General features: G+C 36.3%; 59 protein-coding genes, 1 pseudogene, 1 riboswitch and 1 other annotated feature (1 of these 62 only partly in view). Of the genes and pseudogenes, 45 read left to right on the top strand and 15 right to left on the bottom strand.

Annotation, left to right across the window (positions count from 1 at the left end; all coding sequences use genetic code 11):
- Positions 1–202: 202 nt before the first annotated feature.
- On the bottom strand, positions 203–349 hold the full coding sequence (locus ACYFX0_RS05420; protein ID WP_001247671.1) for a YycC family protein: 147 nt from the start codon (positions 347–349) through the stop codon (positions 203–205).
- A gap of 50 nt (positions 350–399) precedes the next feature.
- On the opposite strand from ACYFX0_RS05420, the gene ACYFX0_RS05415 reads away from it, so the two are divergent.
- Positions 400–1128, top strand: a complete 729-nt coding sequence (locus tag ACYFX0_RS05415; RefSeq protein ID WP_000172594.1) for a glycerophosphodiester phosphodiesterase — start codon at positions 400–402, stop codon at positions 1126–1128.
- A gap of 49 nt (positions 1129–1177) precedes the next feature.
- On the opposite strand, the gene ACYFX0_RS05410 is transcribed toward ACYFX0_RS05415, so the two are convergent.
- Positions 1178–1411 (bottom strand): DUF2627 domain-containing protein, encoded by a 234-nt coding sequence (locus tag ACYFX0_RS05410; RefSeq protein WP_001190195.1) that lies wholly within the window; start codon positions 1409–1411, stop codon positions 1178–1180.
- A gap of 136 nt (positions 1412–1547) precedes the next feature.
- Between ACYFX0_RS05410 and ACYFX0_RS05405 the strand changes: the two genes are divergently transcribed.
- The 19 genes and pseudogenes from ACYFX0_RS05405 (at position 1548) to ACYFX0_RS05315 (ending at position 20174) form a co-directional block, all read left to right on the top strand.
- On the top strand, positions 1548–3620 hold the full coding sequence (locus ACYFX0_RS05405; protein WP_106081566.1) for a sigma-54 interaction domain-containing protein: 2073 nt from the start codon (positions 1548–1550) through the stop codon (positions 3618–3620).
- A 195-nt stretch (positions 3621–3815) separates the two neighbouring features.
- Complete coding sequence (gene yqiS / locus ACYFX0_RS05400; RefSeq protein ID WP_106081568.1) at positions 3816–4715, top strand: phosphate butyryltransferase; 900 nt, start codon at positions 3816–3818, stop codon at positions 4713–4715.
- A gap of 34 nt (positions 4716–4749) precedes the next feature.
- Positions 4750–5850, top strand: a complete 1101-nt coding sequence (locus ACYFX0_RS05395; RefSeq protein WP_000171355.1) for a leucine dehydrogenase — start codon at positions 4750–4752, stop codon at positions 5848–5850.
- A gap of 87 nt (positions 5851–5937) precedes the next feature.
- The gene (buk, locus tag ACYFX0_RS05390) at positions 5938–7041 is read left to right on the top strand and encodes a butyrate kinase (RefSeq protein WP_000115782.1); all 1104 of its coding nucleotides are present in this window, start codon (positions 5938–5940) and stop codon (positions 7039–7041) included.
- Positions 7042–7045: 4 nt separating this feature from the next.
- Positions 7046–8467 (top strand): dihydrolipoyl dehydrogenase, encoded by a 1422-nt coding sequence (lpdA, locus tag ACYFX0_RS05385; protein WP_001051295.1) that lies wholly within the window; start codon positions 7046–7048, stop codon positions 8465–8467.
- Positions 8468–8494: 27 nt separating this feature from the next.
- On the top strand, positions 8495–9496 hold the full coding sequence (gene bfmBAA / locus ACYFX0_RS05380) for a 3-methyl-2-oxobutanoate dehydrogenase subunit alpha (protein ID WP_000852551.1): 1002 nt from the start codon (positions 8495–8497) through the stop codon (positions 9494–9496).
- Positions 9497–9509: 13 nt separating this feature from the next.
- On the top strand, positions 9510–10493 hold the full coding sequence (gene bfmBAB / locus ACYFX0_RS05375; RefSeq protein ID WP_000290078.1) for a 3-methyl-2-oxobutanoate dehydrogenase subunit beta: 984 nt from the start codon (positions 9510–9512) through the stop codon (positions 10491–10493).
- A gap of 15 nt (positions 10494–10508) precedes the next feature.
- A complete protein-coding gene (locus ACYFX0_RS05370) occupies positions 10509–11825 on the top strand; it encodes a dihydrolipoamide acetyltransferase family protein (RefSeq protein WP_048563849.1) in 1317 nt (438 codons plus the stop codon).
- A gap of 341 nt (positions 11826–12166) precedes the next feature.
- Positions 12167–13345 carry an FtsW/RodA/SpoVE family cell cycle protein gene (locus ACYFX0_RS05365; protein WP_000831177.1) on the top strand — a complete coding sequence of 393 codons (1179 nt, stop codon included), beginning with the start codon at positions 12167–12169 and terminating at the stop codon, positions 13343–13345.
- Between the two features lie 107 nt (positions 13346–13452).
- Positions 13453–14157: pseudogene (locus ACYFX0_RS05360) on the top strand (DUF421 domain-containing protein).
- A 70-nt stretch (positions 14158–14227) separates the two neighbouring features.
- The gene (locus ACYFX0_RS05355) at positions 14228–14692 is read left to right on the top strand and encodes an NUDIX hydrolase (protein WP_000542551.1); all 465 of its coding nucleotides are present in this window, start codon (positions 14228–14230) and stop codon (positions 14690–14692) included.
- Between the two features lie 121 nt (positions 14693–14813).
- A complete protein-coding gene (locus tag ACYFX0_RS05350; RefSeq protein WP_065229329.1) occupies positions 14814–15221 on the top strand; it encodes a YjdF family protein in 408 nt (135 codons plus the stop codon).
- Positions 15222–15365: 144 nt separating this feature from the next.
- Entirely contained in the window at positions 15366–15779 is a 414-nt protein-coding gene (locus ACYFX0_RS05345; protein ID WP_001979317.1) for a BrxA/BrxB family bacilliredoxin, read from the top strand.
- A gap of 252 nt (positions 15780–16031) precedes the next feature.
- Positions 16032–16811: a transporter substrate-binding domain-containing protein gene (locus tag ACYFX0_RS05340; protein WP_000735462.1), complete on the top strand. Its 780-nt coding sequence runs from the start codon at positions 16032–16034 to the stop codon at positions 16809–16811.
- 36 nt (positions 16812–16847) lie between these two features.
- Positions 16848–17507 carry an amino acid ABC transporter permease gene (locus ACYFX0_RS05335; RefSeq protein WP_106081570.1) on the top strand — a complete coding sequence of 220 codons (660 nt, stop codon included), beginning with the start codon at positions 16848–16850 and terminating at the stop codon, positions 17505–17507.
- Positions 17500–18222 (top strand): amino acid ABC transporter ATP-binding protein, encoded by a 723-nt coding sequence (locus ACYFX0_RS05330; protein ID WP_086397990.1) that lies wholly within the window; start codon positions 17500–17502, stop codon positions 18220–18222. The genes ACYFX0_RS05335 and ACYFX0_RS05330 overlap by 8 nt, the downstream gene beginning before the upstream one ends.
- 100 nt (positions 18223–18322) lie before the next feature.
- Entirely contained in the window at positions 18323–19291 is a 969-nt protein-coding gene (locus tag ACYFX0_RS05325) for an aromatic acid exporter family protein (protein ID WP_106081571.1), read from the top strand.
- Positions 19292–19307: 16 nt separating this feature from the next.
- Positions 19308–19868, top strand: a complete 561-nt coding sequence (locus ACYFX0_RS05320; RefSeq protein ID WP_106081572.1) for a L,D-transpeptidase — start codon at positions 19308–19310, stop codon at positions 19866–19868.
- A 66-nt stretch (positions 19869–19934) separates the two neighbouring features.
- Positions 19935–20174: a DUF3894 domain-containing protein gene (locus tag ACYFX0_RS05315; protein ID WP_229145052.1), complete on the top strand. Its 240-nt coding sequence runs from the start codon at positions 19935–19937 to the stop codon at positions 20172–20174.
- Between the two features lie 71 nt (positions 20175–20245).
- Here ACYFX0_RS05315 and prli42 read toward each other — a convergent pair whose 3' ends face one another.
- Positions 20246–20338 carry a stressosome-associated protein Prli42 gene (prli42, locus tag ACYFX0_RS05310; protein ID WP_000549037.1) on the bottom strand — a complete coding sequence of 31 codons (93 nt, stop codon included), beginning with the start codon at positions 20336–20338 and terminating at the stop codon, positions 20246–20248.
- A gap of 189 nt (positions 20339–20527) precedes the next feature.
- On the opposite strand from prli42, the gene ACYFX0_RS05305 reads away from it, so the two are divergent.
- The 3 genes from ACYFX0_RS05305 to ACYFX0_RS05295 all read left to right on the top strand — a co-directional run bounded on the left by ACYFX0_RS05305 (position 20528) and on the right by ACYFX0_RS05295 (position 24087).
- Positions 20528–21073: a GNAT family N-acetyltransferase gene (locus ACYFX0_RS05305; RefSeq protein WP_014894891.1), complete on the top strand. Its 546-nt coding sequence runs from the start codon at positions 20528–20530 to the stop codon at positions 21071–21073.
- A 127-nt stretch (positions 21074–21200) separates the two neighbouring features.
- Positions 21201–22319 (top strand): tripeptidase T, encoded by a 1119-nt coding sequence (locus ACYFX0_RS05300; RefSeq protein WP_000609803.1) that lies wholly within the window; start codon positions 21201–21203, stop codon positions 22317–22319.
- A gap of 529 nt (positions 22320–22848) precedes the next feature.
- On the top strand, positions 22849–24087 hold the full coding sequence (locus tag ACYFX0_RS05295) for a DNA polymerase IV (RefSeq protein ID WP_001208861.1): 1239 nt from the start codon (positions 22849–22851) through the stop codon (positions 24085–24087).
- A 40-nt stretch (positions 24088–24127) separates the two neighbouring features.
- Here the strand turns inward: ACYFX0_RS05295 and ACYFX0_RS05290 are convergent, their stop codons facing one another.
- Together ACYFX0_RS05290 and mgtA are read right to left on the bottom strand one after the other, a co-directional pair.
- Positions 24128–24829, bottom strand: a complete 702-nt coding sequence (locus tag ACYFX0_RS05290; protein WP_000262346.1) for an MgtC/SapB family protein — start codon at positions 24827–24829, stop codon at positions 24128–24130.
- A 73-nt stretch (positions 24830–24902) separates the two neighbouring features.
- The gene (gene mgtA / locus ACYFX0_RS05285; RefSeq protein ID WP_142398773.1) at positions 24903–27608 is read right to left on the bottom strand and encodes a magnesium-translocating P-type ATPase; all 2706 of its coding nucleotides are present in this window, start codon (positions 27606–27608) and stop codon (positions 24903–24905) included.
- Between the two features lie 331 nt (positions 27609–27939).
- A riboswitch (M-box (ykoK) riboswitch) is annotated at positions 27940–28107 on the bottom strand.
- Between the two features lie 168 nt (positions 28108–28275).
- On the opposite strand from mgtA, the gene ACYFX0_RS05280 reads away from it, so the two are divergent.
- Entirely contained in the window at positions 28276–28815 is a 540-nt protein-coding gene (locus tag ACYFX0_RS05280; protein ID WP_081143512.1) for a hypothetical protein, read from the top strand.
- 34 nt (positions 28816–28849) lie between these two features.
- Here the strand turns inward: ACYFX0_RS05280 and ACYFX0_RS05275 are convergent, their stop codons facing one another.
- Positions 28850–29101 carry a DUF3932 family protein gene (locus ACYFX0_RS05275; RefSeq protein WP_000665709.1) on the bottom strand — a complete coding sequence of 84 codons (252 nt, stop codon included), beginning with the start codon at positions 29099–29101 and terminating at the stop codon, positions 28850–28852.
- 190 nt (positions 29102–29291) lie between these two features.
- Here ACYFX0_RS05275 and rnz point away from each other — a divergent pair, with 190 nt between their 5' ends.
- The 3 genes from rnz to sdaAA all read left to right on the top strand — a co-directional run bounded on the left by rnz (position 29292) and on the right by sdaAA (position 32444).
- Positions 29292–30215: a ribonuclease Z gene (gene rnz / locus ACYFX0_RS05270; protein WP_000397457.1), complete on the top strand. Its 924-nt coding sequence runs from the start codon at positions 29292–29294 to the stop codon at positions 30213–30215.
- Positions 30216–30887: 672 nt separating this feature from the next.
- Positions 30888–31547, top strand: a complete 660-nt coding sequence (gene sdaAB, locus ACYFX0_RS05265; RefSeq protein ID WP_000877451.1) for an L-serine ammonia-lyase, iron-sulfur-dependent subunit beta — start codon at positions 30888–30890, stop codon at positions 31545–31547.
- A gap of 18 nt (positions 31548–31565) precedes the next feature.
- A complete protein-coding gene (gene sdaAA / locus ACYFX0_RS05260) occupies positions 31566–32444 on the top strand; it encodes an L-serine ammonia-lyase, iron-sulfur-dependent, subunit alpha (RefSeq protein ID WP_000489454.1) in 879 nt (292 codons plus the stop codon).
- 46 nt (positions 32445–32490) lie between these two features.
- Here sdaAA and proI read toward each other — a convergent pair whose 3' ends face one another.
- Positions 32491–33330: a pyrroline-5-carboxylate reductase ProI gene (gene proI / locus ACYFX0_RS05255; RefSeq protein ID WP_000027254.1), complete on the bottom strand. Its 840-nt coding sequence runs from the start codon at positions 33328–33330 to the stop codon at positions 32491–32493.
- 165 nt (positions 33331–33495) lie between these two features.
- Between proI and ACYFX0_RS05250 the strand changes: the two genes are divergently transcribed.
- Complete coding sequence (locus ACYFX0_RS05250; protein WP_460269985.1) at positions 33496–34449, top strand: MBL fold metallo-hydrolase; 954 nt, start codon at positions 33496–33498, stop codon at positions 34447–34449.
- A 9-nt stretch (positions 34450–34458) separates the two neighbouring features.
- A complete protein-coding gene (locus ACYFX0_RS05245; protein ID WP_000147794.1) occupies positions 34459–35253 on the top strand; it encodes an SDR family NAD(P)-dependent oxidoreductase in 795 nt (264 codons plus the stop codon).
- 29 nt (positions 35254–35282) lie between these two features.
- On the opposite strand, the gene ACYFX0_RS05240 is transcribed toward ACYFX0_RS05245, so the two are convergent.
- Entirely contained in the window at positions 35283–35471 is a 189-nt protein-coding gene (locus ACYFX0_RS05240; protein ID WP_001003222.1) for a YqzH family protein, read from the bottom strand.
- Positions 35472–35695: 224 nt separating this feature from the next.
- Here ACYFX0_RS05240 and argC point away from each other — a divergent pair, with 224 nt between their 5' ends.
- The 7 genes from argC (at position 35696) to ACYFX0_RS05205 (ending at position 41847) form a co-directional block, all read left to right on the top strand.
- Positions 35696–36733, top strand: coding sequence for an N-acetyl-gamma-glutamyl-phosphate reductase (argC, locus tag ACYFX0_RS05235; protein WP_460269984.1), 1038 nt, complete (start codon positions 35696–35698; stop codon positions 36731–36733).
- Between the two features lie 10 nt (positions 36734–36743).
- Positions 36744–37967 carry a bifunctional glutamate N-acetyltransferase/amino-acid acetyltransferase ArgJ gene (gene argJ, locus ACYFX0_RS05230; protein ID WP_460269982.1) on the top strand — a complete coding sequence of 408 codons (1224 nt, stop codon included), beginning with the start codon at positions 36744–36746 and terminating at the stop codon, positions 37965–37967.
- A gap of 11 nt (positions 37968–37978) precedes the next feature.
- Entirely contained in the window at positions 37979–38746 is a 768-nt protein-coding gene (gene argB, locus ACYFX0_RS05225; RefSeq protein WP_460269980.1) for an acetylglutamate kinase, read from the top strand.
- A complete protein-coding gene (locus tag ACYFX0_RS05220) occupies positions 38743–39903 on the top strand; it encodes an acetylornithine transaminase (RefSeq protein ID WP_460269979.1) in 1161 nt (386 codons plus the stop codon). The genes argB and ACYFX0_RS05220 overlap by 4 nt, the downstream gene beginning before the upstream one ends.
- Before the next feature lie 12 nt (positions 39904–39915).
- On the top strand, positions 39916–40866 hold the full coding sequence (gene argF / locus ACYFX0_RS05215) for an ornithine carbamoyltransferase (RefSeq protein WP_000108861.1): 951 nt from the start codon (positions 39916–39918) through the stop codon (positions 40864–40866).
- A 138-nt stretch (positions 40867–41004) separates the two neighbouring features.
- The gene (locus tag ACYFX0_RS05210) at positions 41005–41565 is read left to right on the top strand and encodes a DUF2062 domain-containing protein (protein WP_003309896.1); all 561 of its coding nucleotides are present in this window, start codon (positions 41005–41007) and stop codon (positions 41563–41565) included.
- Positions 41566–41622: 57 nt separating this feature from the next.
- Entirely contained in the window at positions 41623–41847 is a 225-nt protein-coding gene (locus tag ACYFX0_RS05205; protein WP_063675663.1) for a hypothetical protein, read from the top strand.
- 24 nt (positions 41848–41871) lie between these two features.
- On the opposite strand, the gene ACYFX0_RS05200 is transcribed toward ACYFX0_RS05205, so the two are convergent.
- Entirely contained in the window at positions 41872–42318 is a 447-nt protein-coding gene (locus tag ACYFX0_RS05200; protein WP_000445819.1) for a MarR family winged helix-turn-helix transcriptional regulator, read from the bottom strand.
- Positions 42319–42390: 72 nt separating this feature from the next.
- Positions 42391–43170 (bottom strand): GDSL-type esterase/lipase family protein, encoded by a 780-nt coding sequence (locus ACYFX0_RS05195; RefSeq protein WP_000755850.1) that lies wholly within the window; start codon positions 43168–43170, stop codon positions 42391–42393.
- 365 nt (positions 43171–43535) lie between these two features.
- Between ACYFX0_RS05195 and cpdB the strand changes: the two genes are divergently transcribed.
- Positions 43536–45827 (top strand): bifunctional 2',3'-cyclic-nucleotide 2'-phosphodiesterase/3'-nucleotidase, encoded by a 2292-nt coding sequence (cpdB, locus tag ACYFX0_RS05190; RefSeq protein WP_460269976.1) that lies wholly within the window; start codon positions 43536–43538, stop codon positions 45825–45827.
- A 48-nt stretch (positions 45828–45875) separates the two neighbouring features.
- Here the strand turns inward: cpdB and nhaC are convergent, their stop codons facing one another.
- Positions 45876–47249: a Na+/H+ antiporter NhaC gene (gene nhaC, locus ACYFX0_RS05185; RefSeq protein ID WP_460269974.1), complete on the bottom strand. Its 1374-nt coding sequence runs from the start codon at positions 47247–47249 to the stop codon at positions 45876–45878.
- Between the two features lie 278 nt (positions 47250–47527).
- Positions 47528–47748: a binding site (T-box leader), on the bottom strand.
- Between the two features lie 141 nt (positions 47749–47889).
- Between nhaC and ACYFX0_RS05180 the strand changes: the two genes are divergently transcribed.
- The 8 genes from ACYFX0_RS05180 to ACYFX0_RS05145 all read left to right on the top strand — a co-directional run bounded on the left by ACYFX0_RS05180 (position 47890) and on the right by ACYFX0_RS05145 (position 54653).
- The gene (locus tag ACYFX0_RS05180; protein ID WP_000726908.1) at positions 47890–48246 is read left to right on the top strand and encodes a hypothetical protein; all 357 of its coding nucleotides are present in this window, start codon (positions 47890–47892) and stop codon (positions 48244–48246) included.
- A gap of 77 nt (positions 48247–48323) precedes the next feature.
- Positions 48324–49757: an adenosylmethionine--8-amino-7-oxononanoate transaminase gene (gene bioA, locus ACYFX0_RS05175; protein ID WP_141442424.1), complete on the top strand. Its 1434-nt coding sequence runs from the start codon at positions 48324–48326 to the stop codon at positions 49755–49757.
- On the top strand, positions 49757–50485 hold the full coding sequence (bioD, locus tag ACYFX0_RS05170; protein WP_000012478.1) for a dethiobiotin synthase: 729 nt from the start codon (positions 49757–49759) through the stop codon (positions 50483–50485). Before bioA ends, bioD begins: the two co-directional genes overlap by 1 nt.
- On the top strand, positions 50451–51638 hold the full coding sequence (gene bioF / locus ACYFX0_RS05165; RefSeq protein ID WP_001077300.1) for an 8-amino-7-oxononanoate synthase: 1188 nt from the start codon (positions 50451–50453) through the stop codon (positions 51636–51638). The genes bioD and bioF overlap by 35 nt, the downstream gene beginning before the upstream one ends.
- A complete protein-coding gene (locus tag ACYFX0_RS05160; protein WP_001004159.1) occupies positions 51635–52375 on the top strand; it encodes an alpha/beta fold hydrolase in 741 nt (246 codons plus the stop codon). Before bioF ends, ACYFX0_RS05160 begins: the two co-directional genes overlap by 4 nt.
- Positions 52341–53150 carry a malonyl-ACP O-methyltransferase BioC gene (gene bioC, locus ACYFX0_RS05155; RefSeq protein ID WP_000608912.1) on the top strand — a complete coding sequence of 270 codons (810 nt, stop codon included), beginning with the start codon at positions 52341–52343 and terminating at the stop codon, positions 53148–53150. Before ACYFX0_RS05160 ends, bioC begins: the two co-directional genes overlap by 35 nt.
- A 1-nt stretch (position 53151) precedes the next feature.
- Positions 53152–54150, top strand: coding sequence for a biotin synthase (bioB, locus tag ACYFX0_RS05150; RefSeq protein WP_000815856.1), 999 nt, complete (start codon positions 53152–53154; stop codon positions 54148–54150).
- 182 nt (positions 54151–54332) lie between these two features.
- Positions 54333–54653: a hypothetical protein gene (locus ACYFX0_RS05145; protein ID WP_000280032.1), complete on the top strand. Its 321-nt coding sequence runs from the start codon at positions 54333–54335 to the stop codon at positions 54651–54653.
- A gap of 22 nt (positions 54654–54675) precedes the next feature.
- Here the strand turns inward: ACYFX0_RS05145 and ribH are convergent, their stop codons facing one another.
- The 4 genes in view from ribH to ribD are tightly spaced (at most 18 nt apart) and all read right to left on the bottom strand, a layout consistent with a single transcriptional unit that may run on beyond the window.
- Entirely contained in the window at positions 54676–55137 is a 462-nt protein-coding gene (gene ribH, locus ACYFX0_RS05140; protein WP_000230895.1) for a 6,7-dimethyl-8-ribityllumazine synthase, read from the bottom strand.
- A gap of 18 nt (positions 55138–55155) precedes the next feature.
- Positions 55156–56349 (bottom strand): bifunctional 3,4-dihydroxy-2-butanone 4-phosphate synthase/GTP cyclohydrolase II, encoded by a 1194-nt coding sequence (gene ribBA, locus ACYFX0_RS05135; protein ID WP_000469006.1) that lies wholly within the window; start codon positions 56347–56349, stop codon positions 55156–55158.
- A 12-nt stretch (positions 56350–56361) separates the two neighbouring features.
- Positions 56362–57006: a riboflavin synthase gene (gene ribE, locus ACYFX0_RS05130; RefSeq protein WP_000493902.1), complete on the bottom strand. Its 645-nt coding sequence runs from the start codon at positions 57004–57006 to the stop codon at positions 56362–56364.
- Positions 56988–57671 carry the 3' portion of a bifunctional diaminohydroxyphosphoribosylaminopyrimidine deaminase/5-amino-6-(5-phosphoribosylamino)uracil reductase RibD gene (ribD, locus tag ACYFX0_RS05125; protein ID WP_086396383.1) on the bottom strand. Its footprint extends 429 nt past the window's final position, so only the last 684 of its 1113 coding nucleotides appear in the window; the start codon falls outside the window, past its right edge; it ends in the stop codon at positions 56988–56990. Before ribD ends, ribE begins: the two co-directional genes overlap by 19 nt.

The raw sequence follows: 57671 nt of genomic DNA, 5'->3' as shown, positions 1-57671 counted from the left end.
AAGGGCTTCTAGTTTTTTATGATCGTGTTTAAGGACGCAATGGGGGCTTATAAATAAATAGTCTGCTTTCTTTATGATTTGTAACAAAAATAATAAAGGAACGGCTAAATCGCATCGTAGCACATCTGTTAAAGGATTTTAGCAGGGAAGTCATCCGTGATATAATAGAAAATAATAAAAAGCCCTGCAAAACAGGACTGTATTATTCTTCGTCTTTATTTTGTTTTTCTAATTCAACTAGCTTTTGAATTAAAATGTGTTGCGGCATATGCATGAGTTGTTCAAGTGGAACACCTAGTGCTTTTGATAAGCGGACTGCAGTATCTGGAGAAATTTGCAATGGTCTCATAGAAGTACCTCCTTTTTCGTATAGTATAGCATAAGATTGGGGGAGTGAGGATGACTCTTATATTTGCGCATCGTGGTGCGGCTGGAACGTACCCAGAAAATACAATGCTTTCATTTGAAGCGGCTGAGTCTTTTAGAGCGGATGGAATTGAACTTGATGTTCAATTAACGAAAGATGGAAAAGTTGTCGTCATTCATGATGAAACGGTGGACCGGACTACAAATGGAAAAGGTGCGGTTCGGAATTATGTATATGAGGACTTATGTAAGTTAGATGCAAGTTATAAATTTGGTGATAAAGTAGGTTTTTGTAAAATACCACTTTTAGAAGAGGTATTAGAGTGGCTTGAACAAACGAGTTTGCTACTTAATATTGAACTTAAAAATAATAAAATTCCATATAGAGGTTTAGAGGAAGAAGTTATAACGCTTGTACGGAAATTTAGTTTAGAGGATCGCGTTGTATTTTCTTCGTTTAATCACTACAGTATGAAACGGTGCCATATGATGGCTCCTGATATTCAAACTGCAATTTTATATCGCGAAGGTTTGCATAGTCCGTGGGCATACGCGAAAAAAATGGGGGCTACAGCAGTACATCCGAATTATCGTTACCTTCAAGATGCTATTGCTGAACTAACGATGGAAAGTGGTGTAGAGGTTCGCCCTTATACAATTAATGAAGAAACGCTTATGCGTAAATATTTTGATATGAATATATCGGCGATTATTACTGATTACCCTGAAACGGCAAGAACGTTATTGCCGATAAAAAAATGAGACCGCGTGTAACGGTCTCATTTTTTTATTTATAAATAGTGGGGCATTCCTATCTTCTGAAGCGAGCTTGTACTTTATTTCGTTTACGATCTCGGTGTACGACGAAGCCACCAAAAATATAAAACCCGAGCCCGAAGCAGAGAGCACCGATTAAAAATTGTAACCACAGTATAGAGATTGGTGGAAATAGAATCCCGAATACAGTATCTCTCATTAACTTTATACCAAACACAGCTAATGAAATAGGGATGAGTGCTAATGATAGAGCAAGGTAACGCTGCATATAAACGCTCCTTTTCAGATTATTTTGTTTATTTTAATGATGTTATATGAAAAGGGGGTTTGTCAAGAGGGGGTTGAACGAGTAAGATAAGGGTGTGAAAAAATTTGCAGAGTTACTTCGAGAGGAAGTGTAATATATGAAACAAAAAGTATTAATTGTTGGTGCAGGTGAAGGCGGGAGCGCACTGCTGAATCTGTTATATAGTTCGAATATATTTCAAATTATAGGGATTATTGATATAAATCCGTTGGCAAAAGGATTACAAATTGCTAAGGAATATGGAATTGCAACTGGAGAAAGTGTAACTCCATTTCTTTCTATGCATATCGATGTAATATTTGATATGACAGGTGAAGATGATGTACATAAAGTTTTATTGGAAAAAAAGAAAAAAGACACTCTTCTTATACCAGGTGATATTGCAAAAATTGTTACAGGATTAGCGCATGAGAAGGAAGGGTTAATTGGGCGGTTAGAGGAACAAACGCAACAAGGAGAATTAATTTTAAATTCTACACATGACGGCATGATCGTAATTGATCAAGAGGGACAAGTTCGTCTTTTTAATAAAAGTGCAGAGCGTATTATCGGATATAAAAAAGAAGAGGCGATAGGAAAATATATTTTAGAAGTTATTCCGACTAGTAAATTACTTCGCATTATACGTACGAAACAAATAGAAGTAAATTATGAACTAACATTAGAGAATGGAAAGAAAATTATTACAACGCGTATACCGATATTAAAAGAGGGCGGAGAGGTACAAGGGGCATTTGCAATTTTTAAAGATATAACAGAAGTTGTAGATTTAGCGGAAGAAGTTACAGACTTAAAAGAAATTCAAACACTATTAGAGGCGATTATTAACTCATCTGAAGAAGCGATTTCGGTTGTGGATGAAAAAGGAAGAGGTTTAGTCATTAACCCGGCATATACGAAATTAACGGGTTTAACAGAAGAAGATATTATTGGGAAGCCTGCTACAACTGATATTGTAGAAGGCGAAAGTATGCATATGAAAGTACTTCGAACGCGTCGTGCGGTGCGCGGAATACATATGAAGATTGGGCAAAAAAAGCGCGATGTAATTGTAAACGTAGCGCCAGTTATTGTGGATGGAATATTGAAAGGAAGCGTCGGCGTTATCCGTGACGTGTCGGAAATTCAAAAGTTAACAAATGAATTGAATAGAGCGAGGCAAATCATTCGCACATTAGAAGCGAAATATTCTTTTGATGATATTGTCGGAAATTCAGATGAAACAACGGCAGCTATCGAACAGGCGAAGCTAGGAGCGAATACACCGGCAACGGTACTGTTACGCGGTGAATCTGGGACTGGTAAAGAATTGTTTGCCCATGCAATCCATAATGGAAGTAATCGAAAATACAATAAGTTCGTCCGTGTAAACTGTGCGGCCATTTCGGAGACGTTGTTAGAAAGTGAATTATTTGGTTATGAGGAAGGGGCGTTTTCTGGAGCGAAAAGAGGCGGGAAACGTGGGTTCTTTGAGGAAGCGAATAACGGTAGTATTTTTTTAGATGAAATAGGGGAGTTATCTGCAAATACACAAGCGAAACTCCTTCGTGTATTGCAGGAAAAAGAAATTGTAAAAGTTGGTGGAACGAAAGCGATACCTATTAATGTTCGAGTAATTGCAGCGACACATGTGAATTTAGAAAAGGCTATTTTAGAAGGGAAGTTTAGGGAGGATTTATATTATCGATTAAATAAAATTCCAATTCAAATTCCATCTCTTCGTCAACGTAAAGGAGATATACCGAAAATTGCGGACAGGTTGATTCAAAAAATTAATCAAGATTATGGTCGTAATGTAGAAGGGCTCACTGATTCAGCTATTTTATATTTACAATCATACGAATGGCCAGGGAATGTGAGAGAACTTGAAAATATTTTAGGACGAGCGATTATTTTTATGAATTATAACGAGATATACATTGATGTACAACATTTACCACCATTACATAACGAAGAGCAGGTGGAGTCAAAGCAATCTCATTTATTACCTGAATTAGAAGAAAAGCCACTTGAACATTTAGTGACAGAGTTTGAAGGGAATATTATTCATGAATATTTGGAGAGATTTGATGGGAATAAAACACAAACTGCAAAAGCGTTAGGAATTTCCGTCCGAAATTTATATTATAAGCTAGAAAAGTATGACCATGCAAAAAATAGCATGCAATAAATTGCGTACCGTGCAATTTATTGCATGGTATACAAAAAGTGACAAAATAAGACAGAATATTTTGTTATTTTCCAAAGTATTGATTTTACTGCATTTTGAATGCGTTTTCATTATTGGTAAGACCACTTTTAAAAGTTGGCATGGTATTTGCTTAATAAATAGACGAGGGACGACGGAAAGGGTTGATTACAAAATATGAAGTTAGAATACTTAATTGATCAAGCAGCGGGACAGCCTAAAAAAACTGTAGCTGTAGCAGTAGCTGAAGATCATGAAGTAATTGAAGCTGTAGCGAAAGCAATTAAATTACAGCTAGCTCAATTTCGTCTATATGGAAATCAAGAAAAAATAATGGGGATGCTACAAGAACATGGTTTACAAACTTCAGAACATGTTGAAGTGATTGCAGCAATGTCTAATGCAGAGGCTGCAGAACTTTCTGTTAAAGCTGTGAGAAATGGTGAAGCAGACGTGCTTATGAAGGGTAACATCCCAACAGCGAATATTTTGAAGGCTGTGTTAAACAAAGAGTGGGGCCTACGTAAAGGTAGCGTACTTTCACATGTAGCAGCATTTGAAGTTCCAAATTACGATCGTCTTATTTTCGTTACAGATGCAGCGATGAACATCGCACCTGACGTAACACAAAAAGCTGCTATTATACAAAATACTGTAGAAGTTACCCGGGCAATAGGAATCGACTTGCCAAAAGTGGCACCCATCGCAGCAGTAGAAGTTGTGAATCCAGCGATGCAGGCGACAATTGATGCAGCGATGTTAACACAAATGAATCGCCGCGGACAAATTAAAGATTGTATCGTTGATGGACCACTTGCTTTAGATAATGCAGTATCACAAATTGCAGCAGAGCATAAAGGCATAGTAAGTGATGTAGCAGGTAAGGCAGACATTTTACTCGTCCCAACAATTGAAGCTGGAAATGTGCTATATAAATCACTCGTATACTTTGCGGATGCAAAAGTAGGAGCAATGATTGCTGGCGCAAAAGCACCGATTGTTTTAACATCTCGTGCTGATTCAGCAGAAACAAAAGTATATTCATTAGCATTGGCGGTTGCGACTGCTTCAAAATAAACCAAAAAGGGTAAAACATTAGGGGGAAACGACAATGACATTAGAAATATTCGAATACTTAGAAAAATATGATTATGAGCAAGTAGTATTTTGTCAAGATAAAGAATCTGGTTTAAAAGCAATTATTGCAATCCATGATACAACACTTGGACCGGCTCTTGGTGGAACAAGAATGTGGACATATGATTCTGAAGAAGCAGCGATTGAAGATGCATTGCGTCTTGCAAAAGGGATGACATACAAAAACGCAGCAGCTGGTTTAAACTTAGGTGGTGCAAAAACAGTAATTATCGGTGATCCTCGTAAAGATAAGAGCGAAGCAATGTTCCGTGCACTAGGACGTTATATCCAAGGACTAAACGGACGTTATATTACAGCTGAAGATGTTGGTACAACAGTAGATGATATGGATATTATCCATGAAGAAACTGACTTTGTAACAGGTATCTCACCATCATTCGGTTCTTCTGGTAACCCATCTCCAGTAACTGCATACGGTGTTTACCGTGGTATGAAAGCAGCTGCAAAAGAAGCTTTCGGTACTGACAATTTAGAAGGAAAAGTAATTGCTGTTCAAGGCGTTGGTAACGTAGCATATCACCTATGTAAACATTTACACGCTGAAGGGGCAAAATTAATCGTTACAGATATTAATAAAGAAGCTGTACAACGTGCTGTAGAAGAATTCGGTGCATCAGCAGTTGAACCAAATGAAATTTACGGTGTTGAATGCGATATTTACGCACCATGTGCATTAGGCGCAACAGTTAATGATGAAACTATTCCACAACTTAAAGCAAAAGTAATCGCAGGTTCTGCAAATAACCAATTAAAAGAAGATCGTCACGGTGACATCATTCATGAAATGGGTATTGTATACGCACCAGATTATGTAATTAATGCAGGTGGCGTAATTAACGTAGCGGACGAATTATATGGATACAATAGAGAACGTGCACTAAAACGTGTTGAGTCTATTTATGACACGATTGCAAAAGTAATCGAAATTTCAAAACGCGATGGCATAGCAACTTATGTAGCGGCAGATCGTCTAGCTGAAGAGCGTATTGCAAGCTTGAAAAATTCTCGTAGCACTTACTTACGCAACGGTCACGATATTATTAGCCGTCGCTAATCATTCATATATAACTTTTACAAAAGGTGTGGTTACCTCTTATGAGGTTCCCACTTCCTTTTGAATTTATTAGTGGAGGTAGCAACATTGTCTGTAAATCGAATTCTTGTTATTAACCCAGGTAGTACATCCACAAAAATTGGTGTTTTTGATAATGAAAGACCCGTTCTAGAAGAAACGATTCGTCATGACGTAGAACAGATTGGAAAATATAAGCGAATTATCGACCAATATGAGTTTCGAAAAGAAACGATTTTAGAAGTTCTACATTCTCATGGTATTAACATTTCAAAATTAAACGCTGTTTGTGGACGTGGTGGATTACTTCGTCCAATCGAAGGCGGTACGTATACAGTAAACGATGCGATGTTAGAAGATTTAAAAAATGGCTTTAGCGGTCATCACGCTTCAAACCTTGGAGGCATTTTGGCATATGAAATTGCTTCTGGATTAAATATCCCTGCATTCATTGTGGATCCCGTCGTTGTAGATGAGATGGAGCCGGTTGCTCGTATAAGTGGCATTGCTGGTATGGAACGCAAAAGTATCTTCCATGCATTAAATCAAAAAGCAGTTGCTCGTAAAGTAGCTGAACAGTTAAATCACAAATACGAGGATTTAAATTTATTAGTTACACATATGGGCGGTGGTATTACAGTTGGTGCTCATAAAAAAGGAAGAGTAGTCGATGTGAATAACGGTTTAAACGGAGAAGGACCATTTAGTCCAGAGCGCGCTGGTACAGTACCAGTAGGGCAACTAGTAGAAATGTGTTTCTCTGGTGAGTATTACCGTGATGAAATGATTAAAAAACTTGTCGGACAAGGTGGACTTGTAAGTTTAATCGGTACAAATGATGCGATTAAAGTAGAGAAAATGGTTGAAAAAGGTGATCCTGAAGCAACTCTTATTTATAAGGCAATGGCATATCAAGTTGCAAAAGAGATTGGCGGAGCTAGCGCTGTACTTCACGGGAAAATCGATGCAATCGTATTAACTGGTGGACTGGCATACAGTAAAATTCTTGTCGATGAAATAAAAGAGCGAGTGGACTGGATTGCAGATGTTATCGTACATCCAGGAGAAGATGAGTTAGAAGCGTTAGCAGAAGGAGCACTTCGTGTATTACGTGAAGAAGAAGCTCCAAAAGAATACGTTGTACGTGAAAAAGAAACGGTAGCTAGGGGTTGAGATAATGGCAAAAGAATATGATTTAGTCATCGTTGGCGGCGGTACTGGTGGATATGTTGCTGCAATTCGTGCATCACAACTAGGGTTAAAAACTGCACTAGTCGAAAAAGAAAATCTTGGTGGTACTTGTTTACACAAAGGATGTATTCCTAGTAAAGCTCTTTTACGTAGTGCAGAAGTATATGCAACTGCTAAAAAAAGCGAAGAGTTCGGAGTTATTGCAAGCAATGTAGAACTAAACTTTGCGAAAGTACAAGAGCGTAAAGAGAAGATTGTAACGCAGCTTCATAAAGGCGTTCAACATTTAATGAAACAAGGTAAAATTGATGTGTTTGAAGGTATTGGCCGTATTCTTGGCCCGTCTATTTTCTCTCCTATGCCAGGGACAATTTCAGTTGAACTTGCAAGTGGAGAAGAGAATGAAATGTTAATTCCAAAAAATGTACTTGTTGCAACAGGTTCTCGTCCAAATTCATTACCAGGTTTAGAATTAGACGGAGAATACGTAATGTCTTCAGATCATGCTCTAAAAATGGAAACGCTTCCTAGTTCGATTATTATTGTTGGTGGCGGTGTAATCGGTATTGAGTGGGCATCTATGCTTGCTGACTTCGGTGTAGAAGTTACAGTATTAGAGTATGCGAAAACGATATTACCACTAGAAGATCAGGACGTTTCAAAAGAAATGCAACGTCTATTCAAGAAAAAAGGTATTAAAGTGGTAACTGGTGCAAAAGTATTACCAGAAACATTGGTAAAAGATAATGGAGTAACAATCCAAGCTGAACATAACGGTGAGAATAAAGAATTTAAAGCTGAAAAAATGCTTGTATCTGTAGGAAGACAAGCGAATACGCAAAATATTGGCTTAGAGAACACAGATATCGTTGTGGAAAAAGGATACATTCAAACAAATGAGTTTTATCAAACGAAAGAATCACATATTTACGCAATTGGAGATGTAATCGGTGGTTTGCAACTGGCTCACGTTGCTTCTCATGAAGGGATTGCTGCAGTAGAACATATTGCAGGGAAAGAAGTTACACCAATTGATTACTCTATGGTATCAAAATGCGTATATAGCAGTCCAGAAGTTGCTTCTGTCGGTTTAACAGAACAAGAAGCGAAAGAAAAAGGCTATAAGTTAAAAGTAGGTAAGTTCTCATTCCGCGCAATCGGAAAAGCACTTGTATACGGAGAATCAGATGGTTTCGTAAAACTTGTAGTTGATGAAGAGACAAATGACATTCTTGGTGTTCATATGATTGGACCACATGTAACAGATATGATTTCTGAAGCTGGTCTTGCAAGAGTACTTGATGCAACACCTTGGGAAGTAGCACATACAATTCATCCGCATCCATCATTATCTGAGGCGATTGGTGAAGCAGCACTTGCTGTAGATGGAAGAGCGTTACACGCATAAAAATGTGGATTTAGGAGGTTATGAAAAATGGCAGAAGTAAAAGAAAAGCGCCATGAAGAGCTTGGCTTAAGTGATGAGCAAGTATTAGAAATGTTCCGTACGATGTTACTTGCACGTAAAATCGACGAACGTATGTGGTTATTAAACCGTGCTGGAAAAATTCCATTCGTAATTTCTTGTCAAGGACAAGAGGCTGCACAAGTTGGAGCGGCGTTCGCTCTTGATAGAGAGAAAGATTATGCATTACCATACTACCGTGATATGGGTGTTGTACTAGCATTTGGTATGACAGCTAAAGAGCTTATGTTGTCTGCTTTCGCGAAAGCTGGAGATCCAAACTCTGGTGGTCGTCAAATGCCTGGTCACTTCGGTCAAAAGAAAAATCGTATTGTTACAGGTTCATCTCCAGTAACAACGCAAGTACCACATGCAGTTGGTATTGCACTAGCTGGAAAAATGGAGAAGAAAGATTTAGTAACGTTCGTTACATTTGGAGAAGGTTCTTCAAACCAAGGTGATTTCCATGAAGGGGCAAACTTTGCTGGTGTACACAAACTACCTGTTATTTTTATGTGTGAAAATAACAAATATGCAATCTCTATTCCGGTTGAAAAACAATTAGCATGTAAAAACGTATCAGATCGTGCAATTGGTTACGGTATGCCTGGATATACAATAGACGGAAACGATCCGCTTGCAGTATATAAAGCTGTAAAAGAAGCAGCAGATCGCGGTCGTCGTGGTGAAGGCCCAACTTTAATTGAAACAGTATCATATCGTTTAACAGCACATTCTAGTGACGATGATGATCGTGTTTATCGTGATAAAGAAGAAGTAGAAGAAGCAAAGAAAAAAGATTCAATTATAACATTCGCGGCTTATTTAAAAGAAGCTGGTGTGTTAACTGAGGAATCGGAAAAACAAATGTTAGACGAAATTATGCATATCGTAAATGAAGCAACAGAATATGCAGAAAATGCTCCGTATGCAGCACCTGAAGATGCATTGAAGCACGTATACGCAGAATAGGGGGGAACGTTTCATGGCTGTAATGTCTTATATTGATGCTATTACATTAGCAATGCGCGAAGAAATGGAACGCGATGAAAAAGTATTCGTTTTAGGAGAAGATGTTGGTAAAAAAGGTGGCGTATTTAAAGCGACACACGGTTTGTATGATCAATTTGGTGAAGAGCGTGCGCTTGATGCACCGCTTGCAGAATCTGCAATTGCTGGGGTAGCAATTGGTGCAGCAATGTATGGTATGCGTCCAATCGCTGAAATGCAGTTTGCTGATTTCATCATGCCAGCAGTAAACCAAATTGTTTCTGAGGCAGCAAAAATTCGTTATCGTTCTAATAATGATTGGACTTGTCCAGTTACAATCCGTGCACCATTTGGCGGGGGTGTTCACGGTGCATTGTATCATTCACAATCTGTAGAAGCGATGTTTGCAAACCAACCAGGTTTAAAAATCGTTATCCCTTCTACACCATATGATGCAAAAGGCTTATTAAAAGCAGCCATTCGTGATGAAGATCCAGTATTATTCTTCGAACATAAACGTGCATATCGTTTAATTAAAGGTGAAGTGCCGGAGGATGACTACGTATTACCAATCGGAAAAGCAGATGTAAAACGTGAAGGTGATGATATTACAGTTATCACGTACGGATTATGTGTTCATTTTGCTCTTCAAGCAGCTGAAAAGTTAGCACAAGATGGCATCTCTGCACACATTCTTGATTTACGTACTGTATATCCATTAGATAAAGAAGCAATCATTGAAGCAGCTTCTAAAACAGGTAAAGTTCTTCTTGTAACAGAAGACAATAAAGAAGGAAGCATTATGAGTGAAGTGGCAGCAATTATTGCTGAAAACTGTCTATTTGATTTAGATGCGCCAATCGCACGTCTTGCAGGTCCAGACGTTCCAGCAATGCCATATGCACCAACAATGGAAAAATTCTTTATGGTAAATCCAGATAAAGTTGAAAAAGCAATGCGTGAACTTGCGGAATTTTAATCGGGGGGACTATACATGGCTGTAGAAAATATTACAATGCCTCAGCTCGGGGAGAGCGTTACAGAGGGCACAATTAGTAAATGGCTCGTTAATGTTGGCGATCACGTAAACAAGTATGATCCGCTTGCAGAAGTAATGACTGATAAAGTAAATGCTGAAGTACCATCTTCTTTCACTGGTATTGTGAAAGAGTTAATCGCTGGTGAAGGTGATACGTTAGCTGTAGGTGAAGTAGTTTGTGTGATTCAAGTAGAAGGCGCAGACGAAGTAGCAGCAACAGCTGTTGAGGAAAAAACGAAAGAAGAACCAAAGGCAGCAGCAATTACGCCTGAAAAAGCACCGAAAGTAAAACAACCAACTGATGGAAAACCACGTTTTTCACCAGCTGTGTTAAAACTTGCGGGTGAGCATAACGTTGATTTAGATCTAGTAGAGGGTACGGGAGCAAACGGCCGTATCACTCGTAAAGATATTTTAAAGCTAGTGGAATCTGGAAATATTCCACAAGCAGGTGCGAAGAAAGAGGAAGCTGTAGCGGCAGTAGTAGAAGCTCGCCCAGAAGCACCAAAAGCAGCACCGGTAGCGCAAAAAGTAGAAGCTGCGAAACCAGTTTCTGTACCTACAATGCCTGGAGATATCGAAATTCCAGTAACAGGTGTGCGTAAAGCAATCGCAGCAAACATGTTACGCAGTAAACACGAAGCACCACACGCTTGGATGATGATTGAAGTAGATGTGACAAACCTTGTGTCATACCGTAACTCAATTAAAGGTGACTTTAAGAAGCGTGAAGGCTTTAACTTAACGTTCTTTGCTTTCTTCGTAAAAGCAGTGGCACAAGCGTTAAAAGAGTATCCTCAAATTAATTCAATGTGGGCTGGCGATAAAATTGTTCAGAAGAAAGATATTAACCTTTCTATCGCTGTTGCAACAGAGGAAGAATTATTTGTACCAGTAATTAAGCAAGCGGACGAGAAAACAATTAAAGGTATCGCTCGTGAAATTACAGAACTTGCAGGAAAAGTACGCACGAAATCGCTAAAAGCAGACGAAATGCAAGGTGGAACATTTACAATTAATAACACAGGATCATTCGGTTCTGTTCAATCTATGGGTATTATTAATTACCCACAAGCGGCTATTTTACAAGTTGAATCAATTGTAAAACGCCCAGTAATTATGGATAATGGTATGTTCGGTGCTCGTGACATGGTTAACTTATGTTTATCACTTGATCACCGCGTACTTGATGGTTTAATCTGTGGTAAGTTCTTAGGACGTGTTAAAGAAATTTTAGAAAACATGTCAGAAAACAATACATCTGTATATTAATAAAAAGCTCGCTTATGCGAGCTTTTTATCGTCTTATTTCTTCATCTACATCCTACTATATGTATAAATACCTTTCCCAGTAATCTTACAATAAACGATTATGTATTAGGAATTTACGAAAATACATTGCTGATATATGGTATATGGATATAAAATAAGAAAAGAATAATTTTTTTGGCAAATCTTACTGATGAAACTGTAGTATAATATATTGTATTGTATGAAAAAGAGAGTTATTCTATATAAGTGTTTTATAGATAATGTGTAATCAGTCGTCAAAACATGAAGAATGTTGACTCCTGGTTTTTTATTTTGCTGTAACAATGTTTCAGGAGGATGTCATGAAAAGAAGTACCGAGTTTCTAAAAAGTTTAGATGTAAAATTAATTTTAATTTTGTGTGCACTATGTGTGACGAGTATAGCTGCTATATATAGCAGTCAGCAAACGGGACAGTATGGAGCTGCAAACTTTGCTATGAAGCAGGGGATTAACTACATAATTGGGGTTGTATTGTTACTTCTTATTGCTAGCATTGACTTAGATCAGTTGCAAAAATTGTCTTGGCCGCTTTATATTGCTGGGTTTGCTTCACTTATTCTTTTGAAAGTATTACCACCATCAGGTTTTACACCTGAAAAATTAGGTGCAAAAAGATGGTTTGTTTTCCCAGTATTTGGACAAATTCAGCCGTCTGAGTTTTTCAAAATTGCATTGCTTCTTGTAGTAGCGAGTATAGCAGTGAAACATAATGCACAGTATATGGCAAGGACATTCCAAACAGATTTAAAGCTAGTAGGTAAAATTATGCTAGTGTCACTTCCGCCTATGGCGGTTGTATATAGTCAACCGGATACAGGTATGGTGTTCTTATATGCTGCTGCAATTGCATGTATTTTATTTATGTCAGGTATACAAAAGAAATTGATAGCATTATGTACAGTTATTCCGTTGACCATATTATCTGCTTTAATATTTATTTTCTTTAAGTATCAAGATTTTTTCTATAATAATTTAGTTACTTTACTAAAACCTCACCAACAGTCGCGTATTGTAGGTTGGTTAAATCCATTTGAAAATGCAGATCAAGGTTACCAAACGCAACAATCGATTTTAGCTGTAGGTAGTGGAGGAATGGAAGGTAAAGGGTTTGGGGGAGGAAGCGTCTATATCCCAGAGAAGCATACTGACTTTATTTTCGCTACAATTGCCGAAGAAGGTGGGTTTATCGTAGCAGCGTTAGTTGTCTTCTTGTTCCTATTACTACTATATCGAACAATTATTATTGGTTATTCCGCTGATAATTTATTTGGTACATTATTATGCGCTGGATCGATTGGTATATTAACAGTTCAAATATTCCAAAACATCGGTATGATCGTTGGATTAATGCCTGTAAAAGGTATTGCATTACCTTTCTTATCGTATGGGGGAAGTTCCTTATTCTCGAATATGATTATGATGGGGCTCATACTATCGGTACGGAAAACTTATAAAAAATATATGTTTTCAGTTAAGTAAAAAAAGCTGGTTCGTTTTTAAACGAATCAGCTTTTTTACATATATGCTCATAAACGTTGCAAACTAAAACAGGATAGCAGTTTGAGACGGGTAAGGAGTGCAAATTGATGCATATGCATATTTTTGAAGGAGCACGGCATCTTTCTAATAGTGAATGGGTTATTCGGGCTATTATAGCATACATATTTTTAATATTAGTTGCGAAAGCGATGGGGCAAAGGTCTATCGCACAACTTCGTTTTTTAGATGTTGTATTAGTGTTATTGCTTGGTGGGAATATTTCTAATGCATTGTCTGATGAAAAAGTAGGGTTACTGGGCTCGATGATTACAACGTTCATACTCGTTGTACTTCATATTATAAGCTCAGTTTTAATGCTGAAATGGGATAGATGGAGACGCTTTTTAGAGCCAGCACCTATCATTCTTATACACAATGGTTCCATTGATTTTAGCAATTTGAAAAAGGCGAGAATTACGGCGGAATATTTATTTTCGGAACTTCGCATGCGAAATGTGAGCGATATTCAAACGGTTAAATTAGCATTATGGGAAGCGAGTGGCGTTGTTTCTATATTTCAGTATCCAGAATATGAAGCAGCTTCTCGGCGGGATCTAAAAGTGGCGGGGAGAAGGTCTCCAGTTTCTTTCATTTTAGTGAAAAATGGAAGGATTCAACAGGACGTTCTCGCTTTAATAGGAAAAACAGAAGAGTAGGCAAAAGAGTTTTTAGAGAAGAGTGCGGAAATTGAATCCATTATGTTAGCTACAGTAGATGAATCACATAAAATAAATATTTTGTTAAAAAAATGAAAAATATACGCATTTTGTCGTTTTGTACATATGATACAATAGTGTGGACAACGAAAAAGGAGGCGATACGGTGGGATATGTAGAAGAATTACGAAAAATAGTTGGTCATCGCCCTTTAATTTTAGTTGGTGCTGTTGTACTCGTTATAAATGAAAATGGTTATGTTTTATTGCAGCAGCGGACAGAGCCGTACGGAAAATGGGGGCTACCTGGCGGGCTAATGGAGCTTAGTGAATCACCAGAAGAAACAGCTTATCGTGAAGTATATGAAGAGACAGGAATAAAAGTGAAGAACTTGCGACTAATCAATGTATTTTCTGGAGCGAACTACTTTACAAAATTAGCAAACGGTGATGAATTTCAATCTGTAACAACCGCCTATTATACGGATGAATACGAAGGGGATTTTGTTATGAATAAAGAAGAAGCAGTTCAGCTTAAATTCTTTTCAGTAACAGAACTACCTGACTATATTGTGGGATCGCATAAAAAAATGATTGCTGAATATATGAAGATTATGGAAAAAAAGATATAATAAAAGTGAAAGAAATACAAAAACACAGCTCTGGTTGGTAGTCCAGACGCATGATTTCATGTCAGTAACCTTCCCCTCCGGGATGTCCCGTATTTCTAATTTTTTAAAGGAGGGGCTGTCAATGGAGTTGACAGTATATCATGATGGCCAATTTTTTGTTGGAATTATTACATGCAAAGAACAAGGGAAATTGTATGGAGCGAGGTATATTTTTGGAGCGGAACCGTCAGATGAAGAAGTGCTTATGTTTGTGAATGGTTCACTTTTAGAGCATTTTCAGCATTTTGCAAAATGTGGTGTAGAAGTTAAAGAAAAACAGCGTCCTAAAAATATAAAGCGTATCATACGACAAGCAGCAAAAGAAACAAATGTTAAACGTTTTACTAAGGCGCAAGAGGCGATTAGTTTATCTTATGAATTGCATAAACAAGAAAAGAAAGTGCAGTCTAAGGAGAAGCGAGAAGCTGAAAAAGAAAGAAGACGTTTAATTAAAGTACAAAAAGCAAAGCAAAAACATCGTGGTCATTAAAGAAAAGGTGTTAGAGCAAGTGCTCTAACACCTTTTCTATACTTAAATACAAGTAAACTTACTTGTATTTCATAAACATTAACTGGTAAGATACAAATAGGTAGTTTTAGAGGAGGGAAAAGAGTGATTAATTTTAACTTTTTTATGAATGATGTTGTCCGCCAAGCGCGTGAAGAGATTGTCTCTGCTGGATATACAGAATTGACGACGCCGGAAGCGGTAGAAGAAGCGTTTAAAAGAAATGGAACAACACTTGTAATGGTAAACTCTGTATGTGGTTGTGCAGGTGGTATCGCTCGTCCTGCTGCTGCGCATTCCGTACATTATGATAAACGTCCTAACCACCTTGTAACGGTGTTTGCAGGTCAAGATAAAGAAGCGACAGCAAGAGCGCGTGAATATTTCGAAGGGTACCCACCTTCTTCTCCATCATTTGCTTTATTAAAAGATGGAAAAATTGTAACGATGGTAGAGCGTCATGAAATTGAAGGTCATGAACCGATGCAAGTTATTGCAAAACTACAATCGTATTTCGAAGAGAATTGTGAAGAACTATAAAAAATAATAAAAAAGGCGGCACGTCCACAATCAAGTGGATGTGCCGCCTTTTTTATTTATTATTTTAATTTCTGAGATATGCATAGTTATGTTATTTTATGCATTATTTTATACACGACAAAAAGCGTTTATATTGTTATTTTATTTATTTTTATTTTATATATTGCATAAAAATAAAAGTGCTGATACAATACAAACATCGAATAAATATTCTATTAAACTTTTAAATATACATTATTAGGGGGAAGAAAGATGAAGAAGTTATTATCAATATCGTTTGCACTTATTTTAATTGTAAGTATATTCAGCGCTTGTAGTAATGGGGAATCGAAAGAAACAAAAGGAAATAAGAAAGTACTCGTAATGGGGACTTCAGCAGATTATAAACCATATGAATACGTGGAAGCTTCAAAAAGTGATGAAATTATTGGTTTTGATGTTGATGTTGCTAAATATATCGGAAAAGAACTTGGGTATGAAGTGAAAGTGAAAGATATGGATTTTGGTGGTTTATTAGCATCTCTTAGTTCAGGAAAAGTTGATTTCGTAATGGCAGGTATGACGCCAACTGCAGAGCGTAAAAATAATGTTGATTTTACAGATATTTATTTTGTTGCGAAAAATATGGTCGTTTCTAAAAAGGATTCTAATATTAAATCTGTAGAGGATTTAAAAGGGAAAAAAGTAGGAGTACAAACAGGATCTATTCAAGAAGAGAAAGCAGCAGAATTTAAAAAACAAGTAGATTTCCAAGTTGAGGGACGTGACCGTATACCAGAAATCGTACAAGAAATTAAAGCTGGTCGTTTTGACGCTGCAATTATAGAAGACACAGTTGCTAAAAATTATTTAGAGAAAATGAAAGATTTAAAAGGAATTGAAATTAAAGAAGCGCCAGAAGAAGTTGGAGCAGCAATTGCCCTTCCGAAAAATAGTGATAAAACAGCTGAATTTAATAAAGTAATTAAAAAAATGCAAGAAAATGGAGAAATGGATAAATTAGTGAAGAAATGGTTTGGCAGCGAAAAATAAGCTGCCTTTCACTTTTCTTTGAGGGGAATGAAAAGGATGAACTTAGATTTTTCGGCGATTACGCCTTCGATACCATATATACTAAAAGGTTTAGAAGTTACTTTGAAAATTGTAGCAGTATCAGCTTTAGCAGGATTTATTTTAGGAACATTATTAGCACTTTGTAAAATTGCTAGAATACGAGCGTTAAATATAGCAGCAGATTTTTATACATCAATTTTTCGTGGTACACCACTTGTATTGCAATTAATGATTATTTATTTCGGCGTCCCGCAAATAATTGGTTATGAAATACCAGCATTCTTAGCAGCTGTACTTGCATTTAGCTTGAATTCAGGTGCATACATGTCAGAAGTGATTCGTGCTGGTATTCAAGCAGTTGATAAAGGACAAACAGAAGCAGCGATGGCTTTAGGGATACCGTACGGAAAAATGATGAGAAATATTATTTTCCCTCAAGCATTAAAAAATATATTACCAGCTCTTGTGAACGAATTTGCGACACTTACGAAAGAATCGGCTGTAGTAACAGTAATAGGCGCGACTGATTTAATGCGTCGTGCTTACATCGTAGGCGGTGAGACATTTAAATATCTTGAACCATTACTTTTTGTTGGACTGATTTATTATATGTTAGTCATTATTCTTACATTAGTCGGGAAGGCAGTTGAAGGGAGAATGAAGAAAAGTGATTAAAATTGAAAACCTTCATAAATCATTTGGTAAAAACGAAGTATTAAAAGGAATTACAACAACGATTGAAAAAGGGGAAGTAGTTGCAATTATAGGACCTTCTGGATCAGGAAAATCAACATTTTTACGTTGTATGAATATGTTAGAAGCACCAACGGATGGTCACATTTGGATTGGAACGGAAGAAGTAACGAATCCGAAAACGAATGTTATGCATGTTCGTGAAAATGTCGGTATGGTATTTCAGCATTTTCACTTATTTCCTCATATGACTGTATTAGAAAATATTACGTATGCTCCTATCAATGTAAAAGGGGTAACGAAGCAAGAAGCTGAAAAGAAAGCGGAGAAACTTTTAGAAAAGGTTGGATTAGTAGATAAAAAAGATACGTATCCGAATCGTCTTTCGGGAGGACAAAAGCAACGTGTAGCAATTGCAAGAGCGTTAGCGATGGAACCGGAAGTTATGTTATTTGATGAACCGACATCGGCGCTAGATCCAGAGATGGTGAAAGAAGTGTTAGAAGTTATGAAATCGTTAGTTACGACAGGAATGACGATGGCTATCGTTACACATGAAATGGGCTTTGCAAAAGAAGTGGCAGATCGTGTTCTTTTCTTGGACGGAGGAAAGCTTGTAGAAGATAGTGTGCCAGAAGAATTTTTTGCAGCGCCGAAAAGTGAACGTGCGCAACAATTTTTACAAAAAATATTGTAATATGAAAAGGTTATGTGAATAATAAGTAGAAAAGGATGACATTGTGTCATCCTTTTTTTATACTAACTGTAAATACGTTTATACATATAGGAGTAATGATATGTTTAAAATTGGATATCGTACAGTAAAAACAGCAATTGGGACAGGCGCGGCAGTTTTTATTGCTCAGTTATTAGGATTAGAATTTTATAGTTCAGCGGGTATTTTAGTTATATTGTGTGTACAAAATACGAAACGTAAATCACTGCAAGTATCAATACATCGTTTTTTAGCTTGTATATTATCAATGGTGTTCGCGTTTTGTATTTTTGAAACAATTGGATATACACCACTAGCAATTAGTGTATTATTACTTACATTTATTCCGACTGCAGTTATGCTCAAAATTCAAGAGGGTATTGTCACGAGCTCAGTTATTGTTATGCACCTGTATTCATTGAAGCAAATTACATGGCTTATAGTTGGAAATGAAATTGCTATATTAACGATAGGGATTAGCGTGGCTCTATTAGTGAATATGTATATGCCGAGTAGTGAAAATAAGCTAAAAGAGTATCAAGATAAAATAGAGAGTAATTTTAAAACGATTTTGTTTGAAATGGTTGTGTATTTACGAAATCGAGAAAGTAGTTGGAGTGGAGCAGAACTCATTGAAACCGAGAATATGTTAAATGAGGCAAGAGATTTATCGTTTAAAAAACTTGAGAATGCATTTATGCGAGAAGATGATTATTACTATCGTTATTTTAATATGCGTATGCAACAATTCGAAATTTTAGAGCGAATGATACCACTAGCAGCTTCTTTATCGTGGACATATGAACAAGCTGACATGATTGCAGATGTTGTTGAAAACATTGGTAATGCTATTAGCCCTGAGAGTACTGGCGTTATTTCCTTAAGGCAGCTTCAAGAAATGAGGGGATTATTTAGAGACATGCCATTGCCAGCTACACGCGAAGAATTTGAGATACGTGCGAAACTTGTTCAACTTGTGTATGAAATGGAACAATATTTACTCATTAAAAGTCGCTTTAAGGGAAAGGATAATATAAAAGAACTTATATAGAAGGTAGGAATTATCTATGCCGTATCTTCTCACTATCATATTATGTCTTTCTTTATCGCCGTTTTGGCCTCTTGGGGATAATCCGCGTGCCGGAGATCCTTTTATTATTGTAAATAAAGCAACGAATAAATTAGCTTACATTGACGATGGAAAGATTCAAAAAGTTTTTCCAGTAGCGACAGGGAAAACGAATGAATTAACTCCAGAAGGAACTTTTGATGTTGTAATGAAAGCGAAGGACCCGTATTACATTGCGAAGAATATTCCGGGTGGATCGCCAAAAAATCCACTTGGGTCAAGGTGGATTGGGTTTAATGCAAGAGGAACTGATGGAAGTAAATATGGAATACATGGAACAAATCAACCGAGTTCAATTGGAAAGTATATTTCACAAGGGTGTATAAGAATGAAGAAAAACGATGTGGAATATTTATTTGATCGTATTCCAATTGGAACGAAAGTATGGATTGTGAAATCGAAAAAATCATTTCAGCAATTGGCAAAAGAAAAAGGAGCCGTTGCATATGAAAAAGCCAACGAAAAGGTTGGCTTTTTCTATTATAATAAGTTGTCTTGACATGTGTACATAACCGTGCGTTAATGAGAGTATAGAAAGATAAAATTAGATAAAGGGGTTGCTCATATGTATTTGAATCCAAAACTTTCGTATATGCAGTTTTTTATGGGATTTCTATTTATTATTACATTCATATTGGCAACTTTTAATATATGTTCTTATCTTGTAGCGATTATATGTATGGCATTACTTAATCTAACTTTTGTTATTGGGGCATTTCAGCAGAAACAATATACAAGTTTTGTAATAGCACTTGTAATGTCATTTTCCTTTAGTATTGTAGCGATTGTGTTTTATATAAAATAAACCATCTCGATGTCGAGATGGTTTATTTTTTCATGTGTAAAAGTAAAAAAAGGACGAACACATCGCCCTTTTTACCAAAACATACTCGCGCCAGCAAGTAATGTTGTTACAAGCATAGAAATTAGCATCACATAAACCATAATTTTTTGAGCTTTTTTATGCATCGTTATACCTCCTTGCAAATCAGTACAATTTCATTGTAACGAGAAATGAAATTATGGACAAGGGGAGATTGAGGACAAAATTCGGGAGGGGATTGCAAAATATAACAGGAAATTTGAGTGTGTATAGAGAATATAGTTAAAGGATATATTGTTAATTTTTAGTTGGGCAAGCTGAAGAATGGAGATACGATGATGAAAATATACGAAACAGATCGTTTATACTTAAGGGAAATTGATGAGTCGTATGCTGAAACAGTTCTTCAATATTACGACAGAAATCGTGAATTTTTAAAAGCTTGGGAAGAGTATAGACCGGATGATTTTTTTACGCTAGATTATCAAAAGAAAAAGTTGCAAAAGGATAGAAAAGAGTTCGAAGACGGGAAAATCATCAGACTATGGATTTTTAAAAAGGGTGATGATACAAAAATAATTGGGTGTATTTCATTTAATTTAATCGTTCGTGGCATTTATCAATCTTGTGTACTCGGTTATAAATTAGATAAAGCAGAGTTAAACAAAGGGTATACGACAGAAGCACTTAGAAAAGCAATTCAAGTTGCTTTTGAGGAATTTCAGTTACATCGTATAGAAGCTCCGATTATGCCTCGTAATTTAGCATCTATACAAGTGGTGACGAAGATAGGTTTTCAATATGAAGGCGTGTCTAGGAAGATGTTAATGGTAAATGGCGTGTGGGAGGATCATATGCGCTGGGTATTGTTAAATGAGTAATAGAAAGCAGATGGTTATCTAGACATGTAAACCATCTGTTTTTTGTCTTGTATTTCGAAACTTTTGCGAAATTCTGTTATAATTAGTAGTGTTACATACATAATGGTAGTGCAGGAGGCGCAGTCTTATGATTAATCAAGAACGTTTAGTAAATGAATTTATGGAATTAGTACAAGTAGATTCTGAAACGAAATTTGAAGCAGAAATCTGCAAAGTATTAACGAAGAAATTTACAGATTTAGGTGTAGAAGTATTTGAAGATGACACAATGGCTGTAACTGGTCATGGTGCAGGCAACTTAATTTGTACTTTACCAGCAACAAAAGATGGTGTTGATACAATTTACTTTACTTCTCATATGGATACAGTAGTTCCTGGTAATGGAATTAAGCCTTCTATTAAAGATGGATATATCGTATCAGATGGTACAACAATTTTAGGTGCGGATGATAAAGCTGGATTAGCATCAATGTTCGAAGCAATCCGTGTTTTAAAAGAGAAAAATATCCCTCACGGTAAAATTGAATTTATTATTACAGTCGGAGAAGAATCAGGTCTTGTTGGTGCAAAAGCTTTAGATCGTGAGCGTATTACAGCGAAATATGGCTACGCATTAGATAGCGATGGAAAAGTTGGTGAAATCGTTGTTGCAGCTCCAACACAAGCGAAAGTGAACGCAATTATTCGCGGGAAAACAGCTCACGCTGGTGTAGCGCCGGAGAAAGGTGTATCTGCAATTACTATCGCAGCGAAAGCAATTGCGAAGATGCCACTTGGTCGCATTGACTCTGAAACGACTGCAAATATTGGACGTTTTGAAGGTGGTACACAAACGAATATCGTTTGCGATCATGTACAAATCTTTGCAGAAGCTCGTTCGTTAATCAATGAGAAAATGGAAGCACAAGTTGCGAAAATGAAAGAAGCATTTGAAACAACTGCAAAAGAAATGGGCGGTCATGCAGACGTTGAAGTAAACGTTATGTACCCAGGATTTAAATTTGCTGATGGCGATCACGTTGTAGAAGTTGCAAAACGTGCAGCTGAAAAAATTGGTCGTACACCTTCTCTTCACCAAAGTGGTGGCGGAAGTGATGCAAACGTAATTGCAGGACACGGTATTCCAACAGTTAACTTGGCAGTTGGTTATGAAGAAATTCATACAACAAACGAGAAGATTCCTGTTGAAGAGTTAGCAAAAACAGCAGAATTAGTTGTTGCAATTATTGAAGAAGTAGCGAAGTAATGGAATAGAAAAAGCGTGTAAATCAATTGTGATTTACACGCTTTTTATTTTGACTCGATTGCTTTGACAAGACGTATAAGCCAATATAAGAAAAACTATGGAAGTATATACGTTGTTGCTATATGTACTAGACGAGGGAATAATCCTAACGTATTCATATTGAAAATCGGAAGTAGTAAATAATTAATTGCAATGATTAATATAACTACAAGGAATGTATAGTTGAGTTTGGCCCGCTATTTGCCGGGCAGTAAGCCCCCCACCTCAAAATTCAGCGAAAGCAAAGAAGTTAGGTGGGGATCGGGCTGCTTGTAAAAGTCCAATTGGTGAGGGCTAATAATCAGTGGGGGATGAATAACCCCCCCACTGATTAAAGTTTCACTTTATTAGTTGATTTCATCATAATCAGCCCCTTTCACATATATATCCTCTTTATATCGATTATAAAAAAGAACAAGTAATTATTATAACTATTGTGCAAAATTTGATATAATAAAAGAACGAACGTTCTGATCAGGGGGTGAGTACTATGCGAGAAATGTATCCGAAAAATGGTCGTGTTATTTTACATGTAGATATGAATTGCTTTTTCGCATCTGTTGAAATTGCTCATGATCCATCATTACAAGGAAAGCCATTAGCGGTTGCTGGAAATGAAAAAGAGAGAAAAGGAATTATAATAACATGTAGTTATGAGGCGAGAGAATACGGAATACGTACGACGATGCCCCTTTGGGAAGCGAAAAGATTATGCCCGCAATTAGTTGTAAGGCGTCCTAATTTCACATTATATCGCGAAGCTTCATTTCAAATGTTTCAAGTCCTTTCCCGTTTTACAGAAAAGATACAACCAGTCTCAATAGATGAAGGATATTTAGATATTACAGATTGCTATGCACTTGGTTCGCCTCTTGAAATAGCAAAGATGATGCAACAAGCACTATTAACAGAGTTACAGCTTCCGTGTAGTATCGGAATCGCTCCAAATCTTTTCCTAGCAAAAACAGCTTCTGATATGAAAAAACCTCTCGGTATTACCGTGCTTCGAAAACGTGATATTCCAGAAATGATTTGGCCACTTCCAGTTGAAGCAATGCATGGGATTGGAGAAAAAACAGCTGAAAAATTAAATGAAATTCATATACATACAATTGAACAGTTAGCGAAGGGAGACGAGCATATCATTCGCGCTAAAATTGGCAAGCACGGTATTGATTTACAAAAGCGTGCAAAAGGTACGGATGATAGGGAAGTGGATCCGAGTCAAATGGGCCAACATAAAAGTGTCGGTAACTCGATGACTTTTTCAAAGGATATGGATGAAGAGAAAGAATTACTTGATATGTTAGAACGGTTATCAAAATCAGTGAGTAAAAGATTACAAAAGCGAACCCTTGTCAGCTATAATATTCAAATTATGATTAAATACCATGATAGGCGAACAGTAACACGGAGTAAGCAATTGAAAAATGCGATTTGGGAAGAACGTGATATTTTTCAAGCAGCATCCCGTTTATGGAAGCAACATTGGGATGGTGATTCCGTTCGTTTACTAGGTGTTACAGCTACTGAAATAGAGTGGAAGACAGAATCGGTGAAACAATTAGATTTGTTTTCATTTGAAGAGGATGCGAAAAAAGAACCACTACTTGCTGTCATTGATCAAATTAATGATAAGTATGGAACACCGATTTTACAACGAGGTAGTCAACTACTACGTAAGCAAGAGAAGTCGTTTCAACAAAAGTTAGAAAATAAGTTTATGTAGAAGGTGTCATGAAGTAGTAAAATCATGACACCTTTCATTTTTAACTTGCTTCTAAATCTAATGAAGTTTTCCAACCAGCTGCAGTAACGCCAGATTCTAATAGCATTCTACTTACTATTTTTTCAATTAAGATAGCCGCATTTGTCTTGCAATGTAATGTAGCCTGTATACACACCTTTCGATTAGAATCTACGTCTTCGCTATACAACTCTTTTAAACCGAGCCCTTCTGTACTTACCATATGCATAAGTAAAAAACGAATATGTGCTTCATTTTCTTCTGAACAAGTAAGGGAAAGTAAGTAGTTTGTTTGTTCTGGTGATTCTTTTTTTGATTTTTTATTCATAAAAAGAGCAATTGGGCGAAGGAGTATATTTGCTAGTAACACGCCGGCTGTACCTAATATAGCTGCAACGAGGAAACCGGCGCCTGTAAGAGTACCGACAGCAGCTGCACACCATAAAGTAGCTGCCGTATTTAGCCCTCTAATACTAAAACCATCGCGGATAATAACGCCACCCCCTAAAAAGCCAATGCCACTAACGACTTGAGCAGCAATGCGGGATGGGCTAGCATCATGATCAAGCATGACGGATAATAAAACAAATATACAGGCACCAAGTGATACGAGAGCATTTGTCCGTAACCCAGCCATTCTGTGTCTCCATTGTCTTTCCATTCCAATGCAAGCTCCTACAATAATTGCTATAACTAATCTGAATACAATGTCGTACCATACCATCATGGTCACCTCCATATATAAATATGTGTTATGTCTTTTAGAATGAGCGGGGAATATCCACTCATTCTTATTTTTACAACCAGCTACGAAACTTTTTAATATAAAGCTTTTTTAGGAATTGTGTTAAAAAAGCGTAGCCTAATAGTATTCCTACTAACCAAGGAAAGTAGTTAAGTGGCAATGCTTGTAAACCAACGGCTGCACCAAGTGGTGAGAATGGAATATAAATCCCGATTGCCATAATAAGAGCGGTTAATAAAACGACTGGTGTTGATGCAGTGCTTTGAATAAATGGAATCTTTTGTGTTCTTATCATGTGAACAATTAAAGTTTGTGTTAACAATCCAACGACAAACCAACCGGACTGGAATAATGATTGCTCGCTCGGTGTATTTGCACCAAATACATTCCACATGACTACGTATGTGATAATATCAAATACGGAACTAATTGGGCCGATACAAATAATGAAGTTTCGTAAGTTTGCAGTATCCCATTTTCGTGGTTTTTCTAGAAACTCTTTATCCATTTTGTCCCATGGAATAGAAAGTTGTGAAATATCATAAAGTAAGTTTTGAATTAAAAGATGAATGGCAAGCATCGGTAAAAAAGGAATGAAAGCACTTGCTACTAACACGCTAAACACATTACCGAAGTTAGAGCTAGCTGTCATCTTAATATATTTTAAAATATTTCCGAATGTAGTACGTCCTTCTAAAATACCTGCTTCTAATATAGTTAAACTTTTTTCGAGTAGAATAATATCGGAAGCTTCTTTCGCAATATCAGTAGCAGTATTAACAGATATTCCGACATCAGCTTCACGTAATGCTACAGCATCGTTAATGCCGTCTCCCATGTAACCTACAGTGTGTCCATTTCCTTGTAATGCGTGTATAATACGAGATTTTTGCATTGGATTAAGCTTCGCAAATACAGTCGTTTCTTCAGCAAGTTTTGCTAATGCTTTATCTGGTAAAGAATCAATCTCGTAACCGAGGATTGGTTCGCCGATATCTAATCCAACTTCTTTACAAACCTTCCTTGTAACAATTTCGTTATCGCCAGTTAAAATTTTCACTTGTACACCATGTTTTTGTAATGCTTGAATTGCAGCTGCTGCAGATGGTTTCGGTGGATCTAAAAAGCCGATATATCCACTGAGAATCATATCTGTTTCGTCTTTTACTGCGTACTCTTTATTATTTATTCTTCTATCTTTTTTATAAGCCACAGCAATAACCCGCATACCTTCACTATTTAATGTCTCACTTAGTTTTTTGACATTTGAACGTATTTCCTCGGTGAGTGGAACGACTTTTTCATCCACTTCGGTGTAATTACAAATTGATAAAATTTCTTCTACGGCACCTTTACAAACCATTGTATGTTCACCTGAAATATCTTTTACGATGACTGACATACGCCGGCGGGCGAAATCGAATGGAATTTCATCTAGCTTTTGAAAAGCTGATGGATTAAATTTATTGTTTTCCTCTGTATGCTTAATAACAGCTTTATCTATTAAATTTTTCAATCCAGTTTGATAGAAACTATTTAAATAGGCAAATTGTAAGACGCGATTGCATTCATTTCCCTTGGGATCTAAGTGACGAACAAGGACAACTTTATCTTCTGTTAAAGTTCCGGTTTTATCTGTACAAAGAATGTTCATAGCACCTAAGTTTTGAATAGAATTTAGCTGTTTTACAATTACTTTTTGTTTAGACATGTTAACGGCACCTTTAGCTAAATTAGCAGTTACAATCATTGGTAACATTTCAGGTGTAAGACCAACAGCGACGGCAATAGCGAAGAAGAAAGCTTCTTGCCAATCTCCTTTTGTGAATCCATTAATGAGAAGGACAATAGGCGCCATAATAAGCATGAATGTAATTAAGAGCCAGCTTACTTTGTTTACACCTTTATCAAAGCTTGTTTCTACACGCTTTCCAATTACCTTATTTGCTAAAGAGCCGAAATACGTATCGGTACTTGTTGAGATGACAACAGCTTTTGCGCTACCACTTACAATATTTGTTCCCATGAAGCAAAGGTTTTCCATATCGAGTGGATTGTAATTTTTTTTCATGTTTTTCGGTAAGATATGCTTATTTTCTGTATGGTAGCAGTGTTCGTATTTTTCTACAGGAAGTGCTTCCCCTGTCAAAGAAGATTGATTAACAAATAAATCTTTAGCGGATACAACACGCACATCAGCTGGAACGATATCACCAGCTGAAAGGGAAATAATATCGCCAGGTACAAGTTCCTCAATTGGAATTTCTGTTGTGTAATTTCGGTTTAAATTCTTTACATTTTTTGTTTCATGTACAAATCCATTTATTCTAAATACGCTCGCAGTTGTTCGAACCATAGCTTTTAACTTATCGGCAGCTTTTTGAGAACGAAATTCTTGGGAAAACCGAATCGTTGCACTAAGTAGGACCATTACAGATACGACAATCGTTCCTTGCATATCATCTGTGAAAAAGGAGAGTGCTCCAAGAGCTAATAAAACGAAAATAAATGGATTTTTAAATGCCAATAGAAATTGAATGTACCACGGCGCCATTTTATTATGAGCTATTTCGTTCGGACCATATAAAGAAAGTCTACGAGCCACTTCTTGTTTAGATAATCCATCTTGTGTTGTTTCTAGAAGTTTTAACGCAGAGATTACATCTTGTGTTGCAACCTCCACTAATAATTCGTTATTTGTTTTCATGCTATCTTGCTCATAAGCATGCTTTGTTTCTTGTCTTTGTAAATTAAACATCGGTAGTTCCTCCTCTGTCATGAAGGAGGAAACAATCTGTTACCTAACTATTTGAAATGGTGAGGAACAGTTTCTTTCCTACCTACATGATGAAATATGAATGTAAAACGTATGGGTATCTGGGCCGAATCATCAATTGCCAACTGTTCCTCACCTCCGTACAATTTAGTAGTTTCTGAATATGCTATGTTTGTTTCATAGTAAGGTGCATATAGACGTAAAAAGACCTTTACTCAAAACGAGTAAAGGTCTGAATTCGCAGTTAAAAGAGTCCACAACAAAGACTGTTAGTAGACATAAATAAAAACAGTTTTTGTGTATGACAAAATACATGCACCTCTCCCTCGTTGAGTTTTAGCACTGTATAGCATAGGTACTGAAACCAGCTACGTTAAAAAAGGCCTTCATTCCGACCTTTCCTGTTGACCCATTGGCGTCTCTCGACATTTTTGGGCAGCAGCGTTTCTCTATACAGGAGCCTCACCTAACAGAGACCATATTCAATTACATGTTGAATGTTAGCACTGTAAAATCGTAGTGTCAATATCTTTTTTATCTATGTTTTTAAAATATTAAACGGATTTATAATAGATATGTGGGATGAAATGCATGATATTGATTATGAATAATATGGAAAATAAATATTTTTATAAAAGGGGAATTTGTAATGGTACCACAAAATTTTATTATAAATATTGAGAATCAAAAATGGTTGTTTAATGAGCAGGAAGATTTATGTTCACACGGAGAAATATATTTAAATGTGGATGGAACGATTATTACGCGGACAGGTATGGATGAGGAATGGGGAATAAGTGAATCAGCTTTAGCTTTGTTACGAACTTTAGATAAAGAATATATTTGTGATATTGAAAATGAAGAGGGGGTTATTTTGCACGGATGTGGCACTATGCTAATGTTAGGATGCCCAATTTCAATTCATTGGACTATAAACCATATAGGTAAAAATGTGATTTTAAAGGACTTTGTCAAAGTTATTTCTACTGATCAAAAGGCTATATACTATGAAGGGCTTCATATAGAATTGAATGAAAATGAATATAGAAAACAAATTGTTTCTTTTGCACTACAAGCAAAAGAATTATTTAATAAATCAAGTGAAAAGATAATTTTAAATGAGCTTGAGCGAAGTATGTATACCGACTTTTGGACGGAATATGATCATTTGTTAAATAAGTATAAATAAAAAAGCACTGTAACCAGTGCTTTTTTATTATAGATTACGAGATTGTAGGGTTTTCAAAAATAACAATCTCTGAACTGTTTGTAGTTGAAACGCGTTGGGCGTAATATGTTAAAGCTGAAGAAATATATGCTGGTAACGTATCATTTGTATGTGATGTTGTATATTCATGGATTAATTCCTTTAAAGTTGTCCATTCTAATTGTGCTGGGTGATCAGACACGAAAGAACTTACCCAGCGATCAAATGAAGATGAAAAATCAGTTTGTAAACGAAATACTTCTTTCATAATAAAACGCTCCCTTAAAATGTAGTATAATTATTTTACCACAAAAAAACGAACGATTGGTAAATTTTTTAAGTATAATGTTCGTGTTATATAGTTGTCTAGATGATTGGTTATGTAAATTCGATTTGCCATTTGAAATAACATTCCGTAAGATGAGAGATAGAGTATATTTAGAGCTGGAGGAAAGAAAGTGGAATTTGTATTTTTAGGAACTGGTGCAGGTGTTCCTTCAAAAGGAAGGAACGTTTCAGCAATTGCTTTACAATTGTTAGAAGAACGAGGACAGACTTGGTTATTTGATTGTGGCGAGGCCACGCAACATCAAATATTACATACATCGGTACGTCCGCGCCGCATTGAAAAAATATTTATTACGCATTTACATGGCGATCATATTTTTGGATTGCCTGGTTTATTAGGTAGCCGTTCATTTCAAGGAGGAACTACGCCTTTAACGGTGTATGGACCGAAAGGAATTAAACAATTTATTGAAGTGGCATTATCGGTAAGTACGACACATGTGAAATATCCACTTGAAGTTGTGGAGATAACAGAAGAAGGTACCGTATTTGAAGATAATGAATTTTATGTAGAAACGAAAAGATTGTCACACGGTATAGAATGTTTTGGATATCGTATTGTAGAGAAAGATATACAAGGTGCTCTTTTAGTTGATCAATTGCTTGAGATGGGTGTGAAACCAGGTCCAATCTTTAAACGTTTAAAAGATGGAGAAGTAGTTGAATTAGAGGATGGCACGATATTAAATGGAAATGAGTTTATCGGCCCACCTCAAAAAGGAAGAATTATTACTATCTTAGGTGATACGCGATATTGCGAAGCGAGTAGGGAGCTTGCGCAAGATGCAGATGTACTTGTCCATGAAGCGACTTTCGCAGCAGAAGATGAGCAACAAGCGCATGATTATTTTCATTCCACATCTAAGCAAGCTGCGAGCATTGCACTTCAGGCAAATGCGAAGCGATTAATCTTAACTCACATTAGTTCTCGCTATCAAGGAGATACATATAAGGAATTATTGAAAGAGGCAAGAGAGTTGTTTTCTAATACAGAAATAGCGACAGATTTGAAATCATTCCCAGTAGAAAAATGATAATTTTGTAAAAAATGGTAACAACAGGTTGCCATTTTTTTATGTCTAAAAAAATTTAAAAATAAAACTGTTATTATTTTATGCTTATACTTGGATGATACAGAAAATTAGAATGGTTTGAATATATACGATAAAAATACGAAATAATGATTATTTAGAAAAACTGTTATATAAGTCAGATGACATACAAGTGATACAAATAGCAGGAATGGACTTTTATTCAGAACTTTTAAAATTCAACAAAAGTAAGCGTTTTATAAAAAACAAGCTATAATGAGGGCAGATTATAATTTATGATAAGTCACATGCTTTTTAGTTATTATCGTAACAAGTGAAGTTGACTAAACCATGAGAGAGTAACATGAGAATTATAATAGGAAAGATATCACTTGTTTATGCTATGCTTGCAATGGCTTCTGTGTTAAACTTTGGATTGCTACCAGACTTTATTGTGGATTATCTTATATCATTTTTTTAATGAAAATAATACTAAGATTCTTATGTATTATGATAACTGGTATTATTTCAGGTTATATTGGATTACTTTTATTCAAAAATTATCCAATTCATACAGCAGAACAAATTCGTGGTACAACTGGAAAAGCGACAGATGTAGCAGCTTAATAGAATAGTAGAATAAATTTTTTTCATAGAGGTTTAGGGGGAGTTATGATGAAGTATCGCTCAGTATTTGATATTATCGGTCCAGTTATGATTGGACCATCAAGTTCACATACAGCAGGCGCGGCAAGAATGGGGCAAGTTGCTCGCCAGCTGTTTCGTCATGAACCAGAAAGAGTAAGCATTTCGTTATATGGATCATTTGCAAAGACGTATCGAGGGCATGGTACGGATGTAGCACTAATCGGTGGAATATTGGGATTTGAAACAGATGACTTACGTATTCCAGAGGCGCTAGAAATAGCAAAAGAGCGCGGAATTGAAGTGGAATTCATTGAAGAAGATGCCAATGCACCTCACCCAAATACAGCAAGAATTCGTTTGTATAAAGGTGAAGAAGAAATTGAAGTTGTTGCTTGCTCAATTGGTGGCGGTAAAATTGAAGTTGTAGAATTAAACGGATTCGATCTTCAATTATCAGGCACAAGTCCAGCACTACTTATTGTAAATAACGATCGCTTTGGTGCTATTGCAGCGGTGGCTTCAATCCTTGCTACACACGAGATTAACATTAGTACAATGAGTGTTTCTCGTAAAGAAAAAGGGAGAAGAGCGCTTATGGTTATTGAAACAGATGAATTATTAGCAGATGAAGTGATTGAAGAAATAAAAGCGCAACAAAATATTTGTCAAGTAACTATTATGGATTAATTGCAGGGGGGACACACCATGTTTCGGAACGCAGCGGAACTAGTGGCGCAAGCTAAAGAACAAAATGTAAAAATCGCAGAAATTATGATTCAATGTGAAATGGAAACAAGACGTATTTCACGTGAAGAAGTAATTGCTGGTATGGAAAAGAACTTAGTCGTGATGGAACAAGCAGTAGAACGTGGTATTCGCGGCGTGAAATCACCAACTGGTTTAACTGGTGGAGATGCTGTAAAAGTTCAAGCGTATATGAAGAGTGGAAAAGGCTTATCTGGAGATACGATTTTGGATGCAGTAAGCAAAGCTGTTGCAACAAATGAAGTAAACGCAGCGATGGGAATTATTTGTGCAACACCAACAGCAGGGTCTGCTGGAACAGTGCCAGGTGTACTATTTGCACTAAGAGAAAAATTGCAGCCTACACGTGAAGAAATGATTGAGTTCTTATTTACAGCAGGAGCTTTCGGTATGGTTGTTGCGAATAATGCTTGTATTTCTGGTGCGGCAGGAGGATGCCAAGCTGAAGTTGGTTCAGCAAGTGGAATGGCGGCTGCAGCTGCAGTTGAGATGGCTGGTGGAACACAAGATCAAGCAGCTACAGCGATGGCAATTTCATTAAAGAACATGCTTGGTTTAGTGTGCGATCCTGTTGCAGGACTTGTAGAAGTGCCTTGTGTAAAACGTAATGCAGCAGGAGCTGCGAATGCGATGATTTCAGCAGATTTAGCATTAGCTGGTGTAACGAGTACAATTCCATGTGATGAAGTAATTGAGGCAATGTTTAGAATTGGACAAACGATGCCAGTAGCACTTCGTGAAACAGCAGAAGGTGGACTTGCAGCAACGCCGACTGGTCGTCGCCTGCAAGAAGAGATTTTTGGGAAGAACAATAACTAAGTGTAAAAATAGAAAAAGGAGCTCAAGTTTATTTGAGCTCCTTTTTCTATTTTTCTTTTGTTAGTTGTTCTAATGTTTTTCCAAGATTATGTGATCGTTCCGTTGCCTGTGTAATACAAGAAATAAGTGCTTGTTGAAATTCATGTTCTTGTAATACTTCAATACCTGCTTCGGTAGTTCCACCAGGAGAAGTAATTTCCTTTCGCAAAATAGAAGGGTGCTTGTCACTTGCTTTTAGCATTTCAGCAGCACCAATCATCGTTTGAAGAATAAGTGATTTTGCAACATCTTCTTTTAAACCAATTTTTTTTGCAGCTTCTTCCATAGCTTCCACTACGTAATAAATATAAGCAGGTCCACTTCCGGATAATGCAGTGACAGCATGCATATCATCTTCCTCTACAACAGAGACGAGACCGATCGTTTCAAATAAAGATGTTGCAGTGCGAATATGTTCCGCTGTTGCATGTTTTGAAGGGGAGATAGCGGTAGCTGATTTTAGAATGGCTGCGGATGTATTTGGCATTGCACGAATAATTGGAACGTCTTTTTGAAGTAGTTTTCTAATTGAGTGAGTAGAAACACCTGCTAGTAATGAAATAATAAGCACGTTATTATTTATGTATTCTTTAAAAGGGGTAAGCGCCTCTGCAACATCCTTTGGTTTCATTGCTAGAAAAAGAATATTTGCATCAGTAAGTAATTCTTTTTTATTATGAGTACCTTTGACACCGTATTTTTTATGTAGCTCTTGTAATCTCGTCTCGTTAGAACGATTACTTACAGTAATTTGTTCACCTTTAACAACATTTGCATGTAACAAGCCACCAATAATAGCTTCAGCAATAGAGCCTGCACCGAGAAAGGAAATGTTTTGAATAGACATGATGTTCCTCCTTTAATTTTGGTTAGAAATTCTTATAAATGTACATACATTCGTTTTCTTATAGGAAACACCTCTTTTTATCTGAAAATAATGACAAATATATATAGAAGTTGTAAACTGAAGAAGTATTCATTTTTGAACCGGAAAGAGACAGGGGGGCTAAGCATGACGGCGATTCACCGAATGGAGATTCCTGTACCATTTGCAGTGGAAACTGTGAATGTGTTTTTAGTTGAGGGGGAGACATTAACATTAATTGATACAGGGACGAATACAGAAGAGGCAAGGAATGCGTTAGAAAGTCAATTAGGTGCATTAGGATATACGATAGAAGATATTGAAACAGTAGTCATTACGCATCATCATGCAGATCATTGTGGACTTTTAAATATATTTTCTGAGAAGACGAATATTATTGGACATCCTTGGAATGAGCCTTGGATCACACAAAATCCAGAATTTTTAAAGCGGTATCATGAATTTTTTAGAGAGACGGCCTTACAGTTTGGTGTGCCAGCAGCATTTTTGAAAGACGAGTCGTTATTGACGACGAGGACACTTAAATATTCTTGTAATAGATCGTTAACGCATACTGTGAGAGAAGGAGATCGTATTAATTCTTTGCCTGGATTTACAGTGCTTGAAACATCAGGCCATGCTTCTACTCATATTTCTTTATATAGAGAATCTGATGGAATATTAATTGGTGGAGATGCTCTCATTAGTCATATTTCTTCGAATCCAATACTAGAACCACCATATGAAGGGCAAACAGAGCGGGCACGCCCATTACTACAATATAATCAAACATTACAGCGTTTAAGCGAAATGAATATTTCACGCATTTTATCAGGGCATGGGGAAGATGTTCTAAATGTGAAACAACTTATTGAAACGAGATTACAAAAGCAAGAAACACGTGCTTTTAAAGTGCTTGAGTTATTAAAGGAAAAACCAATGACAGCATTTGAAGTATGTGTAAAACTATTTCCGGTATTATATAAAGAACAATTACCACTTACTATTTCAGAAACGGTTGGACAATTGGACTATTTAGCATATAATCAACAAGTGATGATTGATGAGTCATCGCAACAATTGATTTATTATGCAAAGTAGGTGACAGCAATGACAGGACGTTTACAAAATAAAGTAATCGTCATTACAGGTGCTTCTAGTGGGATTGGTGAGCAAGTTGCAATGCAAGTTGCAGCACAGGGAGCGACTCCAGTATTAATGGCTCGAACAGAAGAGAAACTACAAGCGTTAGTAGACAAAATTAAAGAAACTTATAATACGCCTTGCTATTATTATGTATTAGATGTAAGTGAAGAGATGGAAGTACAGTCTGTTTTTTCAAAGGTATTACAAGAAGTGGGACGTATTGATATATTAGTAAACAATGCGGGATTTGGTATTTTTAAAACGTTTGAAGATGCATCAATGGGTGAAGTAAAAGATATGTTCCAAGTAAATGTATTTGGATTAGTAGCATGTACGAAAGCGGTACTACCTTATATGGTAAACAAGAATGAAGGACATATTATTAATATTGCTTCACTTGCTGGAAAAATTGCAACTCCGAAATCGAGTGCTTATGCAGCAACGAAACATGCCGTATTAGGATTTACGAATAGTTTACGCATGGAATTAGCGAATACAGATATTTATGTTACAGCAATTAATCCAGGTCCGATAGATACAAACTTTTTTGAAATAGCGGATCAATCTGGTACATATGTAAAGAATATGGGACGTTACATGTTAAAACCAACATACGTAGCAGAACAAATCGTAAAGTCGATGCACACGAAAAAACGTGAAGTAAACTTACCGAAGTGGATGGGAATTGGCCCGAAACTTTATGCTTTATTCCCAGGTTTATTTGAACGTGTAGCAGGTAAATCATTAAGTAAAAAATAGGAGATTTCCATATGGAAATCTCCTATTTTTTATTGTTTTCCAGTTACATAATCATAAACAATATCCTCAATTTCCTCGTATAAATCAATTTCAATATTTGAATGAGTCACCGTTTGAATATGTTTCACTAGCATTTCCTGATCTTCTTTTGATATTGGACTGCATTGATATTGTTGAAAACTTTTTATAATCATTTTCTCAATTAATTTTTCGTTCATATTTTTCCCCGCCTGTATGTACGTATGTATTGTTTTATTGTACTTGAAGTGAAATAAAAAAACTACTATGCACTATTTTTGTATAAAAATTCGGTTGAGTATATTATTTTTCTAATAAAATTAAGTTTTTTTAGATTTAAAAATTTATAAATATTTAATTGACTCTATAAATATACAATATTATAATCATACTTAATTTAAAGAATCGATATGAGGAGGAACTTATGAAAGTCGCAATTATTGGAGCCACTGGATATGGGGGCATTGAGTTAATTCGTTTATTAGAACAACATCCATATTTTTCGATAGCATCTCTCCATTCTTTTTCACAAGTTGGTGAGTGTATAACAAATGTATATCCGCATCTTCGAAATGTCCTTTTTCATACGTTACAAGAAATTGATGTGGAGACGATAGGAAAAGAAGCAGAAATCGTATTTCTAGCAATCCCAGCAGGAGTATCGGCGGAGTTAACTCCCAAGTTATTAGCAGAAGGTTTAAAAGTAATTGACCTATCTGGAGACTTTCGTATGATAGATCCTTCGTCATATGAACTGTGGTATAAAAGGCCAGCAGCGAAAGAAGAAATTCTTAGAAAAGCAGTGTATGGGTTAAGTGAATGGAAAAGGACTGGGATTCAAAAGGCAAATTTAATTGCAAACCCAGGATGTTTTGCTACAGCCACATTGCTAGCGATAGCGCCGTTAGTACGTAGCGGCATGATTGAAGAAGATTCGATTATTATTGATGCGAAATCAGGGGTATCAGGAGCAGGTAAAACACCAACAACAATGACTCACTTTCCTGAGCTATATGATAACTTGCACATTTATAAAGTGAATGAGCATCAGCACGTTCCAGAGATTGAGCAAATGCTTACAGAATGGAATAGTGAATCACAGCCAATTACATTTAGCACACATTTAATACCGATATCACGAGGAATCATGATTACACTTTATGCAAAAGTAAAACAAAAGATGGAAATAAAGCAACTTCAAAAATTGTATGAAGAAACGTATGAACAATCGCCTTTCATCCGAATTTGTACGCAAGGGAAATTTCCAAGTCCAAAAGAAGTGAGAGGCTCAAATTATTGTGATATTGGCATAGCTTACGATGAAAGAGCTGAAAGAGTTACGGTCGTTTCTGTTATAGACAATATGATGAAAGGCGCGGCTGGGCAAGCGATTCAAAATGCAAACATAATAGCGGGACTAGAAGAGACAACAGGTTTACAACATATGCCGCTTTATCTATAAGGGGGACATGATGATTAAAGTAGCGTCTATTACAAAATTAGAAAATGGTTCAATTGTAACGCCGAAAGGCTTTTCGGCAATTGGTACTGCAAATGGTTTAAAAAAGGAGAAAAAGGATTTAGGTGCCATCGTTTGTGATGTACCAGCATCATGTGCCGCTGTTTATACAACGAATCAAATACAAGCAGCTCCTTTGCAAGTAACGAAGGATAGTATAACGGCAGAAGGGAAGTTACAAGCAATTATCGTTAATAGTGGAAATGCAAATGCATGTACTGGAATGAAAGGATTACAAGACGCATACGAGATGCGCGCATTAGGGGCGGAACATTTTGGGATGAAAGAAAATTACGTTGCAGTAGCTTCAACAGGTGTAATTGGTGTTCCGCTGCCGATGGATATAATCCGAAAGGGAGTTGCAACTCTTATACCGACGAAGGAAGAAAGTGAAGCATATTGTTTTTCTGAAGCAATTTTAACGACGGATCTTATAACGAAAGAAACTTGCTATGAAATGATTATTGATGGGAAGAAAGTGGCGATTGCGGGTGTTGCAAAAGGTTCAGGGATGATTCATCCGAATATGGCAACGATGCTTAGTTTTATTACGACAGATGCTCATATAGAGCATGACGTATTGCAAACAGCGTTATCACAAATAACGAATCATACATTTAATCAAATTACGGTAGATGGAGATACTTCTACGAATGATATGGTCATCGTTATGGCAAGTGGATTATCAGAAACAAGGCCGATAAATATGGAACATACAGATTGGGAAACTTTCGTATGTGCTTTACAGAAGGTATGTGAAGATTTAGCGAAAAAAATTGCGCAAGATGGTGAAGGCGCTACGAAGTTAATAGAAGTAAATGTGCTAGGAGCTCAAACGAATGAAGAGGCAAAAAAAATTGCAAAGCAAATAGTCGGTTCGAGTCTTGTGAAAACAGCAATACATGGTGAAGACCCAAACTGGGGGCGAATTATTAGCAGTATTGGACAAAGTGAAGTAGTTATTAATCCGAACACAATTGACATTACTCTTCAATCTATATCGGTATTAAAAAATAGTGAGCCTCAAATATTTTCTGAAGAAGAAATGAAAGAGAGATTACAAGAAGATGAAATAGTGATTAATGTGTACTTACACTTAGGTGAAGAGACAGGATCAGCTTGGGGCTGTGACTTAAGCTATGAATATGTGAAAATAAATGCTTGTTATCGTACATAAGGAGAGAGAAGATGAGCGATTATATTGTAGTGAAATGCGGCGGTAGTATGTTGAATCAATTAAATGATGTGTTTTTTGATTGTATAAAGAAATTACAGCAGAAGTATAAAGTAGTAATTGTCCATGGTGGTGGGCCAGAAATTGATGCCAAATTAAAAGATTGTAACATCAACGTAGAAAAAAGAGATGGATTACGCGTAACACCAAAAGAAGTTATGGATGTTGTTCAAATGGTGCTATGCGGAAGTACGAATAAAAAACTCGTAATGAATTTACAAAAGCATAATTTACTTGCTGTAGGTTGTTCAGGGTGTGACGGCAATTTAATTCAAGTTCAACCTGTCAGCGAGGAGATAGGATATGTGGGAGAAGTAAGTTATGTAGAAACAGCCTTATTAAAAGGATTAATAAATATGGGGTATATTCCTGTTATTGCTCCAATCGGGGTAAATGGTAATGAAATTTATAACATAAATGCGGATAATGCTGCAGCTGGGATTGCGACCGCGTTAGGAGCAAAAGAGCTCATTTTTATTACGGATGTAGATGGAATATTACATGAAGGGAATTTGGTAAAGGAAACGGATGAATCTGAAATTGTTACTTTTATAGAAACAGGTGTTATTACCGGTGGGATGATTCCGAAAGTACAGGCGGCACTAGCATCATTAAAGAGGGGAGTGCAAAAGATAAGTATTGTGAATGGTACAAAAGATTTTACTGAGGTTACAGGAGAGTGTATTGGAACGACGGTAACGAAAGGTGTGAGTATTGCATGACAAGTTATCTTTTTCAAACGTATGGCAGAAGAACTATTGAGTTTGTAAAGGGAACTGGAACGAAAGTTATTGATAATAACGGTAAGCAATATTTAGATTTCACATCAGGAATTGGCGTATGTAATTTAGGACATTGTCACCCTACTGTTCTCAAAGGTGTACAAGAGCAACTTAATGATATATGGCATATATCTAACCTGTTTACAAACAGCTTACAAGAAGAAGTTGCGTCATTATTAACAGAAAATAGAGCATTAGATTATGTGTTTTTCTGTAATAGTGGGGCAGAGGCAAATGAAGCGGCTTTAAAGTTAGCACGTAAGCATACTGGAAAATCTCTCGTCGTAACATGCCAGCAGTCTTTTCACGGTAGAACATTTGGAACGATGAGTGCAACGGGCCAAGATAAGGTAAAAGAAGGATTTGGTCCATTACTTCCATCTTTTTTACATATCCCTTTTAACGATATTAAAGCATTAGAGGAAGTAATGAATGAAGAAGTTGCGGCGGTAATGGTAGAAGTTGTTCAAGGAGAGGGAGGAGTAATACCTGCTGATCTATCTTTTTTGAAAGAGATTGAAACATTATGTAATAAGTTTGGTTCCTTATTTATTATAGACGAAGTTCAAACGGGAATAGGAAGAACTGGAACACTATTCGCTTATGAACAAGTGGGAATAGAGCCTGATATCGTTACCGTTGCAAAGGCACTTGGGAATGGGATTCCTGTCGGAGCGATGATTGGCGGGAAAGAGCTCGGAACGTCGTTTACTGCAGGATCACACGGTTCAACTTTTGGCGGGAATTACATCGCGATGGCTGCAGCGAAAGAAGTATTGCAAGTGAGTAAAAAACCATCGTTTTTAAAAGAAGTACAAGAAAAAGGCGAGTACGTATTAGAGAAGTTGCAAGAGGAATTACAGCATGTCGAATGTATTCAAAATATACGTGGTAAGGGGCTTATGATTGGGATTGAGTGTAAGCATGAAGTTGCAAGTTTTATAGAACAACTAGAAAACGAAGGACTTCTCGTATTACAAGCAGGCCCTAATGTTATAAGACTATTACCGCCACTCATTGTCACGAATGAAGAGTTAGAACAGGCAGTATATATAATAAAAAAAGTAGTTTGTACAAAAAACGTATCAATCATATAAGGGGGAAGTTTCATGTCAACTGTACAAGTACCGAAATTAAATACGAAAGATCTTTTAACACTAGAAGAATTAACGAAAGAAGAAATTATTTCTTTAATTGAGTTCGCTATATATTTAAAAAAGAATAAGCAAGAGCCTTTATTACAAGGCAAAATATTAGGGCTTATTTTTGATAAGCATTCAACTCGTACTCGTGTATCTTTTGAAGCGGGAATGGTACAACTCGGGGGACATGGTATGTTTTTAAGTGGGAAAGAGATGCAAATGGGAAGAGGAGAAACCGTTTCAGATACTGCGAAAGTATTATCGCAGTATATTGACGGGATCATGATACGTACATTCTCACACGCGGATGTAGAAGAGCTTGCAAAAGAATCTAGTATTCCTGTTATTAACGGTTTAACGGATGATCATCATCCTTGTCAAGCATTGGCAGACCTAATGACAATATATGAAGAAACAAATACATTTAAAGGAATAAAATTGGCTTACGTAGGTGACGGAAATAATGTATGTCATTCATTGTTGCTAGCGAGTGCAAAAGTCGGAATGCATATGACTGTTGCAACGCCTGTAGGATATGAACCGAATGAAGAGATTGTAAAAAAAGCGTTAGCGATTGCCAAGGAAACAGGAGCTGAAATTGAAGTTTTGCATGATCCTGAATTAGCGGTGAATGAAGCAGATTTCATTTATACTGACGTTTGGATGAGCATGGGGCAAGAGGGCGAAGAAGAGAAATATTCTTTATTTCAACCTTACCAAATCAATAACGAACTTGTTAAGCATGCGAAACAAACATATCGTTTCTTACACTGTTTACCTGCCCATCGTGAAGAAGAAGTAACAGGAGAAATTATAGATGGACCACAGTCTATCGTCTTCGAGCAAGCTGGTAATCGATTGCATGCTCAAAAAGCGTTATTGGTGAGTTTATTTAAAAATGTAGAAGAGCCTTCCTAAAAGGGAGGTTTTTTTATATTAAAATGTCGGATGTATATTTGGTTAACCATTTCGATATCATTTATAATAAAAGAGAAAACTAAATTTGTTTTTCAGAGTGTGTAAGGACATACTACATATAAAAATATAGTTAAAGAGATGATGAGGGTGAAAACAACTAAGAAAACATATTCGTTTTTTCAGCGGATGTGGAGAATATTAAAGTTTCAATATTATAAGTTGCTTCGATCGCCAGAAGGCGCAAAGAAAGTATCGTTAGGGTTTGCTATAGGATTCGGCTTAGAAATGTTAGTCATTTATACGGCATCGCTCGTATATGTAATATTTTATCCAATCGTCAGGTTAGCAAAGGGATCTTTTCCTGCGGCAGTTATTGGCAATATTATTGGGAAAATATCGTTTCTCCCAGTATTTTTATTTCCGCTTGCGTATACGCTAGGAAAAATGATTTATCCATTTCATGTACAGAAAATTCATCATGAACCATTTACGATATCGGACTTGTTTTCAAGTCACATTTTTACGATATTAAAGAGCTTATTACAAAGTGAAGTGTATGTATTAATTGGAATGACGATTTTAGGAGTTGTGTTTGGTCTCATTTCGTATTTCGTTGTGCATTATTTATACGAAAAGAACCGTAAGTTACGCTTGAAGAAAAGGAAGAAACGAGTGAGAGAACCACTTGTACAATTATAAACAATGTCACATTCATTTTCTCCTTTGAATATGTTTAAGAAAAAGGAGGAGAGGATAATGTATTATTATTACGTACCTCAAGTATATCCATATGTAAATTATTATCCGGTTTATGATACGAGTAGACAATACGAATTATATCGGCAACAACAATTACAGCAATTATCACAAATACCACAAATACCACAAATACCACAACAACAGCCTACACAGGAAAAAAAACCATATTTAACAACATGGCCATATTCCAATGTATACTATGGTAACTATTACGAATCATAAAGCTGCTTCTATTTAGAAGCAGCTTTATACGTTTGTTTTCAAAATTAAATTTTGAATGGTTTGAAGAGAATGAATGAGCTTTTCGCGCTCTTCCTCAGATAATGTTTGGAAATTTTCTTTTAGTTTGTCTAAAATGAATTGCTGATACTGATTTACTAATAATTTCCCTTCAGCTGTTAGGGAAATTAAAATGACCCGTCGATCTTTTTCGCTATAATGACGCTCTATTAGTTCTTCTTGAATAAGTTTGTTTAATAGAGGTGTCATGTTAGGCCGTGAAATCGCTAGCCGCTTGCCGATTTCGGAAACTGCTAATGTGCCGTTTTCATGCAAAAGCAGTAATACTTGTGTATGTGATGGCGGCATATGTCTTTGAGAAGAAAATTCTCCAGGAAGCATAAATTTGCGATAAAAAAGAGGCACTAGCGAAAGAAGATGATCAACAATACGTTCCCACTCGCGTGATTCCATATAAAGGCCCCCTTCCACTATCATTGTAACAAAAAAGACATGTTATAAAAATAGAATTGTTTCATGGTCGCTTTAATATTTGTAGGATAACACTTGCTTTGTAAATGTATTGGCAATAATCGCATAGCCGTTATCATTTGGGTGTACTTGGTCAAATAATAACTCTTTTTTATCATTCGATATTAATTTACGAATTGGTAAAACGATAGATGGTTGATTTGCTTTGGAAATGGAATAAACAGATTCATTCCAGCCATCTAAAAACATATCTGCATAACTTGCGATGGAGTCATCGAGTTGTAACGGGTTATAGAGTTCTGAGAGAATGAGTAAAGCATCCGGATTTTGATCTCGAACTGTCTTTACAATACTTTTTATATCCGCTTCAAAATGGGCTTTTTCTTTATTTAACATTTTTATACCATCTATAACACCAACATCACGATTTAAACGAAATAAATTATTTCCTCCAATATTAATTGTAATTATATTTGCTGCTCTAATTTTTTCCTTTACATCTTCTGATTGAACTTTTTTAGCGAGACGATCTGTTGTAAGACCGTTTACCCCAAGGTTTTCTACTGTAATTGGTTTATGAATTTGTGCTTCTATTTGCTTAGAAGCTAATTCAGCAAATCCACCTTGTGTCGATCCATATCCTTTAGCGAGTGAATCACCTAATACAAGATGATAAAAAGATTCGTTTGTTTGCTTATCAATCCAATTTGGGGCAGATGTTTTTTCTGTTTTTTCTTCAGATTCATTTTGTTTTGTCTCGTCGTTCTTTTCAAAATAAGAATAAGAAATGATCAGAAGGAGGAGACAAACAATTGTTAAGATGACTTTTTTCATAAATTCATCCTCCTTGTAATTGGTAATTGTATCATATTCAGCAGTATTAGCAATGTAAGGGCATATTATATGTTTATGAAAAGTTTATAATAACTTTACAGAAAATTTGTTGAAGTTTGTCAAAAAATATTGACGATAGGAAAGAACTTTATATATGATAATGTCAGATAAGGTGAAACTTTAATTAGTGGGAGCTTTATTTCCGATTAATTAATGGTCTTCATCAATCGGGCGTTTAAGGGGACTACTCGTTAGCGCAGGGTGAAATGAAAATTGTGTCTCTAATAGAAGAAAAAAGGTATGTGGTTAGAGACAGATAGGGATTCATTTCATTATTTTTGGTAATTGTATAAGGGGGATTTTTTGTGAAAAAGTCAAAAAAAATGCTAGCTGGAGCAACTCTTGCGATTGGTGTTATAGCACCGCAAGTAATGCCAGCAACAGCTCATGCGGATGAGCAAACTGGAGGGAGTACAGTTAACTTACGAATTCTAGAAACATCAGATATTCACGTTAACTTAATGAATTACGATTATTATCAAACGAAAACAGATAATAAAGTAGGTCTCGTGCAAACTGCAACACTTGTAAATAAAGCACGTGAAGAAGCGAAAAACTCTGTCCTATTTGATGATGGGGATGCATTACAAGGGACACCGCTTGGGGATTACGTAGCAAATAAAATAAAGGATCCGAAGAATCGTGTGGATCCTAGTTATACACATCCATTATATCGTGTAATGAATTTAATGAAGTATGACGTCATCTCTCTTGGGAATCATGAATTTAACTACGGTTTAGATTATTTAAACAAAGTGATTGAAAAAACGGATTTCCCGGTTATTAACTCGAATGTCTATAAAGACGACCATGATGGTAATGATGAGAATGACGAGCATTACTTTGATAGACCATATCATATTTTAGAGAAAGAAGTAGTGGATGAAGCAGGCCAAAAACAAATAGTGAAAATTGGTGTAATGGGATTTGTTCCACCACAAATTATGAATTGGGATAAAGCGAATTTAGAAGGAGAAGTAAAGGTAAAAGATATTGTGCAAACAGCGAAAAAATTAGTTCCGGAAATGAAGGCGCAAGGTGCGGATATTATAGTTGCACTAGCGCATTCAGGTGTTGATAAGAGTGGATACAACGAAGGAATGGAAAATTCATCGTTTTATTTAGCAACACAAGTTCCTGGCGTAGATGCAGTATTAATGGGACATTCACATACTGAAGTGAAGGATGTATTTAATGGTGTTCCAGTTGTAATGCCTGGTGTTTTTGGTAGTAACTTAGGTATTATTGATATGCAATTGAAAAAGGTAAACGGAAAATGGGAAGTACAAAAAGATCAATCTAAGCCACAACTTCGCCCGATTGCTAATAGTAAAGGTACCCCATTAGTAGAATCTGATCAAAAATTAGTTAATGAAATTAAAGATGAGCATCAAGCGACAATCGACTATGTAAATACACCTGTAGGTAAAACGAAAGCACCAATTAATAGTTATTTTTCATTAGTACAAGATGATCCTTCCGTACAAATTGTGACAAATGCGCAAAAATGGTATGTAGAACAAGAACTTAAAAAACCAGAGTACGAAGAGATTAAAGATATTCCGGTTTTATCTGCAGGCGCACCATTTAAAGCAGGTGGCCGAAACGGTGCTACATATTATACTGATATTCCAGCTGGAACGTTAGCAATTAAAAACGTTGCAGATTTATACGTGTACCCAAATACGTTATATGCTGTAAAAGTAAATGGGGCACAAGTGAAAGAATGGCTTGAAATGTCTGCAGGTCAGTTTAATCAAATTGATCCAAAGAAAACAGAAGAACAGCCGTTAGTAAATATAGGCTATCCTACATATAACTTTGATATTTTAGATGGCTTAAAATACGAAATTGATGTAACACAACCAGCGAAATACGATAAAGATGGAAAAGTTGTAAATGCAAATACGAATCGTATTGTAAATATGACATATGAAGGTAAGCCAGTAGCTGATGATCAAAAGTTCATCGTCGCTACAAATAACTATCGTGGAAGTAGTCAAACGTTCCCAGGTGTAAGTGAAGGGGAAGTTGTATACCAATCACAAGATGAAACACGTCAAATCATTGTGAAGTATATGCAAAAAATAAAAAATATTGATCCAGCAGCTGATCAAAATTGGACCTTTAAACCGATTGTTGCAGATAAATTAAATACAACATTTGATTCTTCACCAAATGCACAAAAGTATATAAAGAAAGATGGGAACATATCATATGTTGGACCATCTGAAAATGAATTTGCTAAATATGCAATTGATATAACGAAGAAGAATGATGATAAAGAAACTGGTGGAGAAAACCCAACAATACCACCAAAAGGTGATGGAGAAAACCCAACAACACCAACAGAAGAAGGTAATAATGGTAATGAACCAAAGCAAGATGGAAATAATACCGGATCTGGACAAACTACAACAGATGATCAAAATACAAAAGAAACAACAACAACTGTAAGTGAAAATAAAGAAGCTGAAAAAGATGAACGTGATTTACCGAAAACAGGTGCAAGTATTGCTTCTACAATTGGAGCTGGTCTTGCGTTTGTTGGAGCGGGATTACTTATGTTATTTAGAAGAAAGAAAGCGAATAGATAGTCGAGAAATATAAAAAGGATTACCGATTTGGTAATCCTTTTTGTTATATTATGAAACTGGTACTGCTTTTTCTTTTTTCCATGAAAGACCGAATCCAGTAAAGCCGACGATAATGGTTACGACTGGACACGCTAAACAGAAGATTGCGTATGGCAGGTAATCGAATGTTGGAACGCTAAGAACGTTTGTTAAGAATACGCCACTGACACCCCATGGTACGAGTGGATTAATTACTGTACCAGCATCTTCTAATACTCGTGATAAATTACGACGCTTTAAACCGACTTCATCGTATTTATTAGCGAATGCTTGTCCTGTTAAAACGATGGATAAGTACTGCTCACCAAGTAAGAAGTTTACACCAATTGCAGTTGAAGCAGTAGAAATAATTAAGCGTGTACTAGTTTTTACGAAGCTAGAGATAATGTTCATCAGCTGGGCTATAATACCCATTCCTTGTAATAATCCTCCCATACAAAGAGCTAGGAAAATAAGAGCGATTGACATCATCATACTTTGCAGGCCACCGCGAGATAATAAGCTATCAATATCTTTAATACCAGTTTTAGAAACGTATCCGTCTTGCATAATTTTCATTAAATCCGCTAAAGAAGTGCTAGGTTTAAAAATAAAGAGAATAATAATCCCTACCACAATTCCTGCAAGTAATGTTGGAACTGCGGGTACCTTTTTAAATGCGAATAGGAACAGTAATAAAATGGGAATCAGCGTAACGATAGAAATCGTTGCATTTTTTTCTAGTGTGTTAATAAATGCTGAGAAATCAACGTTTCCACCAGATCCGCTTCCTAAAATGAAAAATGCGATAAAAGCAATAATGAAAGCTGGTACTGTTGTCCAAAGCATGTTACGAATATGTTCAAATAAATCTACACCCGTTACAGCAGGCGCTAAGTTTGTTGTATCAGATAAAGGAGACATTTTATCTCCAAAGAATGCACCAGAAATAATTGCACCAGCAATAAGAGCTGGATCGTATCCAAGGGCAGTACCCATTCCCATAAAGGCAAGTCCTACAGTTGCAGCAGTTGTAAATGCACTACCGATACTCGTTCCAACAATTGCACAAACAACAAAAACAGTTGGAACGAAAATTTTTGGAGATACAAGTTGGAAGCCGTATACCATTAAAGTCGGAATAGTTCCAGCTGCGATCCAAACGCTAATTAATACGCCTACAAGTAAGAAAATAAATATAGATGGAATACCAGCTGAAATACTACTAATCATCCCTTTCTCCATAGTAGACCAAGAGATTTTCTTCAGGAATCCAAATGCTAATAAAAGAACGATACCAAATAAAATTGGGATGTGTGGTGAAACTTCTAATTGAATAACACTAAAACCAATACAGAAAAAGATAAAAATTGTTAAAAGAACAGACTCAATTTTTGAAACCATTGTTTTCCCCTCCTAAGTAATGTGAAATAGCTCTTTTTTATATAAAATTCGCCAATATTGTATATTTCCTTCTAAATTTTAGAATTTTGTGACAAATTACCGGTAATTGTTAGTTCTTCTATATGATGCGGAAATGATTGGATAAAAAAACGTCCCTGCATATAATTATGCAGGGACGAAGAAATCGCGGTACCACCCTAGCTTGTGAAATGAATGTATCACAAAATAAAGGGTCATATGATATGCGCTTATAAAATAAAAAACGCCCCTGCAATATATGCAGGGACGAAAAATTCGCGGTACCACCCTAAATTGTGAAACAGTGTCGTTTCACCACTCTTTAGACATAACGGTCTATAACCGTCTTTCACTACTCCTCACGTTTCGTAAAAGAAGCTCCAGGGGGTAATTCATAATTCGCTCTGTACTGGTTCGCACCGACCACCAGCTCTCTGAAATCAGAAATCGAAATACTACTAAATCCTATCAACGCCGATTCATATGATGTTAGTTAAATTTTTATCACATTTTCATCTTAAATGTCAATAAAAATATTAAATGTTTTTTTAGGGAAATAAAGGAGAATTGTTTTAAAGCTCTAATTTTGTACGTTATAATGAATTTGAAAGGGGAGGAAAGAGTGAAGAAAAAAATAATTCTTTTTACCACCTTACTAGTCGTTGGCGGAAGTGCTGGAATTTACACAGCTTTTGCGGCTGAATCAGAGCAGTTGAAACAAAAACAAATACAACAGTCAGAAGTGAAGAAAGTAAAAGAAATAGAAGAGAAGAAATCAATGGAAAAAGCAGCAGAGAAACTAGGAGTTTCTACTGAGGGGAAAACAAAAGAAGAGGTTACGAAAGAAGTAAATACCGCTAGGTTTGAGAAGCGTCATGATTTATTAATTGAGCACGCTAAGCAACTTGGAATTGATACAGAGGGAAAAAAAGATGAAGAAATTATTTTAGAAATTGGAAAGATACAGCATGGAAAGTAGAACAACTTATCGTATGATAAGTTGTTCTTTTTTAAGAACTATTTGATTTTAAAATAATTGACAGTCATTCGGATTTAATGTTAACTATATTTATAAACGAGTTAACATTAGGAGTGACAGTTGTGACAATAAATAGTAGAACGATTGAAAAATCATCTTATACATATGAAGAATTAGCAGAGAAAAATAAAGCTTACGTATGGCACCCATTTACACAAATGAAAGATTATTTAGAAGAAGATCCTGTCATTATTGAACGTGGAGAGGGAAGAAAGCTATACGATGTAAATGGTAATGAATATTGGGATGGTGTTTCATCTATATGGTTAAATGTTCACGGACATCAAGTACCGGAATTAGATGAAGCAATTCGTGAGCAATTAAATAAAATTGCTCATTCTACTATGTTAGGACTTGCTAACGTTCCATCTATTTTATTAGCAGAAAAAATTATTGAGGTTGTACCAGATGGATTGAAGAAGGTATTCTATTCTGATTCAGGTTCTACCGCTGTTGAAATTGCAATTAAGATGGCTTTCCAATATTGGCAGCATAAAGGGAAACCAAAGAAACAAAGATTCGTTACATTAAAAGAAGCATATCACGGTGATACAATTGGAGCTGTTTCAGTAGGGGCAATAGACTTGTTTCACCAAGTGTATAGTTCGCTCTTATTTGATGCGATTAAAATGCCGTATCCATATACATATCGTTCTCCTTACGGAAATAATAAGGAGGAAATTGTAAAAAGCCATTTAGCAGAAATGGAAGAATTGTTGAAAGAAAAGCATGAAGAAGTAGCTGCCATCATTGTAGAGCCATTAATGCAAGGTGCTGGTGGAATGATTACAATGCCAAAAGGATATTTAAAAGGACTGCGCGATTTATGTACAAAGTACAATGTATTATTTATTACAGATGAGGTAGCGACTGGATTTGGGCGTACAGGGAAAATGTTTGCGTGTGAACATGAAAATGTGACGCCAGACATTTTAACTGCTGGTAAAGGTTTAACAGGTGGATATTTACCAATTGCAGTTACCGTAACGACAGATGAAATATATAATGCCTTCTTAGGAGAATATGAAGAACAAAAAACATTTTTCCATGGACATAGCTATACAGGCAATCCGTTAGGGTGTGCCGTAGCAATCGCGAATCTAGAACTATATGAAAAAACAAATTTAATAGAAGAAGTGGCACGTAAAACGGATTATGTGGCAGCGCAATTAGAAAAGCTCTTTGCGTATAAACATGTAGGTGATATTCGTCAGTGCGGATTAATGGTTGGTATCGAGCTTGTGAAGAATAAGGAAACGAAAGAAGCTTTTGACTGGACAGAAAGAGTCGGTGTTCAAGTATGTAAACGCTCAAGAGAGCTAGGTATGATTTTACGACCGCTAGGTAACACGATTGTATTTATGCCGCCACTTGCTTCTACTTTTGAAGAGATTGATGATATGTTACGCATCTTATATAAGGCAATCTCGGATGTTACGGAGGGAGAATAATGAGTGGTTTTTTCATAACAGCAACTGATACTGAAGTTGGAAAAACAGTAGTTGCAGGTGCTATAGCAGGTGTATTTAGAGAATTAGGATATAACGTAGGGGTATATAAACCGTTGCAAAGTGGGCATGTTGCATCAAACCCTGAGGGAGATGCGGCAAGGTTAAAAGTATTATCAGGTGTACCGACACAAGAAAATGAAATTTGCCCTTATTCTATTGAAGAACCACTTGCTCCGAGACTTGCCATGAAAAGAGCTGGAAGAGTAGTAAAGTTAAAAGAAATTACTGATTACTATAATGAACTATTAAAAGAGTTTAATAGCTTATTTGTAGAAGGAGCAGGTGGGCTTGCTGTCCCATATACAGAAGATGCTTTAGTAATTGATTTTGCAAAAGAATTACAGTTGCCTCTTATTGTAGTAGCTCGTCCTACATTAGGAACAGTAAATCATACAGTGTTAACGATTGCTTACGCAAAGGCGCATGGCTTAACCGTAGCGGGTGTCATTTTATCAGGTTGCAAAGAATGTGAAATGGAAAGAGTGCAAGAAAATAAAGAGATGATTGAAGAGTTGAGCGGGGTACCAGTTTTAGGATTATTACCATTCTTTGAAGGTGAGTTTACGAAAGAAGAAGTATTGGAATCTGCAAAAGAATATATTATGATTTCAAAATTAGAGGAGTTTATCCAAAATGAATCAAACGTGGCGGGCGCACCTTCAATCTAAATTACAACAATTACATAAGCAAGGGCAGTATCGAAATTTATATGTAACAGAGCAGGCAGAAGAGACTTGGCTTATTCGAGATAAAAAAAGGATGTTAAATTTAGCGTCAAATAATTATTTAGGGTTAGCTGGAGATGAAAGGTTAAAAGAAGCTGCTATTGCCTGTACAAAAAGATATGGAACTGGAGCGACTGCCTCTCGTCTCGTTGTAGGAAATCATCCATTATATGAAGAGGTTGAGAGAAGCATATGTGACTGGAAAGGTACTGAAAGAGCTTTAATTGTAAATAGTGGGTATACGGCAAATATAGGTGCCATATCTTCTTTAGCCTCTCGGCACGATATTGTTTTTAGTGATAAGTTAAATCACGCAAGTATTGTTGATGGAATCATATTAAGCGGGGCAGAGCATAAAAGGTATCGTCATAATGATTTGGATCATTTAGAGAAGCTTTTGAAAATGGCTTCGCCTGAAAAGAGGAAATTAATCGTAACAGATACCGTTTTTAGTATGGATGGTGATACTGCGTATTTGAGAGATTTAGTACAACTGAAAGAGAAATACGGAGCAATCATTATAGTCGATGAAGCACATGCGAGTGGAATATATGGAATCGGCGGAGCTGGATTATCTCACATAGAAAAAAATCTTTCTCAAAAAATTGATATACATATGGGGACGTTTAGCAAGGCTTTAGGGTGTTATGGTGCGTATTTGACAGGTGATGAAATTTATATAGAGTATTTACAAAATATGATGAGAAGCTTTATTTTTACTACAGCTTTACCACCAAGTACGTTAGGAGCGGTGCAAAAAGCAATTGAAATTGTAAAAGAAGATAACGAAAGAAGAGAGAACCTTATAGCAAATGGAGAATACTTCAGAACTAAATTAAGGGATGCTGGTTTTGATATTGGGAATAGTTCAACTCATATTGTACCGATTGTAGTCGGTTCAAATGAACATGCTTTACGGTTTAGTAAAAGGTTGCAAGAGGCAGGGATTGCGGCTATTGCAATTCGTCCGCCAACTGTGCCGGTTCATAGTTCTCGAATTCGCTTTGCAGTTACATCGCAACATACAATAGCTGATTTAAAATGGGCTATTGATCGAATTATTCACATTGCGAAAGAAGAGGAGATTTTCGTATGAACGAGCTAAAGATTATTTTTATTCCCGGATGGGGAATGGAAGAGAATATTTGGGATTTAGTAATTCCGTATTTTAAAGGATATCCTGTTCAATGCATAGATTGGCGTAATGTGAAAGAACGAAGTGAATTTGCGGAACGAATTATAGATGTAGCGCATAATGACAACGTAATTTTAGTTGGATGGTCACTAGGAGCGTTAGCAGCAGTTGAAGCTTATAAAAAGATTAAGGCAAAAGGCATCGTATTAATTGGTGGTACTGCTAAATTTACAAGTACGAGCGATTACAGTAACGGATGGAATGCTTTGCATGTAGAACGGCTGAAAAGAAATTTGGCGAGAAGGAAAGAAGATACGCTCAAGCGGTTTTATGAAAATATGTTTACGAAAGATGAGCTAAAAGAGAATAAAAACTTTGAAGACATTGTAGACCGTTTTAAAGGTGATTCTATTCAGTCTTTACAACTAGGTTTAGATTATTTAATAGAAACAGATATGAGAGAAGAACTAAAAGAAATTAAAGTACCTATACTACTTATTCACGGAGAACAGGATGTAATATGCCCATTGTCTGCGACACGTAGTATGACGGAGAATAGCAGCAGCGAGCTGAAAGTAGTAAGTGAAGCAGGGCATGCATTATGTGTAACGAATTTTGAATATTGTGCAAATGAGATAATTCAATTTGTAGAGGGGATACGACATGATCAACAAAACGTTACTACAAAAACGGTTTAATGGGGCAGCCGTATCTTACGATCGATATGCAAATGTACAAAAAAAGATGGCACATTCATTACTTTCAATCTTAAAGGAACGATATAGTGAAACGGCATCAATACGTATTTTAGAACTGGGATGCGGGACGGGGTATGTAACAGAACAATTATCAAAGTTATTTCCGAAAGCACATATTACAGCAGTTGATTTTGCTGAAAGTATGATTGCGATTGCGCAAACTAGACAAAATGTAAAAAATGTAACGTTTCACTGTGAAGATATTGAGCGATTACGATTAGAAGAATCATATGATGTCATTATTTCAAATGCTACATTTCAATGGTTAAATAATTTACAACAAGTGTTAAGAAATTTATTTCAACATTTGTCTATAGATGGCATATTACTCTTTTCAACGTTTGGACATGAAACATTTCAAGAATTGCATGCTTCGTTCCAACGTGCGAAAGAAGAAAGAAATATAAAAAATGAAACATCGATTGGTCAACGTTTTTATTCAAAAGATCAGTTGCTTCATATATGTAAGATAGAAACAGGGGATGTGCATGTTTCTGAAACATGTTACATAGAGAGTTTTACAGAAGTTAAGGAGTTTCTGCATTCTATTCGAAAAGTAGGAGCAACTAATAGCAATGAAGGATCATATTGTCAAAGTCCCTCACTCTTTCGTGCGATGCTGCGCATATACGAAAGAGACTTCACGGGAAATGAAGGGATAATGGCAACGTATCATGCTTTATTTATGCATATAACAAAAGAGGGGAAGAGATGAAATGAAACAAGTACAAACAAAAAGGGATTGGAAAAAACTTGCATACGACGTAGTGGAAGAAAAGATGATTACGAAAGAAGATGCAATAGCGATATTAGAAGCTGATGATACAGAAGTTTTAGAAATTATGAATGCAGCTTACATTATTCGCCATCATCACTTTGGTAAGAAAGTAAAATTGAATATGATTATTAATACGAAATCTGGATTATGTCCTGAAGATTGTGGATATTGCTCACAGTCTATTATTTCAGAAGCACCAATTGATAAATATGCATGGTTAACGCAGGAGAAAATTGTAGAAGGGGCACATGAAGCAATACGCCGTAAAGCAGGTACATATTGTATTGTAGCGTCTGGTCGTCGTCCGACGGATAAAGAGGTAAATCACGTAATTGGAGCAGTTAAGGAAATTCGTGAAACGACAGACTTGAAGATTTGTTGTTGTTTAGGTTTCTTAAATGAAGATCAAGCAGGACGTTTAGCGGAAGCAGGCGTGCATCGTTATAACCACAACTTAAATACACATGCAAATAATTACGATAGTATTTGTTCAACGCATACGTATGATGATCGTGTTGATACAGTTCAAAAAGCGAAACAAGCTGGTATTTCACCATGCTCTGGAGCGATTTTTGGCATGGGAGAAACAATTGAAGAGCGTGCTGAAATTGCATTTGAATTACAACGTATAGATGCAGATTCTATCCCTTGTAATTTCCTTGTTGCTGTAAAGGGGACACCTCTTGAAGGGCAAAAAGAGTTAACGCCAGTAGAATGTTTAAAAGTACTGGCAATGATGCGTTTTGTAAACCCAACAAAAGAAATTCGTATTTCAGGAGGACGTGAAATCAATTTACGTTCTGTACAGCCAATCGGTTTATTTGCAGCAAATTCTATTTTTGTCGGGGACTACTTAACGACAGCTGGACAAGAGCCGACTGCGGACTGGGGTATGATTGCAGATTTAGGATTTGAGATTGAAGAATGTGCATTATAAGATAGATGAAAAAGCAAACTTGTAAAAGGGTTTGCTTTTTTTGTAAATAAAATGTAATAAATAGTTGTGAACGCTTGGTATTATTGGTTTTTGAGCGAAAAAAAGAATTTTTGTGGACGAATTTTCCAAGCCCTAGTTGTACATAGTAAATATGTAATTTATATTGGGTTGGAGGATTTTACATGTACAAATACATATTAGCGATTATGACTTGTTTAATTTTAATAAAAGCAATAAGTTCTGATCCAGTTAAGGCTGCTGAAAATCCTGAACAAAAAGAGATGCAACAAAGAATCGAACAACACTTTCGAACGAAAGCTGAACATTTTGGATTGAAAACGGAAGGAAAAGATTTAAAGGAAGTTAGAAAAGAAATTACTATTATAGAAGAAGCGAAAAAAAGAGAGAATGTATGGAGAACAGCACAAGCTCTTCATATAAAAACAGAAGGAAAAACGATGAATGAATTAATAAAAGATGTACAAAAAAAGGTGAAAAAATAAAAAGAGGCCGCAGCCTCTTTTTTTATGCCCATTGTTTTGATAAGTGAGCCATTTCAATTGCAGCAACAGCTGATTCATATCCTTTATTACCAGCTTTCGTACCTGCGCGTTCAATCGCTTGTTCAATTGTTTCTGTCGTTAATACGCCGAAAATAACTGGGATGTCCATTTGTAGTGATAAAGACGCAACACCTTTTGCTACTTCATTACAAACGTAATCGTAGTGAGTTGTAGCACCTCGGATTACAGTACCTAATGTAATAACAGCATCATACTTTCCGCTACTAGCCATCTTTTTAGCGATTAAAGGAATTTCAAATGCACCAGGAACCCAAGCAACATCAATATCATTTTCTTCTACACCGTGACGCTTTAATCCGTCTAAAGCGCCGCCAAGTAACTTACTTGTAATAAATTCATTAAAACGTCCAACAACAACTCCAACTTTTAATCCTGTACCAACCAAATGACCTTCGAATACCATAATAAATCTCTCCTTTAATTATAAGTTTAGTAAGTGTCCTAATTTGTTTACTTTCGTTTGTAAATACGATTTATTCTCTTCTTTTGCTGGCATTTGCAACGGTACACGCTCGACTACTTCTAAATCGTAACCTTGTAAGCCAGCAATTTTTCTTGGGTTATTCGTTAATAATCGTAAACTTTGTAAACCTAAATCTTTTAATATTTGTGCACCGATACCGTAATCACGAAGATCAGCAGGGAAGCCGAGTTTTTCATTTGCTTCTACAGTATCGAATCCTTCTTCTTGTAATTTATAAGCACGAAGCTTATTAAGAAGCCCAATGCCTCTTCCTTCTTGTCTCATATAAAGAAGAACACCTTTTCCTTCACGCTCAATTTGAGCAAGTGCTGCATGGAGTTGTGGTCCGCAATCGCAGCGATGTGAACCGAATACATCTCCTGTTAAGCATTCAGAATGAACACGCACAAGTACCGGTTCACCTATTGAAATATCACCTTTTACAAGTGCGATATGTTCTTTCGTATCTAATGAGTTAGAATAGCCAATTGCGTGGAAAGTACCGAAATCTGTAGGTAATGTAATTTCCACCTCTCTCGTCACAAGTGTTTCATGATGGCGGCGGTAAGCAATTAAATCTTCTATTGTAATCATTTTTATATCAAATTGTTTTGCGCATTCTATTAAATCAGGTACACGTGCCATCGTGCCGTCCTCATTTATAATCTCGCAAATAACTCCAGCTGGTTCGGCACCGCATAGCTTTGCTAAATCAACAGCGGCTTCTGTATGACCTGCACGACGCAGGACACCGCCTTCTTTCGCAATTAATGGAAAGATATGTCCAGGTCGATTGAAATCAGTGCCTTTTGATGCGGGATTTAACAATTCTTGTATCGTAGTTGCACGTTCGTGAGCGCTAATCCCTGTTGTTGTAGAAACATGGTCAATGCTCACTGTAAACGCAGTATGATGTGAATCTGTATTATGAGATACCATTGGTTCTAATTGTAGACGTTCTGCGTATCCTTCCGTAATCGGTACACAAACGAGACCACGACCATGTGTAATCATAAAATTAATTGTTTCCGGTGTAATGTACTCTGCTAAAGCAATAAAGTCGCCTTCATTTTCTCGGTTTTCATCATCACATACGATAACGACTTTACCTTGTTTTAAATCTTCTAGAGCTTCTTCAATACGATGAAACATTGTGCTTCCCCCTTATAGAAATCCGTTTTCTTGTAAAAAACTTTCGGTCATTGAACCTACTCGTTTTGCAGGTTTAGTAATAAAGCGTTCGATATATTTACCAATCATGTCACACTCAATATTTACGATATCTCCGGCATTTTTTTCTCCAATGACAGATTCGCTTACTGTGTGCGGGATGAGTGAAATCGTTATGGAAGCTTCGTCTATATCAAATATCGTTAAACTCGTTCCATCAACAGCAATGGACCCTTTATGCAAACAATAGTGTAGCAATTCATCAGAAATTGCTATTTTATAATAGACGGCATTGTAATGTTGTTTTTTAGTTAAAATCGTTCCGATGCCATCAATATGTCCTGAAACGAAATGTCCACCGAATCTTCCATTTGCAGACATTGCCCGCTCTAAATTTACTTTAGAGTGGGGTTTAAGCATGCGAAGCGATGTCGACTGCATCGTTTCAGGCATTGCATCAACTGTAAATGAAGTAGTTGTAAAGTTTGTTACAGTTAAGCAAATACCGTTAACTGCGATACTATCACCTAAGTGAACATCTGATAAAATTTTCTTTGCATGAATCGTTAATTTCATCGCTTCTCCGCTTTGTTGCATGTTTGCTATCGTTCCTAATTCTTCTACAATTCCTGTAAACATTCCGTCACCTCGTTTCGGGCATTCGCAACGATTTTTATATCATCACCAATTTGTTTCATCTCTTGAATTTTCAAGGAAAGCGCATCTTGTAATTTTGAAAAACCATTTCCTCCAAATAAAGTAGGAGCATCTTTTCCACCAATTAATTTCGGGCTTATATAGGTTACAATTTCATTGAAATTGTTTGTTTTTAAGAAACTTGCATGAATTGATTGGCCACCTTCAACGAATAGAGAAAGAATTTGTTTCTCTCCAAGAAAGGAAAGAAGGTCCTCGATTTCTATATGCTTCGTTTCCATTTGGAATATAGCTATATTTTTAGAATTATAAGAAGATATCTTCTCTTTCTTTACATCCTTACCGACAATAATCCATGTCGGTGCTAAACCATCTGTTATAACATGAGAAGATGGTGGCGTTCGTAAATGGGTATCTAAAACAACGCGAATAGGATGTTTCCCACCATTTGGAATTCTTGTTGTTAAATGAGGATTATCAGCTATAACTGTATTCACTCCAACAAGAATTGCATCATGTGTATGGCGATATTGGTGAACATCAGCACGTGCTTCTTCACCTGTAATCCACTTACTTTCACCAGTTACAGTTGCTGTTTTTCCATCTAAGCTCATCGCTGTTTTGATTGTTACAAAAGGGCGTTTCGT

It is taken from the genome of Bacillus sp. NEAU-Y102 (assembly GCF_054788175.1).
This window is presented reverse-complemented; position numbering and strand designations above follow the sequence as displayed.

Bases quoted from the DNA above. Each gene is read 5' to 3' on its own strand.
- ACYFX0_RS05420 (WP_001247671.1), bottom strand. From the start codon at position 349: ATGAGACCATTGCAAATTTCTCCAGATACTGCAGTCCGCTTATCAAAA.
- ACYFX0_RS05415 (WP_000172594.1), top strand. From the start codon at position 400: ATGACTCTTATATTTGCGCATCGTGGTGCGGCTGGAACGTACCCAGAA.
- ACYFX0_RS05410 (WP_001190195.1), bottom strand. From the start codon at position 1,411: ATGCAGCGTTACCTTGCTCTATCATTAGCACTCATCCCTATTTCATTA.
- ACYFX0_RS05405 (WP_106081566.1), top strand. From the start codon at position 1,548: ATGAAACAAAAAGTATTAATTGTTGGTGCAGGTGAAGGCGGGAGCGCA.
- yqiS (WP_106081568.1), top strand. From the start codon at position 3,816: ATGAAGTTAGAATACTTAATTGATCAAGCAGCGGGACAGCCTAAAAAA.
- ACYFX0_RS05395 (WP_000171355.1), top strand. From the start codon at position 4,750: ATGACATTAGAAATATTCGAATACTTAGAAAAATATGATTATGAGCAA.
- lpdA (WP_001051295.1), top strand. From the start codon at position 7,046: ATGGCAAAAGAATATGATTTAGTCATCGTTGGCGGCGGTACTGGTGGA.
- bfmBAA (WP_000852551.1), top strand. From the start codon at position 8,495: ATGGCAGAAGTAAAAGAAAAGCGCCATGAAGAGCTTGGCTTAAGTGAT.
- bfmBAB (WP_000290078.1), top strand. From the start codon at position 9,510: ATGGCTGTAATGTCTTATATTGATGCTATTACATTAGCAATGCGCGAA.
- ACYFX0_RS05370 (WP_048563849.1), top strand. From the start codon at position 10,509: ATGGCTGTAGAAAATATTACAATGCCTCAGCTCGGGGAGAGCGTTACA.
- ACYFX0_RS05365 (WP_000831177.1), top strand. From the start codon at position 12,167: ATGAAAAGAAGTACCGAGTTTCTAAAAAGTTTAGATGTAAAATTAATT.
- ACYFX0_RS05350 (WP_065229329.1), top strand. From the start codon at position 14,814: ATGGAGTTGACAGTATATCATGATGGCCAATTTTTTGTTGGAATTATT.
- ACYFX0_RS05345 (WP_001979317.1), top strand. From the start codon at position 15,366: ATGAATGATGTTGTCCGCCAAGCGCGTGAAGAGATTGTCTCTGCTGGA.
- ACYFX0_RS05340 (WP_000735462.1), top strand. From the start codon at position 16,032: ATGAAGAAGTTATTATCAATATCGTTTGCACTTATTTTAATTGTAAGT.
- ACYFX0_RS05335 (WP_106081570.1), top strand. From the start codon at position 16,848: ATGAACTTAGATTTTTCGGCGATTACGCCTTCGATACCATATATACTA.
- ACYFX0_RS05325 (WP_106081571.1), top strand. From the start codon at position 18,323: ATGTTTAAAATTGGATATCGTACAGTAAAAACAGCAATTGGGACAGGC.
- ACYFX0_RS05320 (WP_106081572.1), top strand. From the start codon at position 19,308: ATGCCGTATCTTCTCACTATCATATTATGTCTTTCTTTATCGCCGTTT.
- ACYFX0_RS05315 (WP_229145052.1), top strand. From the start codon at position 19,935: ATGTATTTGAATCCAAAACTTTCGTATATGCAGTTTTTTATGGGATTT.
- prli42 (WP_000549037.1), bottom strand. From the start codon at position 20,338: ATGCATAAAAAAGCTCAAAAAATTATGGTTTATGTGATGCTAATTTCT.
- ACYFX0_RS05305 (WP_014894891.1), top strand. From the start codon at position 20,528: ATGATGAAAATATACGAAACAGATCGTTTATACTTAAGGGAAATTGAT.
- ACYFX0_RS05300 (WP_000609803.1), top strand. From the start codon at position 21,201: ATGATTAATCAAGAACGTTTAGTAAATGAATTTATGGAATTAGTACAA.
- ACYFX0_RS05295 (WP_001208861.1), top strand. From the start codon at position 22,849: ATGCGAGAAATGTATCCGAAAAATGGTCGTGTTATTTTACATGTAGAT.
- ACYFX0_RS05290 (WP_000262346.1), bottom strand. From the start codon at position 24,829: ATGGTATGGTACGACATTGTATTCAGATTAGTTATAGCAATTATTGTA.
- mgtA (WP_142398773.1), bottom strand. From the start codon at position 27,608: ATGTTTAATTTACAAAGACAAGAAACAAAGCATGCTTATGAGCAAGAT.
- ACYFX0_RS05280 (WP_081143512.1), top strand. From the start codon at position 28,276: ATGGTACCACAAAATTTTATTATAAATATTGAGAATCAAAAATGGTTG.
- ACYFX0_RS05275 (WP_000665709.1), bottom strand. From the start codon at position 29,101: ATGAAAGAAGTATTTCGTTTACAAACTGATTTTTCATCTTCATTTGAT.
- sdaAB (WP_000877451.1), top strand. From the start codon at position 30,888: ATGAAGTATCGCTCAGTATTTGATATTATCGGTCCAGTTATGATTGGA.
- sdaAA (WP_000489454.1), top strand. From the start codon at position 31,566: ATGTTTCGGAACGCAGCGGAACTAGTGGCGCAAGCTAAAGAACAAAAT.
- proI (WP_000027254.1), bottom strand. From the start codon at position 33,330: ATGTCTATTCAAAACATTTCCTTTCTCGGTGCAGGCTCTATTGCTGAA.
- ACYFX0_RS05250 (WP_460269985.1), top strand. From the start codon at position 33,496: ATGACGGCGATTCACCGAATGGAGATTCCTGTACCATTTGCAGTGGAA.
- ACYFX0_RS05245 (WP_000147794.1), top strand. From the start codon at position 34,459: ATGACAGGACGTTTACAAAATAAAGTAATCGTCATTACAGGTGCTTCT.
- ACYFX0_RS05240 (WP_001003222.1), bottom strand. From the start codon at position 35,471: ATGAACGAAAAATTAATTGAGAAAATGATTATAAAAAGTTTTCAACAA.
- argC (WP_460269984.1), top strand. From the start codon at position 35,696: ATGAAAGTCGCAATTATTGGAGCCACTGGATATGGGGGCATTGAGTTA.
- argJ (WP_460269982.1), top strand. From the start codon at position 36,744: ATGATTAAAGTAGCGTCTATTACAAAATTAGAAAATGGTTCAATTGTA.
- argB (WP_460269980.1), top strand. From the start codon at position 37,979: ATGAGCGATTATATTGTAGTGAAATGCGGCGGTAGTATGTTGAATCAA.
- ACYFX0_RS05220 (WP_460269979.1), top strand. From the start codon at position 38,743: ATGACAAGTTATCTTTTTCAAACGTATGGCAGAAGAACTATTGAGTTT.
- argF (WP_000108861.1), top strand. From the start codon at position 39,916: ATGTCAACTGTACAAGTACCGAAATTAAATACGAAAGATCTTTTAACA.
- ACYFX0_RS05210 (WP_003309896.1), top strand. From the start codon at position 41,005: ATGATGAGGGTGAAAACAACTAAGAAAACATATTCGTTTTTTCAGCGG.
- ACYFX0_RS05205 (WP_063675663.1), top strand. From the start codon at position 41,623: ATGTATTATTATTACGTACCTCAAGTATATCCATATGTAAATTATTAT.
- ACYFX0_RS05200 (WP_000445819.1), bottom strand. From the start codon at position 42,318: ATGGAATCACGCGAGTGGGAACGTATTGTTGATCATCTTCTTTCGCTA.
- ACYFX0_RS05195 (WP_000755850.1), bottom strand. From the start codon at position 43,170: ATGAAAAAAGTCATCTTAACAATTGTTTGTCTCCTCCTTCTGATCATT.
- nhaC (WP_460269974.1), bottom strand. From the start codon at position 47,249: ATGGTTTCAAAAATTGAGTCTGTTCTTTTAACAATTTTTATCTTTTTC.
- bioA (WP_141442424.1), top strand. From the start codon at position 48,324: ATGTTAACTATATTTATAAACGAGTTAACATTAGGAGTGACAGTTGTG.
- bioD (WP_000012478.1), top strand. From the start codon at position 49,757: ATGAGTGGTTTTTTCATAACAGCAACTGATACTGAAGTTGGAAAAACA.
- bioF (WP_001077300.1), top strand. From the start codon at position 50,451: ATGAATCAAACGTGGCGGGCGCACCTTCAATCTAAATTACAACAATTA.
- ACYFX0_RS05160 (WP_001004159.1), top strand. From the start codon at position 51,635: ATGAACGAGCTAAAGATTATTTTTATTCCCGGATGGGGAATGGAAGAG.
- bioC (WP_000608912.1), top strand. From the start codon at position 52,341: ATGATCAACAAAACGTTACTACAAAAACGGTTTAATGGGGCAGCCGTA.
- bioB (WP_000815856.1), top strand. From the start codon at position 53,152: ATGAAACAAGTACAAACAAAAAGGGATTGGAAAAAACTTGCATACGAC.
- ACYFX0_RS05145 (WP_000280032.1), top strand. From the start codon at position 54,333: ATGTACAAATACATATTAGCGATTATGACTTGTTTAATTTTAATAAAA.
- ribH (WP_000230895.1), bottom strand. From the start codon at position 55,137: ATGGTATTCGAAGGTCATTTGGTTGGTACAGGATTAAAAGTTGGAGTT.
- ribBA (WP_000469006.1), bottom strand. From the start codon at position 56,349: ATGTTTCATCGTATTGAAGAAGCTCTAGAAGATTTAAAACAAGGTAAA.
- ribE (WP_000493902.1), bottom strand. From the start codon at position 57,006: ATGTTTACAGGAATTGTAGAAGAATTAGGAACGATAGCAAACATGCAA.